The sequence below is a fragment of the Mixta intestinalis genome, from assembly GCF_009914055.1.
GTDB classification, from domain to species: Bacteria; Pseudomonadota; Gammaproteobacteria; order Enterobacterales; family Enterobacteriaceae; genus Mixta; species Mixta intestinalis.
The window spans coordinates 2582095-2638968 of sequence record NZ_CP028271.1 but is presented as its reverse complement, the minus strand read 5'-3'; the positions used below and the strand labels follow the sequence as shown (position 1 = coordinate 2638968).

General features: G+C 51.9%; 54 protein-coding genes, 1 other RNA gene and 4 pseudogenes (2 of these 59 cut by a window edge). 36 read left to right on the top strand and 23 right to left on the bottom strand.

Annotation, left to right across the window (positions count from 1 at the left end):
• Positions 1–1897, top strand: partial view of a glycoside hydrolase family 3 protein gene (locus C7M51_RS12170; protein ID WP_244323727.1) — the 3' portion only. The gene continues 77 nt to the left of window position 1, outside the view; the window shows 1897 of its 1974 coding nt (coding positions 78–1974); the start codon falls outside the window, past its left edge; the stop codon is at positions 1895–1897.
• A 118-nt stretch (positions 1898–2015) separates the two neighbouring features.
• On the opposite strand, the gene C7M51_RS12165 is transcribed toward C7M51_RS12170, so the two are convergent.
• The 7 genes from C7M51_RS12165 to araD are packed head-to-tail and all read right to left on the bottom strand — an operon-like array spanning position 2016 to position 8873.
• Positions 2016–2903, bottom strand: coding sequence for a sulfite exporter TauE/SafE family protein (locus tag C7M51_RS12165; protein WP_160622033.1), 888 nt, complete (start codon positions 2901–2903; stop codon positions 2016–2018).
• Between the two features lie 9 nt (positions 2904–2912).
• Positions 2913–3680: an SDR family NAD(P)-dependent oxidoreductase gene (locus tag C7M51_RS12160; protein WP_160622032.1), complete on the bottom strand. Its 768-nt coding sequence runs from the start codon at positions 3678–3680 to the stop codon at positions 2913–2915.
• A 23-nt stretch (positions 3681–3703) separates the two neighbouring features.
• On the bottom strand, positions 3704–4567 hold the full coding sequence (locus C7M51_RS12155) for an NAD(P)-dependent oxidoreductase (RefSeq protein ID WP_160622031.1): 864 nt from the start codon (positions 4565–4567) through the stop codon (positions 3704–3706).
• A complete protein-coding gene (locus tag C7M51_RS12150) occupies positions 4567–5442 on the bottom strand; it encodes an SMP-30/gluconolactonase/LRE family protein (protein WP_160622030.1) in 876 nt (291 codons plus the stop codon). The genes C7M51_RS12155 and C7M51_RS12150 overlap by 1 nt, the downstream gene beginning before the upstream one ends.
• On the bottom strand, positions 5435–6316 hold the full coding sequence (locus C7M51_RS12145; protein WP_160622029.1) for an aldose 1-epimerase: 882 nt from the start codon (positions 6314–6316) through the stop codon (positions 5435–5437). Before C7M51_RS12145 ends, C7M51_RS12150 begins: the two co-directional genes overlap by 8 nt.
• Before the next feature lies 1 nt (position 6317).
• The gene (locus C7M51_RS12140; RefSeq protein ID WP_160622028.1) at positions 6318–7109 is read right to left on the bottom strand and encodes an HpcH/HpaI aldolase family protein; all 792 of its coding nucleotides are present in this window, start codon (positions 7107–7109) and stop codon (positions 6318–6320) included.
• Between the two features lie 9 nt (positions 7110–7118).
• Entirely contained in the window at positions 7119–8873 is a 1755-nt protein-coding gene (gene araD / locus C7M51_RS12135; protein ID WP_160622027.1) for an L-arabinonate dehydratase, read from the bottom strand.
• Positions 8874–9091: 218 nt separating this feature from the next.
• Between araD and C7M51_RS12130 the strand changes: the two genes are divergently transcribed.
• Positions 9092–10858, top strand: a complete 1767-nt coding sequence (locus C7M51_RS12130; RefSeq protein ID WP_160622026.1) for a solute:sodium symporter family transporter — start codon at positions 9092–9094, stop codon at positions 10856–10858.
• Positions 10831–11859, top strand: coding sequence for a LacI family DNA-binding transcriptional regulator (locus C7M51_RS12125; RefSeq protein WP_160622025.1), 1029 nt, complete (start codon positions 10831–10833; stop codon positions 11857–11859). The genes C7M51_RS12130 and C7M51_RS12125 overlap by 28 nt, the downstream gene beginning before the upstream one ends.
• 114 nt (positions 11860–11973) lie before the next feature.
• On the opposite strand, the gene C7M51_RS12120 is transcribed toward C7M51_RS12125, so the two are convergent.
• Entirely contained in the window at positions 11974–12495 is a 522-nt protein-coding gene (locus C7M51_RS12120) for a hypothetical protein (RefSeq protein ID WP_160622024.1), read from the bottom strand.
• On the bottom strand, positions 12495–13148 hold the full coding sequence (locus C7M51_RS12115; protein WP_160622023.1) for a hypothetical protein: 654 nt from the start codon (positions 13146–13148) through the stop codon (positions 12495–12497). Before C7M51_RS12115 ends, C7M51_RS12120 begins: the two co-directional genes overlap by 1 nt.
• Before the next feature lie 312 nt (positions 13149–13460).
• Between C7M51_RS12115 and C7M51_RS12110 the strand changes: the two genes are divergently transcribed.
• On the top strand, positions 13461–13649 hold the full coding sequence (locus tag C7M51_RS12110; protein ID WP_160622022.1) for an MFS transporter: 189 nt from the start codon (positions 13461–13463) through the stop codon (positions 13647–13649).
• Positions 13650–14063: 414 nt separating this feature from the next.
• On the opposite strand, the gene C7M51_RS12105 is transcribed toward C7M51_RS12110, so the two are convergent.
• Together C7M51_RS12105 and C7M51_RS12100 are read right to left on the bottom strand one after the other, a co-directional pair.
• Positions 14064–15773, bottom strand: coding sequence for an amidase (locus C7M51_RS12105; RefSeq protein ID WP_160622021.1), 1710 nt, complete (start codon positions 15771–15773; stop codon positions 14064–14066).
• A 138-nt stretch (positions 15774–15911) separates the two neighbouring features.
• The gene (locus C7M51_RS12100; RefSeq protein ID WP_160622020.1) at positions 15912–17312 is read right to left on the bottom strand and encodes an APC family permease; all 1401 of its coding nucleotides are present in this window, start codon (positions 17310–17312) and stop codon (positions 15912–15914) included.
• Positions 17313–17545: 233 nt separating this feature from the next.
• On the opposite strand from C7M51_RS12100, the gene C7M51_RS12095 reads away from it, so the two are divergent.
• The 11 genes and pseudogenes from C7M51_RS12095 to C7M51_RS12055 all read left to right on the top strand — a co-directional run bounded on the left by C7M51_RS12095 (position 17546) and on the right by C7M51_RS12055 (position 29504).
• Positions 17546–19006 (top strand): sigma-54 interaction domain-containing protein, encoded by a 1461-nt coding sequence (locus tag C7M51_RS12095; protein ID WP_160622019.1) that lies wholly within the window; start codon positions 17546–17548, stop codon positions 19004–19006.
• Between the two features lie 858 nt (positions 19007–19864).
• The gene (locus C7M51_RS12090) at positions 19865–22225 is read left to right on the top strand and encodes a type I restriction-modification system subunit M (RefSeq protein WP_160622018.1); all 2361 of its coding nucleotides are present in this window, start codon (positions 19865–19867) and stop codon (positions 22223–22225) included.
• Positions 22225–23595, top strand: a complete 1371-nt coding sequence (locus C7M51_RS12085; protein ID WP_160622017.1) for a restriction endonuclease subunit S — start codon at positions 22225–22227, stop codon at positions 23593–23595. The genes C7M51_RS12090 and C7M51_RS12085 overlap by 1 nt, the downstream gene beginning before the upstream one ends.
• On the top strand, positions 23592–26840 hold the full coding sequence (locus C7M51_RS12080; protein WP_160622016.1) for a type I restriction endonuclease subunit R: 3249 nt from the start codon (positions 23592–23594) through the stop codon (positions 26838–26840). Before C7M51_RS12085 ends, C7M51_RS12080 begins: the two co-directional genes overlap by 4 nt.
• 114 nt (positions 26841–26954) lie before the next feature.
• A pseudogene (locus C7M51_RS12075) lies at positions 26955–27187 on the top strand (hypothetical protein); the annotation flags it as partial.
• 148 nt (positions 27188–27335) lie between these two features.
• Positions 27336–27464, top strand: a pseudogene (locus C7M51_RS22465) (DinI family protein); the annotation flags it as partial.
• 251 nt (positions 27465–27715) lie between these two features.
• On the top strand, positions 27716–27925 hold the full coding sequence (locus C7M51_RS12070; protein ID WP_160622015.1) for a hypothetical protein: 210 nt from the start codon (positions 27716–27718) through the stop codon (positions 27923–27925).
• A gap of 343 nt (positions 27926–28268) precedes the next feature.
• Positions 28269–28448, top strand: coding sequence for a hypothetical protein (locus tag C7M51_RS12065; RefSeq protein ID WP_160622014.1), 180 nt, complete (start codon positions 28269–28271; stop codon positions 28446–28448).
• Between the two features lie 23 nt (positions 28449–28471).
• Positions 28472–28618, top strand: a complete 147-nt coding sequence (locus tag C7M51_RS22260; protein ID WP_167522369.1) for a hypothetical protein — start codon at positions 28472–28474, stop codon at positions 28616–28618.
• A 131-nt stretch (positions 28619–28749) separates the two neighbouring features.
• The gene (locus C7M51_RS12060; RefSeq protein WP_160622013.1) at positions 28750–29208 is read left to right on the top strand and encodes an STM2901 family protein; all 459 of its coding nucleotides are present in this window, start codon (positions 28750–28752) and stop codon (positions 29206–29208) included.
• Positions 29202–29504, top strand: coding sequence for a DUF1493 family protein (locus C7M51_RS12055; protein ID WP_160622012.1), 303 nt, complete (start codon positions 29202–29204; stop codon positions 29502–29504). Before C7M51_RS12060 ends, C7M51_RS12055 begins: the two co-directional genes overlap by 7 nt.
• 19 nt (positions 29505–29523) lie before the next feature.
• Here C7M51_RS12055 and C7M51_RS12050 read toward each other — a convergent pair.
• Positions 29524–29736, bottom strand: a pseudogene (locus C7M51_RS12050) (phage portal protein); the annotation flags it as partial.
• Between the two features lie 466 nt (positions 29737–30202).
• Here C7M51_RS12050 and C7M51_RS22755 point away from each other — a divergent pair.
• Together C7M51_RS22755 and C7M51_RS12045 are read left to right on the top strand one after the other, a co-directional pair.
• A pseudogene (locus C7M51_RS22755) lies at positions 30203–30657 on the top strand (STM2901 family protein).
• Positions 30651–30974 (top strand): DUF1493 family protein, encoded by a 324-nt coding sequence (locus C7M51_RS12045; protein ID WP_160622011.1) that lies wholly within the window; start codon positions 30651–30653, stop codon positions 30972–30974. The pseudogene C7M51_RS22755 and the gene C7M51_RS12045 overlap by 7 nt, the downstream one beginning before the upstream one ends.
• A 175-nt stretch (positions 30975–31149) precedes the next feature.
• On the opposite strand, the gene ssrA is transcribed toward C7M51_RS12045, so the two are convergent.
• Positions 31150–31513: a transfer-messenger RNA gene (ssrA, locus tag C7M51_RS12040) on the bottom strand.
• A 44-nt stretch (positions 31514–31557) separates the two neighbouring features.
• Positions 31558–32040 (bottom strand): SsrA-binding protein SmpB, encoded by a 483-nt coding sequence (gene smpB / locus C7M51_RS12035; RefSeq protein WP_160622010.1) that lies wholly within the window; start codon positions 32038–32040, stop codon positions 31558–31560.
• A gap of 156 nt (positions 32041–32196) precedes the next feature.
• Between smpB and C7M51_RS12030 the strand changes: the two genes are divergently transcribed.
• Positions 32197–32631: a type II toxin-antitoxin system RatA family toxin gene (locus tag C7M51_RS12030; RefSeq protein ID WP_160622009.1), complete on the top strand. Its 435-nt coding sequence runs from the start codon at positions 32197–32199 to the stop codon at positions 32629–32631.
• Complete coding sequence (locus C7M51_RS12025; protein ID WP_141176078.1) at positions 32624–32911, top strand: RnfH family protein; 288 nt, start codon at positions 32624–32626, stop codon at positions 32909–32911. The genes C7M51_RS12030 and C7M51_RS12025 overlap by 8 nt, the downstream gene beginning before the upstream one ends.
• Before the next feature lie 35 nt (positions 32912–32946).
• Here C7M51_RS12025 and bamE read toward each other — a convergent pair whose 3' ends face one another.
• From bamE to nadK, 3 genes are all read right to left on the bottom strand, one after another.
• Positions 32947–33303, bottom strand: coding sequence for an outer membrane protein assembly factor BamE (bamE, locus tag C7M51_RS12020; RefSeq protein WP_160622008.1), 357 nt, complete (start codon positions 33301–33303; stop codon positions 32947–32949).
• A gap of 183 nt (positions 33304–33486) precedes the next feature.
• On the bottom strand, positions 33487–35148 hold the full coding sequence (gene recN, locus C7M51_RS12015) for a DNA repair protein RecN (protein ID WP_160622007.1): 1662 nt from the start codon (positions 35146–35148) through the stop codon (positions 33487–33489).
• Between the two features lie 87 nt (positions 35149–35235).
• On the bottom strand, positions 35236–36114 hold the full coding sequence (gene nadK, locus C7M51_RS12010; RefSeq protein ID WP_160622006.1) for an NAD(+) kinase: 879 nt from the start codon (positions 36112–36114) through the stop codon (positions 35236–35238).
• A 122-nt stretch (positions 36115–36236) separates the two neighbouring features.
• On the opposite strand from nadK, the gene grpE reads away from it, so the two are divergent.
• Entirely contained in the window at positions 36237–36830 is a 594-nt protein-coding gene (gene grpE / locus C7M51_RS12005) for a nucleotide exchange factor GrpE (RefSeq protein WP_160622005.1), read from the top strand.
• A 38-nt stretch (positions 36831–36868) separates the two neighbouring features.
• On the opposite strand, the gene ung is transcribed toward grpE, so the two are convergent.
• Entirely contained in the window at positions 36869–37546 is a 678-nt protein-coding gene (gene ung, locus C7M51_RS12000; RefSeq protein WP_160622004.1) for a uracil-DNA glycosylase, read from the bottom strand.
• A gap of 276 nt (positions 37547–37822) precedes the next feature.
• On the opposite strand from ung, the gene grcA reads away from it, so the two are divergent.
• Positions 37823–38206: an autonomous glycyl radical cofactor GrcA gene (gene grcA / locus C7M51_RS11995; RefSeq protein WP_160622003.1), complete on the top strand. Its 384-nt coding sequence runs from the start codon at positions 37823–37825 to the stop codon at positions 38204–38206.
• A 228-nt stretch (positions 38207–38434) separates the two neighbouring features.
• Here the strand turns inward: grcA and srmB are convergent, their stop codons facing one another.
• Positions 38435–39784 (bottom strand): ATP-dependent RNA helicase SrmB, encoded by a 1350-nt coding sequence (gene srmB, locus C7M51_RS11990; RefSeq protein ID WP_160622002.1) that lies wholly within the window; start codon positions 39782–39784, stop codon positions 38435–38437.
• 132 nt (positions 39785–39916) lie between these two features.
• Between srmB and trmN the strand changes: the two genes are divergently transcribed.
• Positions 39917–40654 (top strand): tRNA(1)(Val) (adenine(37)-N(6))-methyltransferase TrmN, encoded by a 738-nt coding sequence (gene trmN, locus C7M51_RS11985; protein WP_160622001.1) that lies wholly within the window; start codon positions 39917–39919, stop codon positions 40652–40654.
• Here trmN and nadB read toward each other — a convergent pair.
• The gene (gene nadB, locus C7M51_RS11980) at positions 40639–42258 is read right to left on the bottom strand and encodes an L-aspartate oxidase (protein ID WP_160622000.1); all 1620 of its coding nucleotides are present in this window, start codon (positions 42256–42258) and stop codon (positions 40639–40641) included. The genes trmN and nadB overlap by 16 nt on opposite strands.
• Positions 42259–42701: 443 nt before the next feature.
• On the opposite strand from nadB, the gene rpoE reads away from it, so the two are divergent.
• The 11 genes from rpoE to acpS all read left to right on the top strand — a co-directional run bounded on the left by rpoE (position 42702) and on the right by acpS (position 52027).
• A complete protein-coding gene (gene rpoE, locus C7M51_RS11975; RefSeq protein WP_160621999.1) occupies positions 42702–43277 on the top strand; it encodes an RNA polymerase sigma factor RpoE in 576 nt (191 codons plus the stop codon).
• A gap of 30 nt (positions 43278–43307) precedes the next feature.
• A complete protein-coding gene (rseA, locus tag C7M51_RS11970) occupies positions 43308–43958 on the top strand; it encodes an anti-sigma-E factor RseA (protein ID WP_160621998.1) in 651 nt (216 codons plus the stop codon).
• Positions 43958–44914 (top strand): sigma-E factor regulatory protein RseB, encoded by a 957-nt coding sequence (gene rseB, locus C7M51_RS11965; protein WP_160621997.1) that lies wholly within the window; start codon positions 43958–43960, stop codon positions 44912–44914. The genes rseA and rseB overlap by 1 nt, the downstream gene beginning before the upstream one ends.
• Positions 44911–45378 (top strand): SoxR-reducing system protein RseC, encoded by a 468-nt coding sequence (gene rseC, locus C7M51_RS11960; RefSeq protein ID WP_160621996.1) that lies wholly within the window; start codon positions 44911–44913, stop codon positions 45376–45378. The genes rseB and rseC overlap by 4 nt, the downstream gene beginning before the upstream one ends.
• 238 nt (positions 45379–45616) lie before the next feature.
• Complete coding sequence (gene lepA / locus C7M51_RS11955) at positions 45617–47416, top strand: translation elongation factor 4 (protein WP_160621995.1); 1800 nt, start codon at positions 45617–45619, stop codon at positions 47414–47416.
• A 10-nt stretch (positions 47417–47426) separates the two neighbouring features.
• On the top strand, positions 47427–48401 hold the full coding sequence (gene lepB / locus C7M51_RS11950; RefSeq protein ID WP_160621994.1) for a signal peptidase I: 975 nt from the start codon (positions 47427–47429) through the stop codon (positions 48399–48401).
• A gap of 131 nt (positions 48402–48532) precedes the next feature.
• The gene (gene rnc / locus C7M51_RS11945; protein WP_141176063.1) at positions 48533–49213 is read left to right on the top strand and encodes a ribonuclease III; all 681 of its coding nucleotides are present in this window, start codon (positions 48533–48535) and stop codon (positions 49211–49213) included.
• A complete protein-coding gene (gene era / locus C7M51_RS11940) occupies positions 49210–50115 on the top strand; it encodes a GTPase Era (protein WP_160621993.1) in 906 nt (301 codons plus the stop codon). The genes rnc and era overlap by 4 nt, the downstream gene beginning before the upstream one ends.
• Positions 50116–50122: 7 nt before the next feature.
• On the top strand, positions 50123–50860 hold the full coding sequence (recO, locus tag C7M51_RS11935; protein ID WP_160621992.1) for a DNA repair protein RecO: 738 nt from the start codon (positions 50123–50125) through the stop codon (positions 50858–50860).
• Positions 50861–50915: 55 nt separating this feature from the next.
• Positions 50916–51647: a pyridoxine 5'-phosphate synthase gene (gene pdxJ, locus C7M51_RS11930; RefSeq protein WP_160621991.1), complete on the top strand. Its 732-nt coding sequence runs from the start codon at positions 50916–50918 to the stop codon at positions 51645–51647.
• A complete protein-coding gene (acpS, locus tag C7M51_RS11925) occupies positions 51647–52027 on the top strand; it encodes a holo-ACP synthase (RefSeq protein WP_160621990.1) in 381 nt (126 codons plus the stop codon). The genes pdxJ and acpS overlap by 1 nt, the downstream gene beginning before the upstream one ends.
• Before the next feature lie 12 nt (positions 52028–52039).
• Here acpS and C7M51_RS11920 read toward each other — a convergent pair whose 3' ends face one another.
• Together C7M51_RS11920 and C7M51_RS11915 are read right to left on the bottom strand one after the other, a co-directional pair.
• Positions 52040–52297: a YfhL family 4Fe-4S dicluster ferredoxin gene (locus C7M51_RS11920; RefSeq protein WP_160621989.1), complete on the bottom strand. Its 258-nt coding sequence runs from the start codon at positions 52295–52297 to the stop codon at positions 52040–52042.
• 59 nt (positions 52298–52356) lie between these two features.
• Positions 52357–53196, bottom strand: a complete 840-nt coding sequence (locus C7M51_RS11915) for a MurR/RpiR family transcriptional regulator (RefSeq protein WP_141176057.1) — start codon at positions 53194–53196, stop codon at positions 52357–52359.
• Positions 53197–53436: 240 nt separating this feature from the next.
• Between C7M51_RS11915 and yfhb the strand changes: the two genes are divergently transcribed.
• A complete protein-coding gene (yfhb, locus tag C7M51_RS11910; protein WP_160621988.1) occupies positions 53437–54072 on the top strand; it encodes a phosphatidylglycerophosphatase C in 636 nt (211 codons plus the stop codon).
• Positions 54073–54141: 69 nt separating this feature from the next.
• Positions 54142–54645: a tRNA adenosine(34) deaminase TadA gene (tadA, locus tag C7M51_RS11905; RefSeq protein WP_425281011.1), complete on the top strand. Its 504-nt coding sequence runs from the start codon at positions 54142–54144 to the stop codon at positions 54643–54645.
• Positions 54646–54654: 9 nt separating this feature from the next.
• Here tadA and mltF read toward each other — a convergent pair whose 3' ends face one another.
• Complete coding sequence (gene mltF, locus C7M51_RS11900) at positions 54655–56112, bottom strand: membrane-bound lytic murein transglycosylase MltF (RefSeq protein ID WP_160621986.1); 1458 nt, start codon at positions 56110–56112, stop codon at positions 54655–54657.
• Between the two features lie 269 nt (positions 56113–56381).
• On the opposite strand from mltF, the gene purL reads away from it, so the two are divergent.
• Positions 56382–56874, top strand: partial view of a phosphoribosylformylglycinamidine synthase gene (purL, locus tag C7M51_RS11895; RefSeq protein ID WP_160621985.1) — the beginning only. The gene runs 3398 nt beyond the window's last position; only the first 493 of its 3891 coding nucleotides appear in the window; it begins with the start codon at positions 56382–56384; its stop codon lies beyond the right edge, outside the window.

Genomic DNA, 56874 nt, shown 5'->3' with positions numbered 1-56874 from the left:
GCAGAGCCTGATTCAGGTAGAGCTGGGGCATTATTCAAAGGCGCTGATTACCGACGCGGGCCTGAAATTTAAAGATTTGAACCGGGATGATGAGCTTAACCCTTACGAGGATTGGCGGCTTCCGGCTGAAACCAGGGCAGCCGATTTAATCAAGCGTATGACGCTAAAGGAAAAGGCGGGCGTCATGATGCACGGCAGCGTGCCGGAGATGGAGGATCCTTCTGGCGTCGCCAGCGCATATGATATGAAAGCCGTGCGCAAAATGGTGGTGGATGACAAGATCAACAGTATGGTCACCACCCTAAGCGGCGACGATCCGTCGATGCTGGCGGAGCAAAACAATATGATCCAGCAGATCGCTGAAGGTACGCGTCTGGGGATCCCGGTGACCATTAGTTCCGATCCACGTAATAACTGGCAGCCGCTGCCCAGAGCCAGCAACGCAACAGGAAAATTTTCCCGCTGGCCTGAGACGCTCGGCATCGGCGCGGTGGGCAGCGAAGTGCTGGCAAAAGAGTATGCCGATCGTATTCGGCGTGAGTACCGCGCTACCGGCATTACCCAGGCGCTTTCTCCGCAGGCTGATATCGTCAGCGAGCCGCGCTGGGCAAGAATCAGCGGCACCTTTGGCGAAAACCCGGAACTGGTGCGCAAGATGGTCAGAGGCTATATCGAAGGTATTCAGCACGGCGCTGACGGCCTGAATCACCGAAGCGTGGCGGCGGTGGTAAAACACTGGGTTGGCTACGGCGCGGCTGAACATGGCTGGGACGGGCACAACGCCTATGGCAAGAATATTATCCTCAGCGCAGAGAGCCTTAAAAGACATATCATGCCCTTTAAGGGCGCGTTTGAATCGCACGTTGCGGGGGTCATGCCAACCTATTCTGTTATGCGAGGCGTGGAGTGGGAGGGGAAAACGCCGGAGCCGGTCGGTGCCGGATTCAGCCATTTTCTCCTGACCGATCTGCTACGTAATGAATATCATTTTGATGGCGTGATCGTTAGCGACTGGCTGATTACTAACGACTGTGATGATAAATGCGTTAACGGCAGCGCACCGGGAGAGACGCCGGAAGAGGGCGGTATGCCGTGGGGCGTAGAGTCGCTGACAAAAGAGCAGCGTTTTGTTGCGGCGGTAAACGCCGGTATTGACCAGTTTGGTGGCGTTACCGATACCGCGATTCTGGTTGGCGCCGTCAAAAAAGGGTTGATTAGCGAAGAGAGAATTGATGCCTCGGTGAAACGCATCCTGCAACAGAAATTTGAACAGGGTCTGTTTGAACAACCCTATGTTGATGCTGCGCTTGCCGACAAGGTTGTTGGCAGCGCGGAAGCGCAAAAAGAGGCGGGCAGCGCCCAGTTCCGCTCGCTGGTGCTGTTGCAGAACAAAAATATTCTGCCGCTGAAAAAAGACATCAAGGTATGGCTTTACGGTATAGATAAGGCTGTCGCCACCGAAGCGGGCTTAACCGTAGTGAAAAATCCCGGATCGGCGGATGTGGCGCTGATGCGTCTCAGTGCGCCTTATGAACAGCCGCATCCGAACTATTTCTTCGGCAGCCGCTATCATGAGGGATCGCTGGCGTTTGCCAGTGATAATAAAGATCTTAAGGTACTGGAAGAGATCAGCATGGTGGTGCCGGTGGTGTTGTCGATTTATCTGGATCGTCCCGCGATTCTGGCTAACGTGCGCGATAAAACCAGCGCTATTATCGCTAACTTCGGCGTAAGCGATGAGGTGCTGATTTCCCGCCTGATATCCGATAGCGCTTATACGGCACGCCTGCCTTTTGCGCTGCCTTCAACAGCCGAATCGGTGCTGATACAGAAATCTGATGAGCCTGGCGATCTGAAACTGCCGCTTTTCCCGCTGGGATATGGCCTTGCGCGCTAGGCTACGGCTAACGATGCGGCATCGCTGACCTTTCTCGCTGTGGCCGTGCATGGCATTAAAAAAGCCGCCAAAGGAGGCGGCTTTCTCTTTTTCAGGTTTTCAGACGTGCCGTTCGCGCTTATGACTGCGCTTTTGCCGCTTCATCTGCGGCACGGATGGCCGCCACCTTCTTCCCGAATATCAGCTGTAATACCACCAGCAGCGCAAAGACCGGCAGCAGCGCGCTGAGAGCGGAAATGCCCATTGCGCCTTTGATCAGCATCGCGCCGGAGGCGATCAGCAGCAGGAAAACGATAATGCGGAACACTTTTACCGAAATCCGTTTATGCACGTACTGACCGACAATCGAACCCAGCACCATGGTCGGAATACAGAACAGCACCAGCTTAATGGTAGAAATGGTTAAGATCCCGCTGGTCGCCAGCCCGCCGATAATGGCGATATTATTGGCCGTAAAGAAGGCATTAAGCGTACCGCGAAACGCGGCGGGTGCCAGGTTACGCAGCATGCCGTACATCACTACCGGTGGCCCGTTGGTTGAGAACGCCGCGCCTAAGGCACCGGCGATGGTGCCCATCGGGGCCGCGATCCAGCGTTTGTCATACACCGGCAGGCGGGGAATAAACAGGCTGTAGAACGAGTAAATAATCAGAAACGCGCCCAGGCCTATTTTCATAATATGATCGGGCAAATAAGAGAGTGCATACAGCCCGACGGGAATACCGGCAAAAGAGAACAGAATTAATACCGCCGCAGATTTCCAGTCCGTTTCTTTGCGTGACAGCCAGGTGGCATAAACCGCGGTGGCGGTGCCGACCATGACCGACATCGGTGCCGCCATTTTGAGCGGCAACACCATGGTAATTAGCGGCATTGAGGTCAGGCCGCCGCCAAAACCGGCGCATATGCCAACAAAGGTATAAAGAAACATCACCGCAATCACGATAAGTACCGTGCTGGTATCCAGCACCGCCATATCAGGGGTAAAAAGCGTAAAGAAATCCATATCGATACCTTAGTTAAGCGATAAACCCGCATCCACGACAAAATCCTGTCCGGTGCAGCCGCACGATTCGCTGGAGCCAAGGAACAGTGCCAGACGCGCGCAGTGGGTACCGTCCAGCCGCACCTTCAGCGCCTGCAAATCGATAAACTGATTTACCGCCGCCGGATCGAGCTTCGCCCACATCGCTTCCTGTTTCGCCGTTTTAATCGCGCCCGGTACCAGGCTGTTTACGCGGATGCCGCGTGCGCCCAGCTCCTGCGCCAGGGTGCGGGTAAAACCATGAATTGCGGCTTTCGATAAGGAGTAGCAGACGCGTCCTGGGCGACCGCGCATCCAGTTAATCGAACCCATATTAATGATGCTGCCTTCGCCTTTTTTCGTCATGCCAGGTATGACCGCCTGAATAGCAAACAGCTGATGGCGCAGGTTCACGTTAATGCGGTTATTGAAATACTCTTCGGTGAGATCGTCGATCTTATGGTGATCGTCGCTGCCAGCGTTATTAATCAGAATATCCACATCGCCCAGCCGTGTGGAAATGTCGGCAAAGCAGGCTTTTAGCTGCGCAATATTGGTAACGTCGCAAAACAGGAACAGGCAGTTCAGCTCTTGCGCCAGCTTTTCGCCCGCCTCGCGATCGAAATCGAGAAACGCCACGCGTGCGCCCTGATTAACATAGGCGCGCACCAGTTCTTCGCCGATGCCGCTGGCACCGCCGGTGATGGCGACAATTTTATTTTTCAGTGAATGGTAAGTGACATTTTCGCTGTAGTTCATTTGTTTAATCCTTATGTCCAGAGTCAGGCGTTATCTTTCACAACTTTAAATGTGGCGCAGAAATCTTCACCGCCGAGGCCGGATTCCATACCTTTATCGTAAACGCCCTTGATGACTTCAACGCCCGGAAGCTGTAACCCGGACGTTTCCAGCATCGATTTCATGATGTTTACGTCTTTCGCCATGTTTTGCAGCGAGAAGGCGGTGCGGTAATCTTCGGCGATCAGGCTGTTAATTTTGCTGTCGAGGTAGAAGTTGGCCGCGCCGCCGTAGGAGATCGCCTGATGGAACGCCGCTTTCGGGATCTGGTAATGCTCCGCTGCGGTCAGCATTTCATTGACGCTGTTCTGGATACCGGCTACCTGTACGTTGTGCAGCATTTTCATCACCAGGCCGCGCCCGTTCTGGCCCATATGAATCTGGTTACAGCCCATCATCGCCAGCACCGGCTTCACTTTTTCCCATGCCGCTTTATCGCCGCCGATATAGATACCCAGTTCGCCTTTAATCGCCGCCTGTACCGATTTCACTACCGGAGCATCAAGCATAACGGCACCTTTTTGCGCCACCTCAGCGGCCAGCGCCTCGGAAACGGCGGGTTCGATGGTCGACATATCGATGGTGATCTGTCCCTGATGCAGATACGGCAACATCTGACGATAGATCGCCTGAACGTGTTCAGATCGCGGCACCATACTGATAATTACGTCGGCTTTTTGCGCAATTTCCTCAACGGAGTTGGCTGCCTGCGCGCCCGCGGCGGTTAATGTTGCAATGGCGGCGGGGTTCACGTCATACACCAGCACCGAGCCGTCAAATTTAGCCACGATGTTTTTTGACATCGCTTCGCCCATTAAGCCAAGTCCAATAAAGCCGATGGTTTTCATTATGCGTGTTCCTTAAATTTGGGTTTGTGCATGCCGGCAACGGCAACATTCAGGGTAAAAATGGCACCGGAGAGCGGGTAAGCCGCGCACTCTTCAGCCGTCATGTTTTCTCTGGTGGTGGTGATAAACAGCGTCTTCATTTCCGGCCCGCCAAAGCAGACCATCGTGGGGCAGCGTACCGGCAGAGTATGCTCTTCCAGAACCTCGCCCTGTGGCGAAAAGCGGGCGATGCGCCAGCCGTCAAACAGTGCGCTCCAGTAGCAGCCTTCGCTGTCCATCGCCGCGCCGTCGGGCCTGCCGTTGCCGCGTGGGAAGGTTTTCCACACCTGGCGTACGCCTGGGTTGCCTTCATCATCAAGCGGCGTGCGGTAAATGACATGGTTCGGCGTGTCGCTGGTGTACATCCAGCGGCGGTCGGGCGAAAAGGCGAGGCCGTTGGCACCGAGAATGTCGCACTGCATGACGCCCGTACGGAGGCTGGCATCAACACGGCACAGCAGCGCGCCGTTATAGTCGCGTGGCCCCCAGTAGGTGCCTGCCCAGAAGCGCCCCCAGGGATCGACGCCGCCATCGTTGAAGCGCGCCAGCGCCGGATTATTAGGGTTATCGCAAATTTTTTGCTGAAGCTGACCTGCCTCGCCGGTAAGCCAGATGCCGCTGCGAAGCGCGACGATCAGGCCGCCTTTTTCGCGTAGTGCGAAACAGCCTGGCTCTTCCGGGAAGGTTATTACCCGATGTTCGCCGCCCGGCAGATGCAGAGCGTGAATCTCACGCTCCAGGATATCTGCCCACCAGAGCGTTTGGGTGTCGCTGTCCCAGCTGGGGCATTCCGGCAGATGGCCGACATAATCGAAAAGCTGTTCAGGTTTATTCATCGCTTATCATCCGCAGTTCCATCCAGTGAGAAAACGTCTCTCCGGGATGAACGGTGGTCATCGCCTGTTCGCCGTCGTCGGCAGGAAACAGATTGATGGCGTTATTGACGTGGGTGACCGGTTCGATAGCTACCACGTTGCGCTCGCGCGGCGGAATAAACAGCACCGCGTTGCTGGCAGCGGAGCGCATCTCCACGCGGATCCGGCGCTGCGGCCATCTGACTTCTGCGGGGGGCCGCCAGCCGGTAAAGCAGTTATCCACCGAGCCGAATACCGGCGATCGAAAATGCGTGTAGAGCCATTTTTCCGGCACCGCGACCGCTTCACAGGGCAGGCTGTTTTCGTCGTTAAGCCAGACGCCTGCGGCGGCAAAACGGATTTCGCTCTGTGCGGCGTCGGCAAAGAAGGGATGAAACCCCAGGCCTACCGGTACGTTCTCCTGCGCGCTGTTGCAGTAGCTCAGCTCGATGCGCAGCCGATCGCTGCTCAGGCGAAAAACCTGTTGCGCACGCCAGGGCCAGGGCCAGCTTTCGCTGGCCGGGCTGTCGAGCTGCAATACCACTTCATCATCGGCAGCATGTGCCACCTGCCAGGCGCTTTGCCAGCCGCTGCCGTGCAGGGCGTGCGGATGATCGCCAAAGTTGCGTTTTACCGCGTGGCTGGCACCATTAAAGGTAAAGTGTCCGTTGGCGATGCGGTTTGACCAGGGGATCAGCGGATAGCTGCCGCACAGATTGGCACGCTGTTCGCCTGCGGGATCGAAGGGCCGTAAGATGTCATGCCCGCGCCAGCGCAGCCAGGCCAGCGCGCCGCCTAACGCGGGCGCGACGGCCATGCTGGCATCGCCCTGGGTACATTCGAGCAGGCGCGTCATCTTAGTAGACCTCGCCGCCGCGAATTTTCAGATCTTCACCGCGAATGGCCGCCAGCTGCTCCTTCGCACGCGCCAGCATAAAGCTCATATCAGAGGCCAGCGCGACGAAGGTAAAGCCCATCTGCTGGTACTTATTGACCAGTTCCGGGTTGCCGCCCACGATACCGCAGGGGAAGCCGAGGCGCTGACAGGCTTCCAGGCCGCGTTTGATCATCGCCTGTACCTCAGGGTGTGACGGATTACCCGGATGGCCCATGGCGGAGGAGAGATCGCCGGGGCCAATAAAGAAACCGGTAATGCCGTCAACCGCAGCGATATCATCAATGCTGGCGATCGCTTCCGGCGTTTCCAGCTGTAAAATCAGGCAAAGTTCGTCGCGTGACTCCTGTACGAACTGTGGGTTGCCGCCCCAGCCGGAAGCGCGATGCATCGCCGCAAAGCCGCGCTTGCCGTAAGGCGGATAGTAGGCGGATTCCACCGCTTTACGCGCCTCTTCAACCGTATTAATAAAGGGGATCATCAGCGACAGCGCGCCGCCGTCGAGCGCGCGCTTAATCAGCACCGTTTCGTTGCCCGCCAGCCGGTACAGCGGGGTGGTATTGTTGTTGACGCTGCGCACGGCGCGATCGATGCGGATGGCATCCAGCGTATCCACCGCAACGTGTTCCTGATCCAGTACCAGGAAATCAAAGCCAACGGTCGCCATCGCTTCGGCCACGGTATCGCTGCCGGTCATCATCCAGGTTCCCAGCAGACGCTGGCCGGAGAGGATGCTTTTTTTGAAATTGTTCATACTTTTTCCTTAAAAAATGGGAGGTTCCGGAACGTCGCTGCCGCTCTGGAGGAAATCGAAATCGCAGCCCTGATCGGCCTGAGTGACGTGCTGCTGATAAAGGGCAGACCAGGAGCGGGAGAAGGTTTGGTGCGTCGGTTTTAGCGCGGCGCGGCGTCGGGCCAGTTCGGCTTCGTCAACCAGCATGTTGAGCGTACCGGCGGCGATATCCAGCTCGATCCGATCGCCGGTTTGCACCAGCGCCAGCGGCCCGCCAACCGCCGCTTCCGGCGCGACGTGCAGAATGCAGGTGCCGTAGTGGGTGCCGGACATGCGCGCATCGGAAATACGCACCATATCGGTGACGCCCTGTTGCAGCAGTTTTTTCGGGATCGGCAGGTTACCCCATTCCGGCATCCCCGGGCCGCCGACCGGACCGGCGTTACGCAGGATGATGACGCTATCTTTGGTCACATCGAGCGCCGGATCGTCAATGCAGTCAGAAAGCTGCTGGTGGCTGTCGAAAACCAGCGCCGGGCCAACGTGATGGCGTAGCTGCGGGCTGGCAGCAGAAGATTTCATTACCGCACCGTTAGGGCAGAGGTTGCCGCGCAGTACCGTCAACGCGCAGCCCTGAGTCAGCGGGATGACCGGATTATCAAGATCGCGAATGGTATCGTCATCGTAGCAGTGAGCGTTTTCGATCCAGGCGCTGACCGAAGTATTGGTGACGCCTTTTGCGTCCAGGTGCAGGAACTGGCTGATTTTTTTCAGCTGCGCCATCAGGCCACCGGCGAAAAAGAAATCGTCCATTAACCCTTTACCGGACGGGAACAGGTTCGCCAGCACCGGAATACGGCGCGCCAGCGCTTCCATATCGTCGAGGTTCAACGCAATCGAGGCGCGGTTTGCCATGGCGATCAGGTGGATCGCGGCGTTGGTGGAACCGCCAAGCGCCATGTAGGCGGCGATGCCGTTAAGGAAGTTCTGTTTGGTCAGCCAGCGCGAAGGCTTATGGTCATACCACACCATATCAACGATTGTCTGGCCGCACTGCGCCGCCATTTGTGGATGACGGCAGTCGGCCGCCGGGATCGAACTGGCACCGGGCAGGGTAAAGCCCATCGCATCGGCGATCGAGGTCATGGTGGATGCGGTGCCCATGGTGTTGCAGGTGCCGATCGAGCGGGTCATCGCGCCTTCCAGTTCGATCCAGTCATGCTGAGTGATCGCACCGAGGCGGAGCTGATCCCAGAATTTTTTGGTGTGGGTGCCTGCGCCGGTCACCTGGCCGTGCCATTTGCCGGTGGTCATTGGACCCGCCGGGCAGAAGATGACCGGGATATCCATCGAAAGCGCGCCCATCAGCAGCGCGGGCGTCGATTTATCGCAGCCGCCTAACAGCACGACGCCGTCGATCGGATGCTGGCGCAGAAGTTCCTCGGTTTCCATCGCCAGAAAGTTGCGATATAGCATGGTGGTGGGTTTCACCATCACTTCGCCCATCGACAGGGCCGGTAACTCGACCGGAAAACCGCCCGCTGCCCAGACGCCGCGTTTCACCGCCTCTGCACGTTCACGCAGATGCGAATGGCAGGCGCTCATATCGCTCCATGTGTTGATGATGATGCCGATAACCGGCTTGCCTAAAAACTCTTCCCGTGCGAAGCCCATCTGTTGGGTGCGCTGCCGATGCGCAAAGGCTCTGATAGTCTTGGGGGCATACCACCGTTGGCTACGAAGTTCGGAGATCTCCCTGCGCGTTAAACCGTCTTTGTTAAACATAAAGCCACTACCCTGGTGTTTGAATTTCCCGTTACACTAATATCGTAGCGCTACGATTTGCAAGATGGGATCTGCAAATTATGTGATCCATGATCGCTTTTCCCTTTCCGCCGCATGGTTTTTATTCGCCCGCTTCAAAATTTTGCATAAAGTGCTTTAAAGCCCGTTTTATCCTGTGTGATAGTAGCCTGATACCATAAGTATGAGGGTTGACAGCCATGGAGATGTTTTTCTCTGGTGTAACGTTTTTTTTCTTTCTCGTAATCGTAGCGCTATATTCTTATCGTAAAACAAAAGGCATATCAGAATCAGGCGTGGAGGGATTTTTTCTCGCCGGACGAGGATTAAGCGGTTATTTCATTGCGGGATCGCTGTTGCTTTCCAATCTGTCGGCAGAGCAGCTGGTGGGGCTTAACGGCAACGCCTATCGCTTCGACATCAGTGGTATGGCCTGGGAAAGTACCGCTGCCATCGCCACGATTGTAATGGCGCTTTTCTTCCTGCCGCGCTTTCTACGCCGTGGCTTAACCACCATGCCGCAGTTTCTGGAAGAGCGTTTCGATAACAATACCCGCCGTATGGTCAGCATTATGCTATTGGTGGGTTATGCGCTGATGGCGAATCCGTGCAGCCTCTATCTGGGGGCGATTACCATGAACGAGATGTTTAATTTCCAGCAGCTGCTGAACCTGTCGGACTGGAGCGCCATTGCGATCCTGGCGCTGGCGATGGGAGCGATTGGCGGCCTGTATGCCACGCTTGGTGGACTAAAAGCGGTAGCTATTTCTGACACGATCAGCGGGCTGATCCTGCTGGTGGCGGCGCTTCTGGTGCCGGTGCTGGGGCTGTTTGCGCTGGGTGACGGCTCTTTCAGCGCCGGAGCTAAAATTTTGCTGAGCCATCCCCGGCAGCTAAACGCGATTGGCTCTTCCAGTTCGGCGGTGCCGTTCAGCACCATCTTTACCGGGATGCTGTGTGCCAACATGTTTTACTGGTGTACCAATCAAATGATCATTCAGCGCACTCTGGGAGCGCAATCGCTGGCAGAGAGCCAGAAAGGGGTTTTACTGGCGGGTTCGATCAAACTGCTGGTGCCGCTGGCAATGGTGTTACCCGGCCTTATTGCCCTGAATATGTTTGGCCCGGTATTTAGCAATGCGGATTATGCCTATCCGACGCTGGTTAAGGCCGTACTGCCCTGGTGGCTGATCGGCATGTTTGCGGCAGCTATTTTTGGCACGGTGATCAGCCACTTTAATTCCGTGGTTAATTCCAGCGCCACGCTGTTTGTTATCGATCTGTTTGGTCCAATGACCGGCTGTCGTGATGAGAAAAAACTGGTACGTATGGGCAAAATAGCGTCGGTTGTTGTTTCACTGATTTCCATCATGATTGCGCCGATGCTGCTGCATACGCCGAACGGTATTTTCGATCTGATGCGTCGTTTTACCGGTTTTTATAATATTCCGATTATTACTATCGTGCTGGTAGGATTCCTGACGCGCCATGTTCCGGCACTGGCGGCAAAATGCGTGCTGGTGTTTCATATTGTGGTTTATGGCATGTATATGTTTACCGACATCGACAAACTTATTCCTCTCCATTACATCCACGTCATGGGCATTTTGTTTATCGTTGAAGTGACGCTGATGTTGATTATTGGTAAGGTGAAACCTGCGGCCTGGCGCGCGTCAGCACATGCGCCAGCCAGTATTCCGATGGAAAAATGGCGCTTTGCCGTGCCTGCCAGTGTTATTATGGTGGCGGTTTTAATCAGCGTTTACATCACGTTATCTCCCTTTGGCCTGGCATCTGAGACAGGTATATCTGACCATTATGGCTATCTTTTGGCGCTGGTATGGGGAAGTGCAGTATTGCTGATTATGGGATTAGCTCGACGCCACATTTTTCGCTCCGGGCGAGAGATGATGGCGCTGAACGAGAGTGCGGGAGCAAAATGCGTCAACGATCACGCCAAATCATAAAGCTTGATGATGTGGCTCTTCAGGCCGGAGTCTCGCCTTCAACCGTTTCGCTGTATATTCGCCAGCCAGAGCGCGTTTCAGCCAAAACAGGGAAGAAAATTCAGACGGCCATAGATAATCTGGGTTACGTGCATAATAAAATTGCCAGCCAGTTTACCGGAGGGCGCAGCAGTAATATGGCGGTAGTATTACCTTCGCTGGCCAACGTCATTTTCAGCTATGTTATTCAGCGTATTGAATCGACCGTGAGCGCGCAGGGGTTTCAGTTATCTATTGCCTCTCACGATCACTGTCTGAATAAAGAAGAGGAACAGATTCGCGCTATTTTACAGTGGACGCCAGCGGTGATTGCTATCGCCGGTGCGGATCATAAAACCTCAACCTTAAAGATGCTGCAAAACAGCGGCGTGCCGGTAGTGCAGATGTGGCAGGTTGACGGTAGCGCGATTACCGCGCAGGTCGGTAATAATCATGAACAGATCGGCTACAGTGCCGCACAATATTTACTGGAGACTGGCTGCGAACAGCTGGCCTATTTCACCACGCGTTTTAATGATGATATTCGCGCACGTACGCGCTACACGGGCTTTTGTCGTGCGCTGGAAGAGCGGGGGAAAAAGCCGCTGCTGGTAGATATTCCGCGCAGCGATAATATCTGGCAGGCCAGCCGCGAAACCCTGATGAAAACGCTGGTAAAGGAAAAAGGCCTCGACGGTATTTTCTGTACCAGTGATTCCATCGCCACCGCACTGTTAATGGAGGCGCAGTCGCGCGGTATTAAAGTCCCGGATCAGCTGAGTATTTTAGGCTTCGGTGATTTTCCATCAAGCGCATGGCTGTCGCCGGTTTCTCTCTCCAGCGTCAGCCTTAACGCCGATATGATTGCGGTAAAAACCGCTGAGATGATGCTGGCGATGAGCCAGGATAAAGAGTATCGCGGCGAGGTGGTGAACGTCGGCTTTGAGATTATACCGCGCGGCAGTACGCGTTTACCCTTCTGAAAAAGCGGCCTGTAAAGGCCGTTTTTGTTGATTCAGCCCGAGCCCTGAACAATCAGTCGGCTATTCTGGTTAACTCCAGCAGGCACACCGCATTAATATCCATCATGATTTCAGTTACCCACTCCTGATTAATTCGTTCATCATGGACGCTAAGCGTCGGTTCTGAGCGCTGGCTAATATAGTGCATGGTTTCTTCATCCCGATCGTAGCGGGTGGGATGTAAACCATATTGATGATAGAGCGCGCCATTTTTCTGATCGAAAAGCCATTTTTTATACGCCAGGTACCGGGAGCGCTAAGTGCCAACCGTATATGAAAGCATTTACTGTAATCATTGAGTAGATTCTGTTGTACCGATAACTGTGGATTAATGGTGACGGTATTAAGTAACAGCAGTTGATGAACATTGCCGCTGCGGGTTGCTATCCAGTCAGGGCCGAAATCACAGACCCGTTTTTTTAACCGCTCTTTCAGTGCCAGAATATGAAAAATAGGGCGCTTAGTCGTGGCGCTGAAGAATAAGGAAAGGCTGTTATTCTCGATAAGATTGTTGGCGCAGACTTCATTTTGCTGCTCTGAATTAAGCCACAGCCCCATCATCGTGACTTCCTCCGGTAAAGAGAGCAGCATATCCATCAATAATGCGCCACGGAAAAAAGGCCATTGATGGTTAGCGTATTCCCCGTTAGCGTTCCCCAGGATTGTAAATAGAGCTGGCAGCGTAGCTGGTGTTTTTTTAACAGAGTGATAATTCGATTCATCTGCTGATAAATGATTTTATGATTATCCTGTGGCCTGTATTCCGGGATATCAATTCGGGCGCTCCGATCGTTGGGGATAAGCGAAAAGGCAATAAAATCGGTTTGTTTTAGCAGCTCGACGGAGGGAAGACCGGGTTCATCTTTACTCTGCGGTAAGGCCAAACCTACGCTGCTGCCGGGAAGCATACGACAAATAGCTGTTAGCCACGTTATGGCGGACTCATTCAGTTTCCCCTTTTCTTTGGTTGCCATCTCCAGAATAAATGACCATTTTTGTACATACTCTTGCCCCAGCAGCAAAATGTGATGATGAATAAACTGCTCCAGACGCTCCAGTTTTTCGCTGGCGGGCGACAGGCGGATCACTACGCTGACGCCAATATGCTTGAGAAAATTGCAGGCCATATCAAGATTGCTCCACGGTGACCATGTGGGATTCGGCTCACCGGTATAAATACTGTGTAGGGCGAAAATATCCTCCAGCGAATCGGCTATCTCTACCTGAAATTCGTTAAGTAAAGTTCTCAAAGACGTCAGCTGTTGCTGAACATGTTGCTTAAGCAGCTCATTAAAACTGCCTACGGCAATAACGTAGCGACGGGCCTTAATGCGATCGGTTTCACTACTAAAGTCTGGCGTAATACATGCTGTTTTAACCGGTAAATGGCGATGTATGGCAGGTTGCCTGTCAGGTATAGCGCGTGAAAGGCAGGAAAACAGCATAACGGAACTGACATTGCGGGTTTGAGCCGGTGTTTCTGGACGTGCATCCACGATTTGACCTATCTGGCGCGAGGTAAACGCGATTTCTTTTACCGCATGCTCAAAACGGACCGTAGTGTGGGTATCTATGCTACGCCTTCTACCTATACCGCCGTTGCTTCTGCGCCACAGGAAAAAGCTGCCGTGGCGGCAGGCATTTATAAGCTGGCCAGCTCGCTCGGCGGAGCAATGGGCGTGGCGCTGTCGCTTGCGGTTTACTCTGCTTTTGATGATGTGCATCAGGCGGGTGCGGCAGGATTTGGTTAAATGTCGGCTTTGGGGTAATTGCCCTTATCTCAATTCTGTTCATTATTCCCCGGAACGTAGCGCAAAAGGCTGAGTAATGCCCGCATGAAATGCTAAGGGGATGCGATTCATCCCCCTTTTTTAGTGGGGTAAGTTTGCTTTGGTGACCGTATTTGAGAACAATATCTGCGGTTATTTGTTATTTGTATTAACCCAAAGCGGTGTCAATGAAATTAATATTATGGTGTTTTGGTATAACGTCGTGGCTGCTAATAAACCGCTTTGCGATGCTGCAACGCGCATAAAAAAATCCGGCAACCGAGAGAGGTTTCCGGATTTTTATCCCATTGCTGAATCAGACAACTCATCCTTAATGGCTTGACTTCATCTGATTAACAGCTGGCATTACTTACACATTTATCAATGTGTTGCTGGCTATTGATTAGCGAGCGGTGGAGTAAGAGGGGGGATCATGCGTTTGCTACCGGTTGATTCGAAGGCTGCACCAAAACGCAACAGGTTATTGTCGTCATAAGCCCTACCGGCAAAAGTCAGGCCTACTGGCATACCAATATCGGCCATTATACCCATCGGTACGGTAACGGTTGGGACACCTAAATGGCGAATGGCAAGATTACCGTTAGCAACCCAAACCCCATTGCTCCAGGCGATATCGGCCGATGCCGGGTTGACATCAGCATCTGCCGGGCCAACATCAGCGACGGTTGGGAATAGCACGGCGTCGAGTTTCAGGTTGTCCATCCAGTCTTCCAGATCCAGTTTGCGGGTCTTCTCCAGGCCACGCAGGCCGTCCGGCACGCTATCGATCTGGTTGTACGATTTGAGGCCTCGTTTGGCCATATTAACGTATTCTTCCATGCCTGCCGCAAGATCGCCTTCGCGGTTCGGCAGGGTGCCCAGGTCGTGCGGGAAGATCTGTGGCCCATTGGCATCAGCCAGTTTATTTAGTTTGGGATCGCCATTTGCGCGTAAGAATTCATCGAAAGCCCAGCCGGATAATTCCCAGAGCTCATCATTGAGAAATTCAGGTGAAACAATTCCACGATTGAATACGGTCGGCGCACCGGGACGGTCACCTTCACAGTTTGAGACCAGCGGGAAGTCTACTTCTACTACTTCCGCTCCCGCAGCTTCCAGAGTTTTTCGTGCATCTTCCCAAAGGTCTATTACCGATGCGCGAGTGTTGATACGTTGACCAGTTGGGCCTCCGATACCAGGATGTTCACTGGTGCCAGCCAGTTCGTCTTTGTTGATGAACATACGCGGGACACCGAAGCGTTTGCCTTTCAGGGCGTCGGCTTTGACGGCAAGATCCAGGTAAGATGCCGGGCGTACTTCCGAAGCTTTAGGGATTTTTATCCAGGGCTGTAAACGCCACAGATCACCACGGGTAATCGGATCGTCTGCAACCACGACATCAAGAATCTCAAGCAAGTCGGCCATGGTTCGGGCGTATGGTACTACCACGTCCATTGTCGGTGTCAGGGGCCAGTTACCGCGCACAGAAATCACGCCGCGTGACGGCGTGTAGGCGCACAGACCGTTGTTTGACGCTGGACCGCGTCCGCTGGACCATGTTTCTTCCGCCAGACCGAAAGCGGAAAAGCTTGCAGCGGTACCCGTGCCAGCACCATTCGAAGAGCCGGAGGCGAATGGTGCGGTAAGGTAGCGGGCATTATATGGGCTTTCTGCACGTCCATAATGTCCTCGCTGCATACCGCCATTAGCCATCGGTGGCATGTTAGTTTTACCCAGGCAGATAGCGCCAGCGTTGCGCAGACGTTCGACGGCAAACGCATCGTATTGGGCGATTAAATCTTTGAACGCAGGGCTACCAGAAGCGGCGGTGAGCCCCTTGACCAAATAACTATCCTTGGCGGTATAGGGAATGCCATCCAGCGGGCTCAGCACCTCACCGCGGGCACGACGCGCATCGGAAGCTTCGGCCTCCTTGATTGCATCCGGGTTACGTACCACTACCGCATTCAACTTTGTTTCTGTCTCTGGGCCATTATAGGCATCGATGCGTGCAAAATAGGCTTTAACCAGTTCGACAGCTGTAGTACGACCAGACTCGAGCGCATTGCGCAATTCGGCAATAGAAACCTCAGTTACTTCGATCATGCTGCCATCTCCTGCATAAAAATAAACGTTTGACAGATATTGCTGTTCTGGGACGATATATCACAATTCTTATAGTGTCTTTTCATAAGCACGACTCCTTGGTCGAATATATTATTTATATTTTTATCGTGTATTACATTAATTTTTTACGGAATGCGTTAGCCCTGCATGTGTTTTTTCGGCACGACGGATAATAATATCACCCACTACCAAAACAATGATTACGCCTGTTAAAATTGGACCGCTATGGCTCCATTGAATAATGCCCTTCGGTAAGTCAGGGAAAATGAATAACATAGCGCACATAAAAATAAATAACATACAGAGCAGTGAGCAACTTATAGCAACCGGCATTCCGCCTGGTACTCTGAATGGTCTGCGAGTTGTTTTATCGGAAATACGTAACTTAATAAATGAAGCGAAAAACAGAAGATAACTAATAATGATACAGGCGCTGGAGAAAGAGAATACAGACCAGAACATATTAGCGTTATCACCCTGAGCAAACCATGCATAAACCAGAGTAATGATGGTAGATACAATGCCGAGAATGCGGTTAGCCCAGTACGGTGTATTATTTTTAGGATGCCAGCGACCAATGAAAGCAGGTAGCTCTCCCTCCCTGGCGGCTTCCGCAGCAGCACGGCTGGGAGCCATCGCCCAGGTAACCTGATTACCAATAATCGAAAGCATGAAAAAGACGCACACCAGGATAATTAATGGGCTACCTTCCCCAAGCAGTGGGCCAAGCGCATCGACAATACCGGAAACCAGATTCAGGTTTTCCAGTGGGATAGCCATCAAAATCCCCATAGATCCAAACACATAAAGGAAGGCAATGGCCAGTGAAGCAAGAAGGATGGCTCTGGGCATATCTCGTACTGGATTGCGTAACTCTTTCCCCATGCAGGCAACCAGTTCCAGTCCGACAAGGTTATAAACAATTACCGCCAGGAATCCGATGCCTGAGGAAGCGGAAGGAAGCATCGTGTGTAGGGAAAATTCGTTAGCCGGACCATGCATAAACATATGATAGAACCCAGCAACGCCGAGGATCATAATTACCGTAATTTTAAAAATGGCGCCGGATACTGTTAGCCAGATACCGACACTGGTTTTAAAATTAATAAAGGCAATGGTCAGCCAACTCATAACCAGAACAATTACCACTTGCCACATCAGAGATAGTTCCGGCATAAAAACGCGAGCAAACATACCGGCAAAAAGAATATAGCCAGCAGGCATCCAAAGTCCACCAGCCAGCCAGTATAAATAAACCGCTCTGGTAGACATACGCGCGCCAAAGGCCCTGCGTATCCAGTCATATATCCCACCCTCAGCAGGATAGGTTGTGCCAAGTTCTGAAGTAATGAGGGAATAAGGGACAATAAAAAATATTAATGTTACTCCCCACCAGAACAGGCCACTGGGGCCTATTGAAGCCGAAGCAGTAAGCGTTTCGAGGACAATCACGGCACACATGCAAAATAGTGCTATTTGTGATATCCCCATCTTTCCTTTACAGTTATTTGATTCCATAAGAAAGTCCTGTAATAGTTGGTGGTTTATGATTCTTTCCGGTATGCCTTTAATAAATTCTTGTTTATTTCTTTAAATCACGGAGCTTATATAGCAATGCCTGTGCCATAAAATTTTATTACCTAACTTATTGAATTATATAGAGGCGAGAGATCAGGTTAATGACTAATATTCAGCAGTGTGCTTAAATTTAAGCACTTTGCTTAATGTTAATCGATTTGCAGGAAACGAAAATGAACAGTGATATTGATCCCGAACTGCATACCGCAATTAAAGTATTTGGTCATTTTTTCGATGTGCTTGGGCAACCTTTTTCGATACTGAATGCCGCAGGAAAGCATGTTTATTACAATCAGGAAAATGCGGACCTGGATGAGTGTCAGCGTAAGGACATATTGGGCAAGCATATGCTGACCGCCTTCCCGTCTATTGACGCGGATGATAATGAAATGCTTAAAGCTTTGCAGTATGAAGAGGAATCAATCAATCATCAAAAAAGTTATTTTACACCTAGTGGTAAATTGATTGATTATCAACATACTACGGTTCCTTTATTTAATTCTGCGGGCACGGTTATTGGCGTGATCGAGTCGGGACAAGATCTTTCGCGTTTTCGTAAATTGCAACGTCATTTAACAGTATTGAATGAAAAACTGTTCTGTAATGAGAAAGGTGAGCAACCTGAGATTGTTCATAATTCAGACTCAATGCGGCATGTGCTCGATCGTGCATCCCGGCTGGCGGTAAGTAATGTTCCGGTTATGATCATTGGTGAAACCGGGACCGGGAAAGAACTGCTGGCCAGTTTTGTGCACAGGCACAGCCCACGTCGTAATAAGCCTTTTATCGCGCTTAACTGTGGAGCTTTGCCGGTAACGTTAATTGAAAGTACTTTGTTTGGCACCGTAAAAGGGGGGTTCACTGGTGCAGAAAATACCAGAGGCTACCTGGAGCTTGCCAATGGTGGAACATTGTTTCTGGATGAATTAAATGCAATGCCCATTGATATACAGGGAAAAATACTTCGTTTTCTCCAGGAAAAAACTTTCTGGAAAGTAGGGGGGAGTAAAGAACTAAAATCAGATATTCGTATCATTGCAGCTATGAATGAATCACCTTACGAAATGATCAGACAGAAACGATTACGTGACGATCTTTTTTACAGGCTGGAAATCGGTATGGTGGTTATTCCTCCTCTTCGGGAAAGAAAAGATGAAATAATTCCGCTAGCCCGCCATTTTATGATGAAACATCAGGCAAGCAGCAACATGCAGGTATATCCATTCCCTGCGTCGGTTGAAAAACAGCTTCTTGAATACAGCTGGCCTGGTAATGTAAGGATGCTGGAAAACGTTATTGTTCGTAGTCTGATACTTCAAAAACAACCGGGGCCGCTTAATGAGCTTATTTTTAATAGTGAAGCTGAAGTAAGTACCGGATTTTCTACAGATTCGCATACGGAGATACCCATTCAGCATAAAAGTTGCGGTGAAAGCGCGATTGCTCAAAGCGCAACGCTAAATGATAAGCTTGAAGCCTATGAATATCAGCTTTTAATCGAAGCGTTGAAAGATGCCCATGGATGCGTAGCTAAGGCAGCAAGAATATTGAGAATTTCCAGAGGGGCTTTACAATACAAAGTAAAGAAACATAATATTATGTTTAGTCTGGAAGAAAAAAAGAATGATAATTAATGAAAAGCTTTGGTACAACCAAAATGCATTAAATATGCGTTGCCTGGACCTAATCTGGTCAATAAAAATTTATGAGGGATAACAGGATAACGTATCTGGAAACGCTGGATGTTGTGTTATCGCTGGTGTAACAAATGACCAGTCAGATCCACAGCATACAGGCGTGCCGTAAAACGCCAGCGCTAACGGCACGACAGGTGCAGTGCTGCTGGGTTACAGGCGAAATATAAGCCTGTTATTGGATAGTCAGATCGCGTTATCAGGAACGGCCCGCATTAGGCGGGCTTTTTTATGTCTGTCAGGCGCGATGAGTGGTGCTGGCCTGTTGCCCGTTGATTAATACATCGCGATGTTAGTAATGTCTTCATCGCTGGATTACCAGACTCCAGCTGAATTTGCAGCAGGATGGCGAAATGGAAAATATGAAGAAAAACAAAACGACATTACTAACTGACTATTGTGTTTAATACTGGGGGCAGGTCATGAGCTCCTCAGGGAACATGATCAGTAGGTTGAAAGATCTCTAAAAGTGAATGGTTCTTTTGCAGGGGTACTTACATAGCCATCGTAACCCGCAGAATGGACAAAGCACGTCTGGCCGCATTTGATGTGTTACCCGAGTATCGGAGCCAGGGACTGGCAAAACAGATGCTTACTCCTCTGTTGAATCGCCACAGATAATGTAAACACTTCTGAGCCATTGATAATATTGCATTGGCCTCCTGAGCCTGAGCATTTCTTTGTCCCATATCGGTTGCGATAGACCCTGTAGCAGATATTAGTTTGCGCATTGCATGCCAGAACTGAATTTTTGCCCGAGCATTTTGCTCCAGGGCTGCTATTTCTTCCGAGGGCTTCATGACTAACACTAACTTTTCTCAAACGGCTGCGTTTATCTGGTCGGTGGCCGATCTGCTGCGCGGTGATTTTAAACAGTCTCAGTACGGGCGCGTGATCCTGCCCTTTACGCTGCTGCGTCGTCTTGAGTGTGTGTTGGCGGAGACCAAAGACGCGGTGGTGGCGAAATATGATGAATTAAAAACCAGTCCACTGCCGGAAGATGCTAAAGAGAAGTTCCTGCTGCGCGCCAGCGGGCTTTCCTTCTTCAACACCTCGAAGATGGATCTGGGCAAGATGGGTCAGAACGACATCAAAGCCAACCTGGAAAGCTACGTACAGGCGTTTTCACCGGAGGCGCGTGAAATCTTTGAGCACTTCAAATTCAGTGAGTTTGTCGGCCAGCTGGAAGATGCCAACCTGCTGTTTAAAGTGGTGACGAAATTTGCTACCACTGACCTGAGCCCGAAAGCGATTTCCAACTATGAAATGGGCTTGGTGTTTGAAGAACTTATCCGTCGTTTCGCGGAAAGTTCTAATGAAACCGCTGGTGAGCACTTTACCCCACGCGATATCGTGCGTCTGACCACCTCGCTGGTGTTTATGGAAGATGATGAAGCCCTGACGCAGGACGGTATCATACGTACCATTTATGACCCAACGGCCGGGACCGGCGGCTTTCTCTCTTCGGGCATGGAGTATGTGCACGAGCTGAACCCAAAAGCAGTAATGCGCGCCTTTGGTCAGGAGCTGAACCCGGAATCCTACGCTATCTGTAAAGCCGATATGCTGATCAAAGGCCAGGACGTCAGCCGTATTAAGCTGGGTAACACCCTCTCTAACGATCAGCTGCCGCAGGACCAGTTCGACTACATGCTCTCTAACCCGCCGTTTGGCGTGGACTGGAAGAAGATTGAGAGCGAAATTAACGACGAACATACGCAGAAAGGCTTTAACGGTCGCTTTGGCCCAGGCCTGCCGCGTGTTTCCGACGGTTCTCTGCTGTTCCTGCTGCACCTGATCAGCAAAATGCGCGACAACCACAATATGGATGGTACCCTGAGCAACGGCGGGCGTATCGGGATTATCCTTAACGGATCGCCACTGTTTACCGGTGGTGCGGGCAGCGGCGAAAGCGAAATCCGTCGCTACGTTCTGGAAGCCGATTTGCTGGAAGGCATCGTCGCGCTGCCAACGGACATGTTCTATAACACCGGCATTGCCACCTACGTCTGGATCCTCTCCAACAAGAAAGCGCCTGAGCGTAAAGGCAAAGTACAGCTGATTGATGGCACCAACCTGTGCGGTAAAATGCGTAAATCGCTGGGTTCCAAGCGTAACCTGATGGGCGAAGACGATATCAGGCTGATCACCCAGACCTTCGGTGATTTTAAGATGGTGGATGCCACGACCCTGGAAAAACTGGGTCTGGAAAAAGCCGCTGAGCAAAAGTCTAACCGTGGCCGTCAGCCATCCACCGCCAAAACCGAAGCGCCGAAAACCTTCGCCAGCAAAATCTTTAACAGCACCGACTTTGGCTATCGCCGCCTGACCATTGAACGCCCGCTGCGTTTATCCGCACAGGTGACCGATGAGGCGATTACAACTTTGCGCTTTGCGCCGAAGCCGTTTAATGCGCCGATGGAACGCCTGTATAAAGAGTTCGCATCCCAATGGCAGGAGGATACCTATGGTGATTTCTCTGAACTGGAAGCAGAAGCGCGCGCCATCATTAAAGCTGAATTTGCCGAGCTGAAAGAGAAACAGATTAAAGACCTGCTAGACAGCAAACTGTGGCTGGCACAGCGCGAGTTAATGACTAAAGCGCAGCAGATTCAGGAAGCCTTAGGTGAACAGGCTGGTGGGAAAACGCGGGTGAGCAATGACTTCAACCAGTTCCAGCTGACCCTGAAAGATACCACCAAAACTGCTGGCGTGAGGCTGGATGCGAAAGAGAACAAGCAGTTTATCGACGCTATCACCACGAAAAACCCGGATGCCGAGCCGGTGGTTAAGAAGGTGCTGAAAGAAGCCGCTCAGCCGCTGTACGGTGCGTTTGAGTACAAGGGTAAAGTGGTTGAGTTCGAACAGGACGGCGAGCTGCGCGATAACGAAAACGTGCCGCTGAACCCGGCGGTATCTACCAGCGATCTGATTGAAAACTATTTCGAGTCTGAAGTGCTGCCGCACGTGAATGACGCGTGGATCAACGCCGATAAGCGCGATGCAAAAGATAACGAGGTGGGGATTGTCGGTTACGAGATTCCATTTAACCGCCATTTCTACGTCTATCAGCCACCGCGCCCGCTCAAAGAGATTGATGCCGATCTGGATGCGGTCAGCGCCGAGATTATGAAGCTGCTGCAGGAGGTACATTCCTGATGGCTAAGTATAAGGCGTATCCAGAGTATAAGGATTCTGGGGTTGAGTGGCTGGGAAAAATTCCTGGTCACTGGAAAACTATATCTATATCAAGATTGTTCTCCCGGACTAAGCGATCCGGATATACAGAGAAGGAATTACTTTCTGTTTATCGAGACTATGGTGTCATACCCAAATCTAGCAGGGGTGATAACAATAATAAGCCTTCAGAAGATTTATCACCTTATCAATTGGTTCAACCAAATGATTTGGTCATGAATAAAATGAAGGCTTGGCAGGGATCAATCGCAATTTCAGAGTATGAAGGAATAGTTAGCCCTGCGTACTTTGTTTACCGACCCAATAAAATTCTTTTTGAGTTGGCGCATCCAAAGTATGTACATTATCTGCTCCGTAACCCCATCTATGTCACCCAATATTTGAGTCGTTCCAAAGGCATTCGAGTCAATCAATGGGATTTAGATCCTGATGAGTTTAGAAGTATTGAACTTCTGCTTCCAGACAAGATTGAGCAGGAAAAAATATACAGTTTCCTCGATCACGAAACCGCAAAAATCGATAACCTGATCGAGAAACAGCAGCAACTGATTGAACTGCTGAAAGAAAAGCGCCAGGCAGTGATTAGCCATGCCGTCACCAAAGGGCTAAACCCTGACGTGCCGATGAAAGATTCTGGTGTTGAATGGTTGGGGGAGGTACCGGAGCATTGGATTGTACGTAGATTAAAACATACGGCAAGCCTGCAGTCAGGAATACCTAAAGGGAAAGATCTGACAGGAAAAAGTAGTATCTCCGTACCTATGCTTCGTGTTGCTAACGTCCAAGATGGTTATCTTGATCTTGAGGATGTACATGCCATAGATATTGAACCAAGCCAACTTGAACGATATTTACTTCGCAATGGTGACGTATTGATGAATGAGGGTGGGGATAATGACCAGCTGGGCCGTGGTGCGGTCTGGTCGGCACCACTTGATAATTGCATTCATCAAAATCATGTTTTTGCCATTCGCCCCCAAAGTATCGAATCAGATTGGCTAGATATGCTTACAAGAGCAGCTTATGCAAAATTTCATTTCTATCGAGTAGCGAAGCAAAGTACAAACCTTGCATCTATTTCATCAACGAACATCAAAGAAACTCCATTGCTTATCCCTCCAGTTGAGGAAAGGGTGGAAATTCTGGAATTTATAAAGCTACAACTCGAAAAATTAAAAAAAACTGAAGAACTGAGTTCTAATCAAGTTGCCTTACTCCAGGAACGACGCACCGCCCTCATCTCTGCCGCCGTCACCGGGAAAATCGACGTCCGCGATTGGGATGCCCCGGATACGCAGGACATTGAGGAGCCACAGGAGGTCGCCGCATGAGCATGGACAGCACTAAGGAGTTGATTTTCCAGGATGAGATAATCACTCAGATGGAGGAAAAAGGCTGGATTCGCGGCAAAATTCACGGCTACGATCGCGAACGCGCGCTGTATTCCCAGGATGCGCTGACCTTTGTGCAAACCACGCAGCCACAGGAGTGGGAGAAGTTTGCCAAAATTTACCCTGGCGATACCGAGCGTCATTTCCTCGATGCGCTGGTGGCTCAGCTAAAAAAAGCGGATATCAACGCCACTGATATGCTTTCGCGCACCTACGGTACGCTCGGCGTGCTGCGTCACGGCATCAAAAGCCATAACGCGCGTTTTTCGCTGTGCCAGTTTAAGCCGGAACATAACCTCAATCCGGAAACCCTGACGCGCTACAAACAGAATATCTGCCGCCTCGTGCCGGAGCTGGTTTACAGCCCGCACGCGTCGAACGCCGCGTTTGAAGAAACGGGCGTTAAGGCAAAGAAATGGCGTATCGACCTGGTGCTGTTCGTTAACGGCCTGCCGATAGCGACGCTGGAACTGAAGTCTGAATTTAAGCAGACCGTGCAAAACGCCATTACGCAATATAAGAAAACGCGTTTGCCAAAGGACCCAGGCACCAATAAACCTGAACCGCTGCTGACCTTCAAACGCGGCGCGCTGGTGCACTTTGCCGTCAGCCAGTATGAAGTATTTATGGCGACCAGACTCGATGGCGATAAAACCTTCTTCCTGCCGTTTAACAAAGGCACCCATGACGGCGGTGCGGGGAACGACATCCCGGAAGATGCCAACGACTACGCCACCAGCTACCTGTGGAAGGAGGTGCTGCTGCCGGACAATCTGCTGAAAATTCTCGCCAGTTTTATGCACCTGCAAATCGTAGAAAAAGAGAACGCTATTGGCCTGAAATACAAAAGCGAGAGTCTGATTTTCCCGCGCTATCACCAGTGGGATATAGTGAACAAACTGATCGCTGCCGCCACGGTGGAGGGCACCGGCAACAAATACCTGATTCAGCACAGTGCCGGGTCGGGCAAATCGAACTCTATCGCCTGGACCGCCCACCAGCTTTCCCGCCTGTACGATAAAAATGGCGAGAAGCAGTTCCACTCGGTGATTGTGGTGACGGACCGCACCGTGCTCGACGATCAGCTGCAGGACACCATCTATCAGTTTGAGCATCAGGATGGCGTGGTTGGACGTATCAATAACAAAGAAGGCGACGGTTCTAAATCGGAAAAGCTGGCCAGCGCGCTGGAAAACTCACAGCCGATTATCATCGTCACCATTCAGACCTTCCCGTTTGTCCTGAAGGCGATTGAAAACAGCGTCAGCCTCAAGCAGCGCAAATACGCGGTGATTGCCGACGAAGCACACTCTTCGCAGAGCGGCTCTACCGCGCGGCAGCTGAAAGAAGTGCTGATGACCGAAGAAACGAATGACAATGTGGAAATGTCTTCAGAAGATATTCTGGATGCCACCGTCGCCGCACGTAAAGGCAGCAACAACCTCAACTATTACGCCTTCACCGCTACGCCGAAAGCCAAAACGCTGGAGCTGTTTGGCCGTCGTCCTAATCCGCAGGAACCGGCGTCTAAAACGAACAAACCGGAAGCGTTTCACGTTTACTCCATGCGTCAGGCTATCGAAGAAGGTTTTATTCTTGATGTGCTGAAGAACTACACCAATTACAAGGTGGCGTATAAGCTGCTGCAAAAGCTGGACGATCCTGACCGGGAAGTGGACAGCAAAAAAGCTAAAATCAAACTGAACCAGTGGGTCTCGCTGCACGACCATAACGTGTCGCAGAAAGTGAAGGTGATTGTTGAGCACTTCCGTAAGCATGTTATGCACCTGCTTGGTGGACAAGCCAAAGCGATGGTGGTAACCAGCTCGCGTAAGGCGGCGGTGCGTTACAAGTTGGCGTTCGATAAATACATCGTCGAGCAAAAGTACGACAAAATCAGTGCGATAGTGGCATTCTCCGGGGAAGTGGAATTCGATGAAGATGATCATAATAGCTTTGCGCTGCTCAATCAGAAGTTCACTGAGATCAATATGAACCCCGGACTGAAAGGCCGGGATATGCGTAAAGCGTTTGATACTGATGATTACCAGGTGATGCTGGTGGCTAACAAATTCCAGACCGGTTTTGACCAGCCCAAGCTGTGCGCCATGTATGTGGATAAAAAGCTGGGGGGCGTGGAGTGCGTACAGACGCTGTCGCGCCTGAACCGTACCTATCCTGGGAAGGCGCAATCCGGCACATTTGTGCTCGATTTCTACAACGAGCCCGACGAGATTTTAGGTGCTTTCCAGCCGTACTACCAGACAGCAGAGCTGACGGATGTCAGCGATCCGCAACTTGTCTTTGAGCTATATGAAAAGCTGCGAACCAGCGGTATTTTCCTGTGGAACGAAGTGGAGCAGTTCTGCGAGGTGTTCTTCAGCAAAAACAAATCCAATGCCGCCATTAGCAATATCTGCAAACCTGCGGTGGAGCGCTGGAAACATCGCTATATCTCGGCGATTGATGCGTATGTGCTGGCCAAAGAGATGTTTGAGCGTACCAGGAAGACTGGCGATGTTGTACTGATCACCAATGCGGAAAACACCTTCAAGGACTGCGAAAAAGAAAAAAGTAAGCTGGATATCTTCAAGAAAGATCTCGGCAGCTTTGTTCGCTTTTACGAGTTTATGTCACAAATCGTCGATTACGATGACAAAAACCTGGAAAAGCTGAGCCTGTTTGCTCGTCACCTGCGTCCGTTGCTGCATGAGCAACGTATCGAAGAAGATGAAATTGATTTAAGTAACGTCGAGATGAGCCATTACCGCCTGTCGAAGCTCCATGAACAGCATCTGAAGCTACAAGAAGATGCTGAAGACTACAAAATCAAACCGGGTAATGATGTCGGTACGGCAAAGCCGAAGGACAAGAAAGAGGAGTTTCTGTCAAATATCCTGGCTCGCCTTAACGAGCTGTTCGTCACCGATAATCTGACCGATAAAGACATGATCAATTATGCTTTCGCGGTGCGCGACAAGCTGTCAGAAAACCAGGCGGTGATGACCCAGATCGCGAACAATACGCGCGAACAGGCGATGCTGGGCGATTTTCCGAAAGCTATTGATGATGCCGTAATGGACAGTAACGACGCCCAGCAGGAGATGATGGTGCAGTACCTCTCTAATCCTGAACTGGCGAAAGGCTTTGCTCGGGTAGTGTTTGATATGTTGAAAGGGGCTTAACGCTTTTTCATCAAGGAGTGGAGTAGGAAATGCTGAATTCTCTGAAGATATATGTATTGGTCTTAGCTTCAAGCGAACTACGAAGTTGTTCTTGCTGATGTTTCTGTGGATCGGACTCGTGGCAATAACTGTCCCCCTGTTGAAAACCTGAACAAATCAGGGGGGATTTACCCGCTATTAAAACCATGGATGAGAAGGAGCTGCAGGAATATCTCCACACCATGGGCCAGAAGGAACGGCGGGAGCTGACAGCCAGGTTAAGGCTGGTAAAACCGAAGCGGAAAACAGCATACAAACAGAATATTTCGGATCAGCAGCGTCTGCAGTTTGATAAACTATTAGCTGCTAATGTTGGCGAATGTAGCGACGATAAGAAATGCCTGCGATTCAGTGGTTTTCTGAGTTGCTCAATGATGTAACGTTAAAAATTCTTGATCGTGAATACAGCTGAATAATATGCCCTGCTAATTAGTTTAAAAGGAATAAGGGGGTGGTATGCGTGTTGAAATAATAATTGATAAAGAACAAAAAATTAACCAGACAATATTGGTTGCGTTTGAAAAAGAGCTGTGCAGAAATTTATGCCAAGATTTTCCTGAAACAGCAATTCGCATGCGTCATGGGTAGAATTAGTCATTAACTTGATGTCATTAATTTAATTGACTCATCTGTAATTTATTGTTTTCTTGAGTTCTGGATATTTGCTATTTAGAGTACAATATAATGTTAATACAATTCATGGATGAGCGAAGACGTGCCAGATGCACATCTGGCAGAAGTATTAAGCCGCGCCTATGTTGCTGTAAGGAACAATACTAAAGATGTTTGGAAAGATCTTTATTTAGGGGGGGGGAATTACATGGTATAGCTCATGTTTGTTTGACGACTATCAAGGAATATGCCATCAGTTACGTCGTCAGGATTATAATGAGTTGCAATCAATTTTGCATGGCTATCAGCGAAGTGATGTTTGCGCTCTGATATTCACATTGTTTATTGAATATTTATTACTGCCGTTATCTGAAGCCGATGTTCGCGCTGTGATGCAAAAAATAAAAAATGATTTGCATGTTGACCTGATGTAACGTGCTGTATTAATCGCGTCAGGCAGCGTAGCTAAAAAAACGGTAGCGTATAGTATTGCATCTGCAGTTATAACAAGGCGTCCGGGGATTAATATATATAAGACGGTATCCAGGCGCGCAATTTTATTAACAGTAGTTGAGCATTACGGAATCCTTCAGGATCGCACAAAGTGTGCCAGGAAATTATGGCGAACAGATTATGTGCTCCATGATATTTTGGCGTTCAATCGGGTAGAAACGTTCTGGTTTTATGTTGAGCCGGTACTGGGAAAATATTTGACAGCACCACACAAAACAGAACAGGATGTTTATAAAATAATTAGCGAGCTGTTGAATTATTAAAATGAAAATAAAAGACCAGCTGATTTTTGACTTAAAAATTTATCTCGCTACCGGTGTTAGCCTGGCGCTGATTGTTCTCTTGTCATACGGCGCGTACCTCATACTGCCGGGTTTCTGGCCGATTCTGGCTGTGATTATTGCTGTTGGCGTTACGCTCATTGCCGGGCGACTGGTGAAGTAAGCGTAAGTGCATGGCTATGGCGCATGAAATTGCATGATCGTTTGAGGATCGTTTTTGCTGAGGCCCGCCAGAACTGGTGGGCTTTTGCTTATGTCATGCAGGTGTATGAAAACCGCTACATAAAGCGGGCAGGGGCGGCGGGATACGAGCGCACGCAACGGGGGAAATGATAAAAATCCGGCGCAATATCCGGCACGCTGGCAGCTTCAAAGCTGGATGTGGTTGAAGCTCTATCAGGGGTGGCAATCGTTCGGTCATATGTGTATAAGATTTTAACAGCATATAGCGAAAGGTGAAGGTAATGGATACTACTGAACAGCTTAATGGAACGTATTTCTACGGTGGGCTGACAAATCTTAGTGCCGGGGAGTTATTCTTCTGGATTATGATTGACGTAACGGCTGAACATTTCACTGGGGCGAAGGATGTTCTGGCAGCAGCAGCAATTTATAGCGGTCAGAATAACATCGCCGTCCGGGGTAAATTAGGAAATGCTACGCCCGGTACAAGTTATGCTTCACAATATTCAAGAAAGTTATTAAGAGATATACGGCTTCCTTTCCGTCTGCCTACCTGGATTCAGAATCCTGCCAATCCTTTTGACGTCAAACGGATTATGACATCAAAAATTTCCACATTTGTTGGGCGTACTATTCCCGTTGTGGGCTGGGTAATACTGGCAGGTGATGTTACCCAAATCGGTTATCAAGCTATGGTACGCTATAATCGGATTGCCAATAAGGAAGACAAGATATGGTAAAGTTGGATATTGAGCAGGCGGTTTATGCGCTTCTGTCTGAATACAATGGAAGAAGCCTTCTTACCCTTCGGCGCTACCCACTTAGACACGATACTGACTTGAATAAGGATTTTCGTATGGATCCACTTGATGCATATGACTTACTTGAAAAGTATTCTGAAAGGTTTGGTATTGATCCTGAGGAAATAAACTTTCAGCAATATTTTCCCGATGATTTTAGCAAAAAACATGATCCGCTTACCGTCCAGTTACTGATCGATTCTGCTGAGGCTGGGCACTGGCTGGGAAATAAATAAAGCGCCCGTGGGCGCTTTTTCACTCTGCTCCGGTGTCTGCTGGTTCGAGGCTATATGGGGCGAACCATATCATTCTTCGCCCAGCCAGTCGTTAAGCTCCAGCAGTCATTTCTGCAACGGCATCAGCTCGTTGCGGACAAAGACGGCAGCTGGTCTTTTCCACATCGCCAAAGCCGCCGGTATTGTTGGGAATAGTGCCCATCATCTGCGGCGGCACGCGGTGCGCTGCCATTTTCGGAGCGTCGCGTCAGAATCACGCCAGTGAGGCGACAGCACCACGAAACCACGAGGGAAGTGACGAAAACGGCACTACACCGCACCCGCCTGTAGTTTTCTGGTCAAAAAAATATTTCAGTTTTCTTTTTTTACAAAACGCCCGCTAGCCCGCGTTGACGCTGGGCTTCTGTAGGAAAACCGCAACTGAAACGGTTGAAAAGAATTACAGTTTTTTTCAGTAACAGGTTCGTATTTAAAATAACATTAAAATATAAATTTTTGATTTTTAAGTTGTTATTTTGAATTGCGTGGATCGTTTCGGGCTGGTGCCTCGTGTAGAAAAATTTAGAAAACCAGCTACAGCAGGGACTTAGATGAGGCTCGATAGTGAAATCTATAGCAATGTTCCCGCAGGTAAATGGCTTATGTAAACAACCATAAACATGATAAGAAATCCAGGATATGATTGGAGAATGAATAACATGGATACAGTAGAAACTCTCAACGGTGGATATTTTTACAAAGGCTTTTTGAACTAAGGAAGTATGAATTACTTTTTTGGGGCATGATTGTTGAAATTGAGAAACAATTCGGGGTTCAGGATATAGTTTGAGCTGCTTTTGTCTTGTTAGGACATAGCAGCATTGAAATTCCTGGCAAGATGTCTACCGTTACTCCTGGTGTGTCACCGGCAACAGTTTTACTAAGAAAACATCTAAATTATAAATTTCAATGCAGAGTATTACCTACTCTTACTAATAAATCGCTCTCGTTAAGAGGAATAAAGATTTTTTGGGTAAATAATTTAGGGGCATTTGTCGGACGTTCTGTACCTGTTTTGGGATGGGCAATACTGGCTACAGATGTGTCTATGATAAGCTATAACACCATGTGCCACTTCAATAAGATAGTTCGTAAAGAGGATCGGATATGGTAAACACATTATCAAATAAAGATATCGTGGACGTTCTCCTTAATGAGCTGCCATTAGTCACTAATATTACTTTTCGCAAAATAGAAGTTAATTTACTTGAGCCGCTTCAAGACACTTATGAGGCTGATGATATTAAGCAGATGGCGGAAGTTGTTTTCGGGAAGTATGGAACTGATGATAGTAATTTTAATCTTCACCGTTATTTTCCCTGGGAAACAAAAGGTTTTTTTTCACGAAAAGCACCTGTACAGGATAAAAAAGCACTAACAATAAGCATGTTTGTAGAGTCAGTTAAGGCTGGAAAATGGTTGTATGACTGATGTTCATTTATGCGTGCAAGCTATCATGCACCGCAGCTGCTGACCGTAACGATACTAATCGCCATTGCTGAGTGAACCATTGGACTGGCTAAGCAGCATCTAAGGCCCAGTGGACGCGATGTGGACAATGGCAAACAAAAAGGGGCTACGTTTTCACGTAACCCCTTGTTTTATTTGGTGGAGCTGGCGGGAGTTGAACCCGCGTCCGAAATTCCTACATCCTCGGTACTACATGCTTAGTCCAGTCTTTACATTCGCCGGTCAGCTGCGGACGGACACGCCACTAACAGACTAGCCTGATTAAATTTAACGCTTCAACCCCAGGCAGGGCATCCACGCGATCTCTTTTGGGTTTGACCTCTCTTGATCCCCGTCCTAAGAGCGGAGGCTAGGGAGAGAGGGCTCTAAGCAGGTTATTAAGCTGCTAGGGCGTAGTTTTCGTCGTTTGCGACTATTTTTTTGCGGCTTTTTACGAGGCCAACCGCCCCTCGGCATGCACCTTGGGTTTCGCGAATCCCGTCGAATCCAGAATCAGCCCCAAGAATCAATAAGTATAGCAAAAATCAATTGATGAATCCAGCGCTTAGCGATGGGCGTTCTTCATAATACGTGCTTTATCCAGCTGCCATTCGCGGTTTTTCACATCTTCGCGTTTGTCATGTTGTTTCTTACCGCGTGCGACACCAATTTTAAGCTTGCACCAGGCGTTTTTCCAGTAGAGCGAGAGCGCAACTACCGTATAGCCTTCGCGGTTAACGCGACCATAAAGGCTATCCAGCTCGCGCTGGTTCAGCAACAGTTTACGGTTGCGTGTGGGATCGCACACCACATGGCTTGATGCGACCGCCAGCGGCTGAAAGGTTGAACCGAACAGATAAGCTTCGCCATCGCGCAGCAGAATATAACTGTCGCTAATGTTGGCCTTACCGGCACGGAGTGATTTAACTTCCCATCCCTGTAGCGCCAGCCCCGCTTCGAACTCTTCTTCAATGAAGTATTCGTGGCGGGCGCGTTTGTTAAGGGCAATAGTGGCAGAACCGGGTTTATGTGCTTTTTTCTTTGTCATAGTGCAACTTAGTTTACATCAGACCAGTGTTAATCGCATCCCCGACCCATCGCTGCCGGGAAAAAAGCTATTCTAGCACGCCTTGCGCCGTAGAGAATTTTTGTTTGACTGTTGAAAATGCTATTATTTGTACGTTTATGAATGACAGGAAACAATATGGCCCAGATTAGCCGTTCTGCACTTGTGCCCTACAGCGCGAAGCAGATGTACCAGTTAGTTAACGATGTCGATGCGTATCCGGAGTTCCTGCCGGGTTGTACGGGGAGCCGCGTGCTGTCCGCTTCTGGTCAGGAAATGACAGCATCGGTGGATGTTTCTAAAGCTGGTATCAGCAAAACATTCGTAACCCGTAATACGCTGACGGATAATCAGAGTATCCGCATGCAGCTGGTAGATGGACCGTTCCGTAAGCTAACTGGCGGATGGACGTTTACTTCACTGGGTGACGATGCCTGTAAGGTTGAGCTCAATCTGGAGTTTGAATTTACCAATATGTTGGTTGAGCTGGCCTTCGGACGTATATTCAAAGAACTGGCAAACAGTATGGTTCAGGCTTTTACGCATCGGGCGAAAGAGGTATATCGTGCCTGATATTACGGTTGAAGTGGTTTACGCGCTGCCTGAAAAGCAGTATCTGCGTCAGGTTAAACTGGCAGAGGGAAGCAGCGTGGAGCAGGCGATACGCGCATCGGGTTTACTGGAACTGCGTCACGATATCGATCTGACGCAAAATAAGATCGGTATCTATAGTCGTCCGGTAAAATTACAGGATGAGGTGAATGAAGGCGACCGCGTAGAAATCTACCGTCCGCTGATCGCCGATCCTAAAGAGCTGCGACGTCAGCGAGCGGAACGCTCGGCGAAAAAATAAAGGCGCATTAGCGCCTTTTTTACATCTACGGCAGCTTAACGATCGTTAAGGTTGGTGCCGCTCAGGTTCGGTTTATTATCAATGTTGGTCAGTACGTCGCTGCTGTCGAAAGTCAGCGTCAGCGTCTGTTGAGAAACTTTTTCATGGCCAGGCTGCTGGCGGAATACGTAATACCAGGTGCTACTGCCGAAAGGATCGCTCATCATCGGCGTACCCAGCGTATAAGCGACCTGCTGTTTAGTCATGCCAACGCGCAGCTTAGCGACATCGGTAGAGGTCAGGTAATTACCCTGATTGATATCAGGACGGTAAACCACGCGCTCCAGAGTGGAACAGCCAGCAGTCATCATGAGAAGTAACACTGCAGCAGCAGTCAGCGTTTTACAGCGCATCTATACATTCCTTTTTTGGGCTCAACGCCTTTCTCAGGCGAGTCGGGTGCCAGCACGGTCTGAACTCAGCCTGCGGTCATGGTATTCATTCAGGCGACAAGCTGTCGATAATAATAAACCTGACCGCAGTTGGAAACCTTTACAGAGCAAGCATATGACCGCAGGAATGTAAAAAAGTGCATATCAGGCGGCTAAAAGCTCTTTAGCATTCGCCAGCGTATTGCGCGTTACCTCGCTGCCGCCGAGCAGACGCGCCAGTTCCTGTAGGCGTGCACGCTTATCCAGCGGCTGCATATGCGTTTCGGTCATCGCGCCATCAGTCTCTTTGCTGACAAAGAAATGGTGGTGACCACAGCCTGCCACCTGTGGCAGGTGAGTGACGCACATCACCTGTGTTGATTCGCCCAGCTGACGCAGCAGCTTGCCGACTACCGCCGCCGTTGGGCCACTGATACCGACATCCACCTCATCGAAAATCAGCGCTGGCGTATCCATCTTACGGGCGGTAATTACCTGAATCGCTAATGCAATACGCGACAGCTCGCCGCCGGAAGCCACTTTTGCCAGCGGCTGTAACGGCTGACCGGGGTTAGTACTTACACGGAAATCGATACGATCGGCACCTTCGGCGGTCAACTGATCGGGATTGAACTGGACGTTAATCATAAACTGGCCGTGCGGCATTGAGAGCGCGTGCATGCTTTCAGTAATCAGCTGCGTAAGCTCTTGTGCAAAGTGTGCACGCTGTTCATGTAACTTCTGCGCGCTGGCCAGCGCAGCCTGATGATGCTGCGTAACCGCCATGCTCAGCGCTTCCTGATCGCTCTCCTGCTGCGAGAGCAGCTGCTCTTCTTCCAGCAGTTGCTGATAGAACGCGGGCAGCGCTTCCGGTGCGACATGGTGTTTACGCGCCAGGCTGATTTGACGCGACAGGCGCTGTTCCAGCTCATAAAGACGGTTTGGGTCGAGATCGAGACGGTCGCAATAATGACGCAGCTCGTCGCTTGCCTCACTGATTTGAATTGCCGCTTCTTCCAGCATATTCAGCACGCTGCCCAGTTTTTCATCCATACTCACCAGTTCGCCCATCATCTGACGTGCGGTATAGAGCAGACTTTGCAGGTTGCTGTCGTCGCCATCCGCCAGCAAATGCAGCGCCTGTTGGCTGGTTGATAATAGCTGACCGCTGTTAGCGAGACGTTTGTACTCCTCATCGATCTGCTCAAACTCGCCCGCCTGTGGAGCGAATTCGTTCAGCTCTTTCAGCTGATATTGCAGCAGCTCGCGGCGCGCTTCGCGCTCCTGCATCTGTTGTTGATGCTGCGCCAGCGCACGACAGCTTTGGTTCCACTGACGGTAGTTAGCCGCCATGCTTTGCATCAGCAGCGGAAGATCGGCATAGGCATCAAGCAGCGATTTTTGATGTTCTGGTTTCAGCAGTAGCTGATGAGCATGCTGGCCATGAATCTGAATCAACAGCTGGCCCAAATCGCGCAGTTGTGAAAGCGGCACCGCCGTACCGTTGATAAATCCGCGTGAGCGCCCGTCACTGCTGATTACCCGGCGCAATAGACACTCCTGACCGTCATCCAGCTGATTTTCTTCCAGCCAGCGCTGGGCAGAAGGGGTATCTTTAAGGTTAAAGCGAGCGCAAAGATCGGCACGAGTGGCACCCTGACGTACCATATCCGCTTCGGCACGCCCGCCCAGACAGAGGCCCAACGCATCAATAGCGATAGATTTACCGGCACCGGTTTCACCGGTAATCGCGGTCATGCCACGTTGAAAATCAATTTCCAGCTCGCGAACAATAGCAAAATTACTGATAGTGAGTTGGGCCAGCATATGCGCCTTCCTGTACATAAACACAGACATGGTTTTTCGTACAGTATAAACTGGTTTTTTATCCAGTAAAGTAGCGCGCCCCGCTTTTTAAAATAATTTTTTGGACCACCCTAATTTAGAGCTAAGCGTATTGAAGTAACTGTAATTCCTGGGATGAATCAGGCTCAGGTGGTAATCACTCCGTTTTACCAGCACGTCTTCGCCCTCCTGAATAGGCAGCGCGATCTGGCTATCACAGCTGATTTCGAGGTCATTACGCATATGGGAAAAACGCAGACGGATAGTGCTGCTGCTGTTTATCACCAGCGGGCGGGCGGAAAGCGTATGCGGGAACATCGGCACCAGCGCGATAGCATCAAGCGAAGGCGTTAAGATCGGGCCGCCCGCTGAAAGCGAATAAGCGGTAGAGCCGGTAGGTGTGGAGATGATCAGGCCGTCAGAACGCTGAGAGAAGGCAAAGCTCTCATCAATATATACCTCAAATTCGATCATGTGTGCCACTTTGCCTGGATGCAGCACCACCTCGTTAATTGCAGTGCCGATACGCGGCGCGCCGTCGCCACGGCAGACCCGCGCCTCCAGCAAAAAGCGTTTTTCGCAGATATAGTCACCACGCAGCACATCATCCAGCTGTTGCTGCGCGTTGTCCGGATCGAGATCGGTGAGAAAACCCAGATTGCCACGGTTAATACCGATAACTTTAATGTCGTAACGCGCCAGTACGCGTGCGGCACCCAGCATATTGCCATCGCCGCCAACGACAACGGCCAGATCGGCCCGCTGCCCTATATCCGCCAGCGATCCGGTTTGAACCTGTTCCAGTGACAGCTCGCGCGCGATTTGTTGCTCGACAATAACGTCATACCCTTTCTCACTGAGCCAGCGCCAGAGCATCTCATGGGTGGTCAAAGCAGTAGGATGACGTGGGTGGCCAACGATGCCGATGCACTGGAAAGGTTTGTTCATTATGCTGGATTCCTCTATTAGGCAAATCGCCCTGACATTGTGACCGGTTCCCTTGAAACCATAAATCTGATCCCCATAATAAGCGAACCAGCGAGATGAATGTGCAAAACGCGGAGAAATTCATGAGTAGTAAAGATCAGAACGCACCAAACGAGCAAGTCTCAGACGAGATTGAAATGGAACAGCAGCAAAACGATAGCGCAGAGACGCCAGAGGCTGAAGCAGAGGTGGTGGATCCGCGCGATGAACGCATCGCTCAGCTTGAAGAACAGCTGGCTGGCCTGCAAACCGGTGTACGCGACGCTCAGCTGCGTGCGCAGGCGGAAATTGAGAATATTCGCCGCCGTACCGAGCAGGATATCGAGAAAGCGCATAAGTTTGCTCTGGAAAAATTCGCTAATGAACTGCTGCCGGTGATCGATAGCCTGGAGCGCGCGCTGGAAGTGGCTGATAAAAGCAACCCTGAGCTGAGCGCGATGATTGAAGGTATCGAGCTGACGCTGAAATCGCTGCTGGCGGCGGTCCGTAAGTTCGGCGTGGAAGTTGTGGGTGAAATTAATGTACCGTTCAACCCGGATGTGCATCAGGCCATGTCAATGATGGAATCTGATGAGATAGCGCCGAACCACGTGATGATGGTGATGCAGCGCGGCTATACCCTTAACGGTCGCCTGTTGCGTCCGGCGATGGTTGCCGTGGCAAAAGCTAAAGGCTGATTTTATTAACGCCGTGGCATTGTCACGGCGTTATAGCGTCAGGGGAGACGTGGCGTCCAGTCGATCGGCGTCTCGCCCTGCTGCACCAAAATTTCGTTGGTGCGGGAAAAGTGACGGCAGCCGAAAAATCCCCGGTGCGCTGAAAGCGGGGAAGGGTGCGGTGCCTTCAGCACGTGATGGCGCTGCGTATCAATAATGCTGCCTTTTTTCTGGGCGTGCGAACCCCACAGCAAGAACACCACGTTATCGCGCTGCTCGTTTACCGCAGCAATGACCCGATCGGTGAACGTTTCCCACCCCAGGCGGGCATGAGAATGTGCTTTTCCTGCTTCTACGGTAAGCACCGTATTTAACAGCAATATTCCCTGTTTCGCCCAGCTTTCGAGATAACCGTGATTCGGACGTTGAAAGCCGGGAATATCGCTTTCCAGCTCTTTGTACATGTTCATTAATGAAGGCGGAACCGCCACGCCGGGCCTGACGCTAAACGCCAGTCCGTGCGCCTGATTTGGGCCGTGATAAGGATCCTGCCCCAACATCACCACCTTTACATCGCTCAGCTCGGTTAAACGGAAGGCGTTGAAAACATCTTCCTTCGGCGGATAGATCGTCACGCCAGCGGCACGCTCCTGCGCCACCGTCTTCAACGTTTCAATAAAATAAGGCTGTTCTTTTTCCGTCGCCAGTACGTCATGCCAGGTTATCGCTTTGCCCATGACACTCTCCCTTTCTTATAAATAAAACATCAGAGTAGCGACTCTACGCCAGCGAGCAAGCCTTTAAAAAAAATTGAAAATTTACAAAAATAATTAAAAGGTGAAATTTGATTTAAAACAAAAATTTAGCTTCAGCGCCAATTTGCGTTGGAGGATTTTATTGACCTGGGTCAAAGTTAGCGCGGGCGGGCGTTGGTATATAAAGAGCCGGATGTTTTTTAAACGCAAACCTGACGCCAACAACGGCGTTAGCATCAGTACGCCTGGGAGGCAACTATGATTACAGGTATTCAAATTACAAAAACCAATAACAATGCGCTGCTCAACTCATTCTGGTTACTCGATGATGAAAAAGCAGAAGCGCGCTGCGTTTGTGCAAAAGGTGACTACACCGAAGATCAGATCGTGCCAGTAAGCGATCTGGGACAGTTCGAGTATCGTGAAGTTCCGCTGGAAATGAAACCGCAGGTACGCGTAGAAGGTGGCCAGCACCTGAACGTTAACGTACTGCGTCGTGAAACGCTGGAAGATGCGGTTAAGCATCCGGAAAACTATCCGCAGCTGACTATCCGTGTATCAGGTTATGCCGTACGTTTTAACTCACTGACGCCGGAACAGCAGCGAGACGTGATTACCCGTACCTTTACTGAAAGCCTGTAAGGTAAAAAGTTATTTCCTGAACGAAGGCGAGTTGAAAAAACAACCGCCAACGTTATTACGGTAAACGTTTATAAAACAAATGGTTGTGCTTTTTACCGAGAGCGTAACGGGCAGGAAATAACGATTTTAGTCCGCTTAAGAGCCGGATAACTTTTCAATAGCCATTATTCAGCTTCTTATCTACGAAAAAACCGCCGATAAACGGCGGTTTTTTTATGGGCGGTGCATTTATTCAGCACTCTCTTTCTTGCTTTCATTACCGCCCTGGCCTGCTGCCGACGGTTTGCGTCGCTTACCGATATTTTTACGGTCGCGGTGGCGCACCTTAACGCGCGGTTTTTTCTCTTCTTCTTTTTTCTTCTCTTTCTCTTTACGCTTTGCCAGTACCTTTTTCGATGGCTTGCCTTTCAGCTTCTGGCTGGGCGCACGCGTAACCGGACGCAGTTCGTCAATGGTACGTGCTTTTAGCGGCTCGCTGATATAGCGGCTGATTTTTTCCAGCAGCAAATGGTCATGCGCCTCTACCAGTGACAGCGCGGTGCCTTTACGCCCGGCGCGCCCGGTACGCCCGATACGGTGCAGATAGACATCTGCGGTACGCGGTAAATCAAAGTTAAATACGTGACTGACATCATCAACATCAATGCCGCGGGCGGCAACGTCAGTTGCTACCAGCACATTAACGCGACCGTCCATCAGGCGCTTCAGCGCTTCGTTGCGCTTCGCCTGCACCATTTCGCCTTCCAGATAGCTTGCCTGGATACCCGCCTCACGCAGCCAGCCTACCAGCTCATGCACACGCTCACGTTTGCGCACGAATACGATTGAGCGGGTCGCTTCCGGCTGTTTCAGCAGATGCACCAGCAGTTTGGTTTTATGCGCGACGTCATCCGCACGATAGTACCACTGCTGGATCTTTTTACGTTCGCGGCGCGACGGATCGGAATCGATTTCAACCGGTTCGTTCAGCAGACGTTCAGCGAAGTCCTTAATGCCTTCGCCTTCCAGCGTGGCAGAAAAGAGCAACGTCTGTTTACGCCAGCGCGTCTCGGCGGCGATGGTTTCAATATCCTGGGCAAAGCCCATATCCAGCATGCGATCTGCTTCGTCGAGGATCAAAATTTCTACGGCCCGGCAGTCGAAGTTTTCTTCTTTGATGTACTGCAACAGGCGCCCCGTGGTGGCGACCACCACATCCTGGTTTTCGCTGAATACTTCGGCATGGTTCATATAGGCCACGCCGCCGGTGATCGTTGCGATATCCAGCTGAGTATGTTTTGCCAGCTCCTGCGCCTGATCGGCTACCTGCATTGCCAGCTCGCGCGTTGGCGTCAGAATCAGCACCCGTGGCGGGCCCGATTTTTTACGCGGAAAGTCCAGCAGATGCTGTAGCGCTGGTAGCAGGTAGGCAGCTGTTTTCCCGGTCCCGGTTGGTGCTGAACCCAGCACGTCGCGTCCATCCAGCGCGGCGGGAATCGCTTCGGCCTGAATAGCGGTGGGGCGGGAAAAGCCTTTATCCTGCAGAGCGTCCAGCAGGCTTTCATCAAGTTCGAGTTCGGAAAATGTGGTTGCGGTCATGGTCTACCTCAGTTTGGGGCGCTGATTATAGACAGATTGGCAGCGATCTTCATCTGTTTGTCGGCAGTTTATGGCTTTTAACCCATTCTTATTTCCCCTATGCTGGCATCGTTTTTGTTTCTGGTCCCGATTATGTCGCAATCAAAACCGCCATTACGTGGCAACGGCTTTACTTTTAAACGTTTTTTTATCGCTCACGATCGTTGCGCGATGAAAGTGGGTACGGACAGCATTTTACTGGGCGCGTGGGCACCGGTTGCGCAGGCGACGCGTATCCTTGATATCGGTACCGGTAGCGGCCTGCTGGCATTAATGCTGGCGCAGCGTACTGCCGAAACGGTGGAGATTGATGCTGTCGAATTGGATAGTGAGGCGGCGTTACAGGCGGCAGACAATGTGGCGCAGTCGCCCTGGGCGACGCGAATTCATATCCATCAGGCTGATATTCTCACCTGGGCGCAGCAGCAGGAGCGGTGCTACTCGCTGATCGTCAGCAATCCGCCTTATTACGCGCCCGGTCCGGCCTGCTCAAGCGCCGCACGCGATAAAGCCCGCGCTACCCACAGCCTGACTCACGACGACCTGCTGCGTAGCGCAGAGGCGTTGATTAGCGAGGAAGGTTTTTTCTGCGTGGTGCTGCCGGAAGAAGAGGGGAAGCGTTTTATCTCGCTGGCGCTGGCGCACGGCTGGCATCTGCGTTTCCGCAATGATGTGGCGGAAAACGAGTCGCGGCTGCCGCATCGTGTGCTGCTGGGATTCTCTCCCGCCTCAGGTGAGCTGTTACAGGAACGTATCGTGATTCGCGGGCCAGACCGCAGTTACTCGCCTGCCTTTTGCAGTCTGACCCAGGATTTTTATCTGTTCATGTAGCCCGGTGGCGTCAGGATCGTTGGGCCGGACTCCGGCAGTGCCGCAGGGTAGTCAAGAGTATAATGTAACCCGCGGCTCTCCTTGCGCTGCATGGCGCAGTGAACGATCAGCTCTGCTACCTGCGCCAGATTGCGCAGTTCCAGCAGATTGTTGGAAATGCGGAAGTGGCGGTAATACTCCTCAATCTCCTGCTGGAGCAGGGCGATACGGCGGTTGGCGCGCTCCAGACGTTTGCTGGTGCGTACAATGCCGACATAATCCCACATAAACAGCCGCAGCTCGTGCCAGTTATGCTGAATCACCACCTGCTCGTCGGAGTCATCCACCTGGCTCTCATCCCAGGCAGGTAACCGATCGACGCGCTCAATCTGTGACAGCGTAGCCAGCATATTTTCTGCTGCCGACCAGCCGTATACCAGGCATTCCAGCAGCGAGTTTGAGGCCATGCGGTTCGCCCCGTGCAGGCCGGTATAGCTGACTTCACCAATCGCGTACAGCCCGTTAACATCGGTGCGCCCGTGGCGATCGACCATAACGCCGCCGCAGGTATAGTGCGCCGCTGGTACGATGGGAATCGGTTCGCGTGTTAAATCGAAGCCCAGCGAACGCAGCTTTTCATCAATCATCGGAAAATGAGCGCGAATAAACGCGGCGGGCTGGTGGCTGATATCCAGATACATGCAGTCAGCCCCCAGCCGCTTCATCTCATGATCGATAGCTCTGGCAACGATATCACGCGGTGCCAGTTCGGCGCGTGAATCGAAGTCGGGCATAAAGCGACTGCCGTCCGGGCGACGTAGCAGGGCGCCTTCGCCGCGTAACGCTTCGGTCAGCAGGAAGTTACGCGCCTGCGGATGGTACAGGCAGGTAGGATGGAACTGGTTAAATTCCAGGTTCGCCACGCGGCAGCCTGCGCGCCATGCCATCGCGATACCATCACCGGAGGCGACGTCGGGGTTAGTCGTGTATTGATACACTTTTGCCGCACCGCCGGTAGCCAGCACCACGGCGCGGGCGCTACAGGTTTCCACCCGTTCCAGATTGCGATTCCATATCCATGCGCCCAGCACGCGACGGGGACCGGGCAGGCCAAGACGATCGGAAAGGATAAGATCGACTGCGTTGGTGCGTTCAAGGATACGAATGTTTGGATGACTTAACGCTTGCGATACCAGCGTGGTAACCACCTCACGCCCGGTAGCGTCGGCGCTGTGCAGAATACGTCGATGACTGTGACCGCCTTCGCGTGTCAGATGATAGCGCTGTTTACCGTCAGGTTGCGTCTCTTTATCGAACGCCACGCCATGTTCAATCAACCATTCCACACAGTGGCGGGCGTTACGGGCGATAAAATCAACCGCGTCGTGCTCGCACAGCCCTGCACCGGCGATCAGCGTATCTTCCACGTGCGCTTCAATGCTGTCCATCTCATCAAAAACGGCTGCAATACCGCCCTGTGCATAATAGCTGGAGCCTTCGCTGACCGGCCCTTTACTGAGCACGGTAACCTGCTGCGTTTCTGCCAGGCGTAGCGCCAGAGAAAGGCCCGCCGCGCCGCTGCCAATAATCAAAACGTCACACTGATAATCGGATTTTTCGCTCATAGTGTTTAATTTACTAAACAAAAGGTGTGCAGAGCATAAGTAAAAAATGCCGATTAAAAAAGCGCTAAAAGAAGATGAAGGTGCGATCCAGCGCAAGGCAAACGAGCTTTAAGGTATGACAGGCTAATGCCGGTGACCTGTTTGTTTACTATGATTAACAAAGAACAATAATTGCGCTTTAGTGATGAAAATATCATGCGCATCAGGTACTCTGCGGGCTTACGCCCGGTAACCGGTTTACTATGAACAAACACAGCAGCGGCGTACACTATTTCTGGCATGCTCAATAATCCTGACGTGTAAAACCCGGTGACGTAACAAAAAAGTGACGTAACTGAACTATTGTCTTATGACCGGCTCTAATGAGAGCTTGCTCATAAAGTTGAGTGATTGCTGGTGGTTCATTTACGCGTGGAGAATGATTTGGGGAGACATTACCTCGGATGAGCGAGCAATTAACGGATCAGATTCTCGTTGAGCGGGTACAGAAAGGAGATCAGAAGTCATTCAATTTACTGGTTGTTCGTTACCAGCATAAAGTGGCGAGCCTGGTTTCACGTTACGTTCCGTCAGGCGACGTACCGGATGTGGTACAGGAATCTTTTATCAAAGCCTATCGCGCACTGGATTCTTTTCGTGGCGATAGCGCGTTTTACACCTGGCTATACCGAATTGCCGTTAATACCGCGAAGAACTATCTGGTTGCTCAGGGGCGTCGTCCGCCGTCCAGTGATGTGGACGCGATTGAAGCGGAAAACTTTGAAAGTGCCGGCGCACTGAAAGAAATATCGAACCCAGAGAACTTAATGTTGTCTGATGAGTTGAAAAAGATAGTGTTCCGTACCATAGAGTCGCTTCCGGAGGATTTGCGTATGGCAATTACCCTGCGGGAGTTGGATGGTTTAAGCTATGAAGAGATAGCTGCCATTATGGATTGTCCGGTAGGCACCGTGCGCTCGCGCATTTTTCGCGCGCGAGAGGCCATCGATAACAAAGTTCAACCGCTTATCCAACGTTAGCGATAACGGATACAGGAAGGGTACTAAGGCATGCAGAAAGAAAAACTTTCCGCTTTAATGGATGGCGAAACTTTGGACAACGAAGTGATCTCCGCATTGTCTAAAGACGCTACACTGCAACAAAGCTGGGAAAGCTATCATCTCATCCGTGATACGCTGCGTGGCGACATTGGCGAAACCGTGCACATTGATATTGCTGCACGCGTAGCCGCCGCCATCGAACAGGAACCTGTGCACGGCATCGCTACGCTGATCCCGGAAGCGCAGCCGCAGCCCGAACGCTGGGAAAAAATGCCCTTCTGGAAGAAGATGCGTCCCTGGGCGGCGCAAATTACGCAGGTTGGCGTGGCCGCCTGTGTGTCACTGGCGGTGATTGTCGGCGTTCAGCACTACAATCAGCCGCAGGAAACGGGCGAATCGCCAGAGGCCCCGGTATTTAATACGCTGCCGATGATGGGCAAAGCCTCTCCGGTAAGCTTGGGCGTTCCCTCTGATAGCTTCGATACCAACAGCTCAAGCCGTCAGGTGCAGGAGCAGCGCCGTCGGGTAAATGCCATGTTGCAGGATTATGAGTTGCAGCGCCGTCTGCATACTGAACAGATGCAGTTCGATCCGCACGGTCCACAGCAGGCTCAGGTTCAGGTTCCAGGAAATCAGTCGTTAGGAATTCAGCAGCAGTAATGAAGCAGCTCTGGTGTGCCGTTAGCCTTTTGGCTGGCGGCCTGTTTTATTCATCTATCGCCCCGGCGCAGGAAACTGCATCCGGGGCGTTGTTGCAACAGATGGAACAGGCCAGCCAGTCCCTTAATTACGAACTCGCCTATATCAATGTCTCGCGGCTGGGTATTGAATCGCTGCGCTATCGCCATGCGGTGATTGATAAGAAAGTTTATGCTCAGCTATTGCAGATGGATGGGCCGCGCCGGGAAGTTATTCAACGCGGTAACGATGTCAGCTATTTTGAGCCGGGACTGGAGCCGTTTTCTTTACCCGGATCGCATATCGTTGATGCGTTGCCTTCGGTGGTTTACGCCGATTTCAAACGCCTGACTTCCAGCTATGATTTTGTGCCGGTAGGGCGTACCCGCATTGCCGATCAGCTGTGTGAAGTGGTGCGTATTGTTGCGCGTGATGGCACACGCTACAGCTATATTATCTGGCTCGACAGCGAAACCAAGCTGCCGCTGCGTATCGATCTGCTCGATCGCGATGGCGAAACGCTGGAGCAATACCGCGTGGTCAGTTTCGCGGTGGACGATGGCGTACGCAGCCTGATGCAGGGGCTGGAAAAGGCCAATCTGCCGCCTTCGCTGTCGGTGCCGGAAAACCAAAAAGTGCTCTTTAGCTGGCGTCCCACTTGGCTTCCTGCGGGCATGAAAGAGATTGCCCAAAGTCGCCGCGCGCTGCCAGCGATTAATAAGCCGGTAGAATCAAGGTTTTACTCGGACGGGCTGTTTAGCTTCTCCATTAACGTCAGTCCGGCGGACAAAAGCAGCGTCACGCAGCTGTTGCGTACCGGCCGTCGAACGGTGCAAACTGCGTCCCGCAATAACGCTGAAATTACTATTGTCGGCGAGCTACCGCCCGCGACAGCGAAGCGGATCGCTGACAGTATTCACTTAGGTACGCCACGATGATGAGAGAATGGGCCACGGTAGTTGCGTGGCAGGACGGCATCGCCACGCTGCATTCAGAAATCAAAACCAGCTGCAACGGCTGTTCGGCCCGTAAAGGGTGCGGCAGCGCCATGCTCAATAAGCTGGGGCCGAAAGATGCGCATGTGATGCAAATCGCCAGCGAAAAACCGCTGCAGCCAGGGCAACGCATAGAGCTGGGCATTCGCGAAAGCAGCCTGCTGAGTTCGGCGCTGCTGGTCTATATGACGCCGCTGGTAGGGCTGTTCCTTCTCTCCGGGCTGTTCCAGATGCTGTTTCACAGCGATTTAGCCGCGGCCTGCGGTGCGCTGCTGGGCGGTATGGGTGGTTTTATCGTCGCCAAAGGCATCTCCTCGCGTTTTGGCGATCGCGAAGCCTTCCAGCCGATTATTCTTAACGTTATGTTGCCTCCCGACGCGATCCGCGTTGAACAAGAGTCGCTGTGATTCCTTGCCGGGCGATTCAACCTCGCCTGGCATAGCGTTTGCTCTTTTTTTGCGCGTCTTCATGTCAAATACGCTATCATCCCGTTTTCCTTGCTTTATCTCCTGGCGCGATGATTCCACCACCCTGATATGTCGTGTACAATGCGCCATTCGGGCCGTCTCCGCCTGTGATATTACACGCTCTCCTGAGGTTGCATCGCGAGAGTTTCAGCATTTGTAAGGCAGAAAAACCTCCATAATGAAGCATATAAGAAACTTTTCGATCATCGCGCACATTGACCACGGTAAATCCACCTTATCCGATCGTCTTATCCAGATTTGCGGCGGTTTAACCGATCGCGAAATGGCGGCGCAGGTTCTGGACTCAATGGATCTGGAGCGCGAGCGCGGCATCACGATTAAAGCACAGAGCGTGACGCTCGATTACAAGGCGCAAAACGGCGAAACTTACCAGCTCAATTTTATCGATACTCCTGGCCACGTTGACTTCTCTTATGAAGTTTCACGTTCGCTGGCCGCCTGTGAAGGCGCGCTGCTGGTGGTGGATGCCGGGCAGGGCGTAGAAGCGCAAACGCTGGCTAACTGCTACACCGCCATGGAAATGGATCTGGAAGTGGTGCCGGTACTGAACAAAATCGATCTGCCTGCTGCCGATCCCGATCGCGTATCTCAGGAGATCGAAGATATTGTCGGCATTGACGCCACGGATGCGGTGCGCTGTTCGGCAAAAACTGGCGTCGGCGTGCCCGAGGTGCTGGAGCGTCTGGTGCGTGATATTCCGCCGCCGGAAGGCGATCCGGACGGGCCGTTGCAGGCGCTGATCATCGACTCATGGTTTGATAACTACCTGGGCGTGGTCTCACTGGTGCGCATTAAAAACGGTACGCTGCGCAAAGGCGAGAAAATCAAGGTAATGAGTACCGGACAGGTCTATAACGCCGATCGTCTTGGTATCTTTACGCCGAAGCAGGTTGACCGCGATACGCTGAACTGCGGCGAGGTGGGCTGGCTGGTATGCGCTATTAAAGATATCCTCGGCGCACCGGTGGGCGATACCCTGACCGGCGCTAAGCTTTCGGCGGATAAAGCGCTGCCGGGCTTTAAAAAAGTGAAGCCGCAGGTTTATGCAGGCCTGTTCCCTATCAGTTCCGATGATTATGAAGCTTTCCGCGATGCGCTGGGCAAACTGAGCCTGAACGATGCATCGCTGTTCTATGAGCCGGAAAGTTCGACGGCGCTCGGTTTTGGTTTCCGCTGTGGCTTCCTCGGCCTGCTGCATATGGAGATTATTCAGGAGCGTCTGGAGCGTGAATACGATCTCGATCTGATCACCACCGCGCCGACCGTAGTGTATGAAGTGGAAACGACCAGCGGCGAAGTGATCTATGTCGATAGCCCCTCCAAGCTGCCGCCGTTGAATAATATCAGCGAGCTGCGCGAGCCGATTGCCGAGTGTCATATGCTGCTGCCGCAGGAGTATCTGGGCAACGTCATCACGCTGTGCATTGAGAAGCGTGGCGTGCAGACCAATATGGTTTATCACGGCAATCAGGTAGCGCTGACTTACGAAATCCCGATGGCGGAAGTGGTGCTGGACTTCTTTGACCGGCTGAAATCGACGTCGCGCGGCTATGCGTCGCTGGATTATAATTTCAAACGCTTCCAGGCCTCCGACATGGTGCGCGTGGATGTGTTGATCAACACCGAGCGCGTTGATGCGCTGGCGCTGATCACCCATCGCGATAACTCGCAGTATCGCGGGCGCGAACTGGTAGAGAAGATGAAAGATCTGATCCCGCGCCAGCAGTTTGATATTGCTATTCAGGCGGCGATTGGCAACCACATTATTGCGCGCTCGACGGTCAAACAGCTGCGTAAAAACGTGCTGGCTAAATGTTACGGCGGTGACGTCAGCCGTAAGAAAAAGCTGCTGCAAAAGCAGAAAGAAGGTAAGAAAAGGATGAAACAGGTAGGTAACGTTGAGCTGCCGCAGGAGGCATTCCTCGCTATTCTGCATGTAGGCAAAGACAGCAAATAAGGGATATTTAATGGCTAATATGTTCGCCCTGATTCTGGCGATAGCAACGTTGATAACCGGAATCATCTGGTGTATCGACAAGGTTAAGTTTGCGCCCGCGCGTCGGGCGTTACGTGCGCAGATTGTGGCGCAGACCGAAGGTACGCCGGATGAAAAAGCACAGCTTAATATTTCGCCCCGTTCAGGGTGGATAGAGACGCTGGCGTCAATATTTCCGGTACTGGCGGTGGTTTTTATACTGCGTTCGTTCGTCTATGAGCCGTTTCAGATTCCGTCCGGTTCGATGATGCCTACGCTGCTGATCGGCGATTTTATTGTGGTAGAGAAATTTGCCTACGGCCTTAAAGATCCGATTACCCAGACCACGCTTATTCCTACTGGTCATCCGAAACGCGGCGATATCGTGGTATTTAAATATCCACGCGATACCACGCTTGACTATATCAAGCGCGTGATTGGCGAGCCGGGCGATCGTGTCACCTATGATGCGCTGAATAAAACCCTGACGGTGATACCGGCGTGTAAAGGCGAAGAGCCCTGCAATAAAGCGCTACCGATAACCTATTCTGACGTGGAGCCGAGTCCGTTTATTCAGACTTTCGGCGGCTATGGTGGCAGGATCACCAGCAGCGGCTTCTGGTCGGTGCCGCTGGACGAAAGTATGCCTGACGGTATTCGTCTGGATACCCGTAAAGAAACACTGGGTAACGTCACCCACAATATTTTGTTGCGGGAAGACGCGTCGAATGACAGCAGAAGCTATTATCAGCAGGTGGGCAGCCCGCCCTCCAGCTGGCTGGTACCGGAAGGGCACTATTTTATGATGGGCGACAACCGCGATAACAGCGCTGACAGCCGTTACTGGGGTTTCGTACCGGAAAAAAATATCGTTGGCAAAGCTACCGGTATCTGGATGAGTTTTGAGAAGCAGGAAGGGCAATGGCCTACGGGCGTTCGCCTGAGTCGTATTGGCGGCATCCATTAATCCGGGCCGTCTGTAAAACGGGTGGCTTCCTCTGTTCGGGAAGCCACTGCAAACGAAACTGTTTAGCGTTGATTACCGTCAGCCCTGTTTCGTATGCAGCATAATTGACGCATTATTGAAATTGGTATCGCATGAATCCCATCCTCACGAATAAGCTACAGCGAAAGCTGGGCTACACTTTTACTCATCAGGAACTATTGCAGCAGGCGTTAACCCACCGCAGCGCCAGCAGCAAACATAACGAGCGTCTTGAGTTCCTGGGCGACTCCATCCTGAGTTTCGTTATTGCCAACGCGCTTTACCACCGTTTTCCGCGGGTGGATGAGGGTGATATGAGCCGGATGCGCGCCACGCTGGTGCGCGGCAACACGCTGGCGGAAATGGCGCGCGAATTTGATTTAGGCGAATGTTTGCGCCTGGGGCCGGGCGAGTTGAAAAGCGGCGGTTTTCGTCGTGAATCGATCCTGGCCGATACCGTGGAAGCGCTGATCGGCGGCGTGTTTCTCGACAGCGACATTCAGACGGTAGAAAAGCTGATCCTTAGCTGGTATCAGAGTCGCCTCGATCAGATCAGCCCGGGCGATAAACAGAAAGATCCAAAAACGCGTCTGCAAGAGTATTTGCAGGGCCGCCATCTGCCGCTGCCTTCCTATCTGGTCGTGCAGGTGCGTGGCGAAGCGCATGACCAGGAATTTACCATTCACTGTCAGGTGAGCGGCATGGCGGAACCGGTGGTGGGCACCGGATCGAGCCGTCGCAAAGCTGAACAGGCAGCGGCTGAACAGGCGCTGATTAAGCTAGGACTCGAATGAGCGAACAAGAAATGCACTGCGGCTTTATTGCGATAGTTGGCCGCCCGAACGTGGGTAAATCGACGCTGCTGAACCAGCTACTGGGGCAGAAGGTTTCCATTACCTCACGTAAACCGCAAACCACGCGCCATCGCATTATGGGTATCCATACCGAAGGCGCGTATCAGGCGATTTACGTTGATACGCCCGGCCTGCATATCGAAGAGAAGCGCGCTATCAACCGTTTGATGAACCGTGCCGCCAGCAGTTCTATCGGTGACGTTGAGCTCATTATCTTTGTGGTGGAAGGCACGCGCTGGACCGCCGATGATGAGATGGTGCTCAATAAGCTGAAAGAGAACAAGGTGCCGGTGCTGTTGGCGATCAATAAGGTTGATAACATTACCGATAAATCGATCCTGCTGCCGCATATGCAGTTCCTTAGCCAGCAGATGGATTTTATGGATGTGGTGCCGATCTCCGCAGAAAGCGGGAAGAATGTTGATACGATAGCAGCGATCGTGCGTAAGCGTCTGCCGGTAGCGGATCATCACTTCCCTGAAGATTATATTACCGATCGTTCCCAGCGTTTTATGGCCTCGGAAATTATCCGTGAGAAGCTGATGCGCTTCCTCGGTGCCGAGCTGCCCTATTCGGTGACGGTGGAAATTGAACGCTTCGTCACGAACGAGCGCGGCGGCTACGATATTAATGGCCTGATTCTGGTTGAGCGTGAAGGCCAGAAAAAGATGGTGATTGGCAACAAAGGTGCCAAAATCAAAACCATCGGTATTGAAGCGCGTAAGGATATGGAAGAGCTGTTCGAGGTGAAAGTGCATCTTGAACTGTGGGTGAAAGTGAAGTCCGGCTGGGCAGATGATGAGCGTGCGCTGCGTAGTCTGGGCTACGTTGACGATCTCTGATTGCTGAATGGAAGGCTGGCAGCGCGCTTTTGTTCTGCACGGGCGTCCGTGGAGCGAAACCAGTTTGATGCTGGATCTCTTCACGGAGAGCCTTGGGCGGGTACGCGTTATCTCCAAAGGGGCGCGTTCCAAACGCTCCCATCTTAAGGGGGCGCTACAGCCTTTTACGCCGCTGCTGGTTCGCTGGGGCGGGCGCGGCGAGGTCAAGACGCTGCGTAATGTCGAAGCGGTGTCGCTGGCGTTGCCGCTGAACGGCACTGCTCTCTACTGCGGCCTCTATGTCAACGAGCTGCTGGCGCGTGTGTTACAGCACGAAACTCCTTTCCCTGAACTCTTCTTCGATTATCTTCACTGCATTCAGGCGCTGGCGCAGGCCAACGGCAGCCCGGAACCCGCGCTGCGTCGTTTCGAACTGGCGCTACTTGGACATATGGGTTATGGCGTTGATTTTCTTCACTGCGCGGGAACCGGCGAAGAGATCGAAGATGGTATGACCTATAGCTATCGTGAAGAAAAAGGCTTTATTGCCAGCCTGGTTGTTAACCAGCGCAGCTTTACCGGACGACAGCTGCGGGCGCTTTATGAGCGAGAGTTTCCCGACGGCGATACCTTACGTGCCGCGAAACGCTTTACCCGTATGGCGCTAAAACCCTGGCTGGGCGGTAAGCCGTTAAAAAGCCAGGAGCTCTTTCGTCAGTTCATCCCTAAAAAACGAACTGGCGCGGCGGAAGATAACCAGGCGTAAACCCAGCGCGCGCAGGCGCCGCTGCCTGAATTATTGCTACATTTGAGGTTTTGTCATGGCTGAACTGTTATTAGGCGTCAATATCGATCATATCGCCACGGTGCGTAACGCACGCGGCACCCATTACCCCGATCCGGTACAGGCTGCTTTCGTCGCTGAACAGGCGGGCGCGGACGGCATTACCGTGCATCTGCGAGAAGATCGCCGTCATATTACCGATCGTGACGTGCGTCTGCTGCGCCAGACCATTGAGACGCGCATGAATCTGGAGATGGCGGTGACCGACGAGATGGTCGATATCGCCTGCGAGCTGAAGCCGCATTTCTGCTGCCTGGTACCGGAAAAACGCCAGGAAGTCACCACCGAAGGTGGGCTGGACGTGGCGGGACAGCTGGAAAAAGTCAGCGCGGCGGTAAAACGCCTGAGCGCAGCGGGTATTCAGGTATCGCTGTTTATTGATGCCGATGAGCAACAGATTGATGCCGCCGTAGCTTCAGGCGCACCCTTTATTGAGATCCACACCGGTGCCTACGCCGATGCAGAAGAAGACAGCGTTCGCGAGGCCGAGCTGGCGCGCATCGCGCATGCGGCCCGCTATGCAGCGGCGAAAGGGTTAAAGGTCAATGCCGGACACGGTCTGACCTATCATAACGTACAACCAATCGCCGTGCTGCCGGAAATGCATGAGCTGAATATCGGTCACGCGATTATCGGACGTGCGCTGATGAGCGGGCTGGCTGAGGCGGTAAAAGAGATGAAGCTGCTGATGCGGGAAGCGCGTCGCTAATGGCCATTCTTGGGCTGGGCACCGATATCGTTGAGATCGAGCGCATCGAAGGGGTGATTTCCCGTTCGGGCGATCGGCTGGCGCGTCGCGTGCTCAGCGAAAATGAGTGGCAGCAGTACCAGGCGCATCAGCAGCCGGTGCGCTTTCTGGCAAAACGCTTCGCCGTTAAAGAAGCGGCGGCGAAAGCGTTCGGCACCGGCATTCGCGGCGGGCTGGCGTTCAATCAGTTTGAGGTCTACAACGATGCGCTCGGCAAGCCGGGGCTGCGTTTCTTTCAGCAGGCGGCGGAGCAGGCGGAAAAAATGGGGGTGCGCAGCGTACACGTTACGTTGGCGGATGAACGCCACTATGCCTGCGCAACGGTTATTATCGAGGGGTGAGGCGGCGACGCCTTACACTGCGTCGTGGTGGATCAGCACAAATTTTTCCCACAGGTGCTCGCGGGTTTCATCATGCGCCGGATCGGGCACAATCGTATTATCGATCGGGCAGACGCTGACGCAGGTCGGGGTATCATAATGGCCTACGCATTCAGTGCAAAGCCAGGGATCGATCATATAGATTTCATCGCCCATCGATATCGCCTGGTTCGGGCACTCCGGCTCGCACATATCGCAGTTAATACATTTTTTGGTAATCAATAACGCCATGATGTTTCCGGTCCCGCCTGAATAACGTAAAGCGCGGCCATTATACGCCCGACGACAGATCATACCAGTTTTTTTACCAGTGCCTCGCTGTGGCGAATATAGCTGGAGGCGCGCTCCGCGTCCTGCTGTACCAGCGCCATAAACAGCAAATCGGTCAGCGCCAGCTGAGCAGAGGTCGATGAGATTGCCGCGCTGCGGGTACTCTGTTCCTCCGCAACGGTATAAAGACAGTGGGTGGCGCACTGCTGGAGTGTATTCGGCGTAAATCCGGTGAAAGCCAGCACCCAGGCACCAACACGCGCTGCTTCCTGCGCGGCCAGATTGATCTCGCGCCGCTCGCCGCTGTAAGAGATCGCCAGCAGCAGATCGCCAGCGCGCAGCGCCTGTACGCTGGCTAACAGCGCATGCATATCCTGTTCAGCGACGGCGCTGATACCGATTTTCATCAGCTTCCAGGAGAAATCTTTCGCTACCAGCCCGGAGGCACCAATGCCCACCAGCACGATACGCCCGGCTCGCTTAATTAAGTCGAGCGTCTCCAGCAGCTTATCTTCGCTGTTAATATCCAGCGTGGCGCGAATTGCAGAAACCTTCTCGGTAAACAGCTTTTCCCCAACCACTTTAAGCGGGTCACCGCTGAGAATATGGTTGTGTACGGTAATAGCTTCTTTTGCCCGCAGCGATTCGCTTAGCGCCAGCTTTAACGCCGGGAAACCTTTATAGCCCAGCTTCTGGGCGAATTTCACCACGCTGGACTGGCTGACGCCAGCCTCCAGCGCCAGACGCGGTGAGCTAAGCTGGCAGGCATGAGCAGGCTGTGCCAGAAGATAATCGGCCAGCCGACGCTCATTCAGCGCCAGCCCAGGGTAGAGCTGACGGATGCGTAACAGGGCACTCATGGCTGACTCCTTGAAGTAGACTTACCAGAGAAAAGAAGCGGGACGCTAACGGGCCGGTAAATGCAGCAAACACGTTATCCACTAAAGAATAAGCATAAACCATTGATTATGTAATTTTATAACGCGGATCAAAGCGGATGCCAACTCACATTGTATTGGCGTTGCCGTTAGCCAGCCGCTGGTGTCACTGTCTACACTATCAATTGCTGAAGCGAAAGGTTACCGAAGGGGAGCGGTTTAATGGCGGATTCGCAACGACGAGTGGTGTTCTTCGATCTGGATGGCACCTTACATCAACAGGATATGTTCGGCACCTTTATGCGCTACCTGCTTTGGCGTCAGCCGCTGAATTTGCTGCTGGTGCTGCCGTTGCTGCCGGTGGTCGGTATCGGTCTGCTGGTGAAGGGCAGGGCGGCGCGCTGGCCGATGAGCCTGCTGCTCTGGTCAATCACTTTTGGGCATAGTGAAAACACATTAAAACGGCGCGAGGCCACTTTCGCCCACTGGTTTCGTCAGCGCGTGGTGGCGTTTCCGGTAGTGCAGCAGCGGCTGACCGACTATTTGAGCAGCATCGATGTCGATGTCTGGTTAATTACCGGCTCGCCGCAGCCGCTGGTGGAGCAGGTCTATTACGACTCGGCCTTTTTACCGCGGGTAAAATTAATCGCCAGCCAGATGGAGCGCGGCTGGGGCGGGCGTATTCTCAGCCTGCGCTGCCTCGGTCACGAAAAAGTGGTGCAGCTGGAAAAGAAAATCGGTACGCCGCTACAGCTTTACAGCGGCTACAGCGACAGCAAGCAGGATAACCCGCTGCTGTTTTTCTGCCAGCATCGCTGGCGCGTCACGCCGCAGGGCGAGCTACAGCAGCTGGAATAATTGGGCCAGCAGGCTGGTTTGGTTATAATGCCCGCCGCATTTTTCCCGCTGGAGAGTACCGTGAGCGAAATGAGTGATGAATACTGGATGCGCTATGCGCTACAGCTGGCGCATCGGGCGCGTGAGCAGGGCGAGGTTCCGGTAGGAGCGGTACTGGTGCAGGGCAGTAAGGTTATTGGCGAAGGCTGGAATCGCCCAATAGGGCAGCACGATCCTACCGCTCACGCGGAGATGATGGCGCTGCGTCAGGGCGGCAAAGTGCTGGAAAATTATCGCCTGCTCGATACCACGCTCTACGTTACGCTGGAACCGTGCATTATGTGTGCGGGGGCGATTGTCCACAGCCGTATCGGGCGGCTGGTATTTGGCGCACGCGATGAAAAGACTGGTGCAGCCGGATCGCTGCTGGATATTCTGGGGCACCCCGGCATGAATCATCAGGTCAAGGTAGAGCATGGCCTGCTGGCTGAAGAGTGTGCCGCCATGCTCAGCGATTTCTTCCGCATGCGGCGCGAGCAGAAAAAGGCGTTACGCCAGGCACAGCGGGAAGCGCAGCAAACGCCTTCGTCCTGAAGGCTCCGGTTAGTTCATGGCGATATCGGGGGCCACCGCCGGATAGCCTTCACCTAAGGTGGCTTCCAGCGCTTTGCGCTGGGCCAGCTTTCTTTCCTGCTCCTGCAGGTAGCCCACCAGACTTAGCTGATATTTACGGATATTTTCCACGTAGTTATAGGCTTCATGACCGCGCGCGTAACCGTAGGTGGTTTGGTTGTAGTAACGTCGCTGGCTCAGCATCGGCAGACGCAGCTTAACATCTGCCCAACTGTCCGGATTCCCGCCCTGTTTTTCCGTCAGCCTGCGCGCGTCCAACATATGGGCATAGCCCATATTGTAGGCTGCCAGGGCAAACCAGATGCGCTCATCTTCCGGCACCGAAGGCGGCACCTTTTCCATCATGCGCAGCAGATATTCGCTGCCACCGCGAATGCTCTGTTCAGGATCGAGGCGATCGGCCACCCGCAGACTATCGGCGGTGTTGCGCGTCAACATCATCAGGCCGCGCACCCCGGTAGGCGAGGTAGCCTGTGGGTTCCAGTGCGATTCCTGGTAAGAGATGGCCGCCAGCAGACGCCAGTCGATTTTTGTCGCGTAGCGTTCAAACAGCGGGCGAATATCGGGCAGCGTATCGTCGATAGCGCGCAGGAAAGTGCGCGTATCCACGTAGTCGAAAGCGCCAACGTGACCGAGGTATTTCTCCTCCAGCCGTGCCATCGCGCCTTCCTCTTCCATCTGGCTGAAAAAGTCGAGCATCGCCGCATTCAGGCTGTCGTCATCTTCCCGCTGCGTATACCAGGTCACCGGCTCTTCATCGGTAATGTCAAACGCTACCGCCAGCTGTGGATGGATGCGCTGCATCAGGCCGATAGTGACCGAATCGCCAACGGTATAATCGAGTTCGCCATCCGCCACCGCTTCCAGCAGCGCTTTTGGCCCCTGATCGGTGGAGATCGCCCAGTCCAGATCGGGATACTGATTCTCTTTAATATTACGCAACGTCGACATATAGGCGGAACCGGAGGCAACCGTCAGCCGCCCTTTCAGGTTGCCCAGATTGCGGGGGCGCGGTGTGCCGATGCGGTAAACCAGCTGCTGGGATACGGAGTAGTAGCTGGGGCCGGTGCGAAAACGCGTTAGCCGCTCGCTGTTATAAATCAGTCCGGCGGCGAGCAGGTCAGCCTTGCCATCGTCCAGATCGTCAAACAGATCGTTGAGGTTCTGGCGCACGTTGACCTGTAGCTCAACGCCCAAATAATCGGCGAAGCGCTTCGCCAGCTCATAATCCATTCCGGCCGGGGCATTGTTGGTGGTGTAGTAAGTCAGCGGAGAATTAATGGTACTAATTCTTAGTACCCCCCGCGATCTTATCTGCGCAATCTTATCCTGATCTCCACCGTGCCACGGAATCGTTGGCCAAAGCGCCACGGCCAGCAACACGGTAATCAGTCCGATTAACAGATAATTAATTTTTAGGCGTTTCAAATAGTTATCTCTCGGCGGCTCTCAGGCCTCTGTCTCTTCGGGCAGCGTTTGTTATCTTTTAAAATCCCAGAGCGTGGGGCATTTTGCGCAACAAAGCGGTACAGAGCAACTCTAATAGCAGAAATTGTGCACTTTTCAGGCTATTTCGCAGGATCGAAATTTCCACGCAAACGGTTTCGTTAGACGAGCCGTTTCTCTATAATACCGCCCGTTTTCCCTGTTGCGCCCAAAGAAGCGTCCTCCGACGCTTCGAAGACGAGAGACCTTAAATGATGGAAATCCTGCGTGGTTCGCCCGCTCTGTCGGCATTTCGTGTAAACAAACTGCTGGCCCGTTTTCAGGACGCTCACCTGCCGGTGAGTGATATTTACGCCGAGTACGTCCATTTTGCCGATGTCAGTACGCCGCTGAACGCGGAAGAAAAATCCCGTCTGCAACGTCTGCTGAAATACGGTCCTTCTCTCGCCGAACATGCACCGCAAGGGCGTTTGCTGCTGGTTACGCCTCGTCCGGGCACCATCTCTCCCTGGTCTTCCAAAGCGACCGATATCGCCCACAACTGCGATTTGGCGCAGGTTCGTCGCCTGGAGCGCGGGCTGGCGTTCTATATTCAGGCACCGCAGCTGAGCGAAGCACAGTGGTCACAGCTGGCTGCGTTATTACACGATCGCATGATGGAGACGGTCTTCAGCGATCTGGCCGAGGCGGAGATATTATTTGCCCAACAGCCGCCGCAGCCGCTGCAAAGCGTCGATATCCTGA

Excerpts from the sequence above, each read along its gene's own strand:
- recN (WP_160622007.1), bottom strand. The coding sequence starts at position 35,148 with ATGCTGGCCCAACTCACTATCAGTAATTTTGCTATTGTTCGCGAGCTG.
- C7M51_RS12090 (WP_160622018.1), top strand. The coding sequence starts at position 19,865 with ATGACTAACACTAACTTTTCTCAAACGGCTGCGTTTATCTGGTCGGTG.
- srmB (WP_160622002.1), bottom strand. The coding sequence starts at position 39,784 with ATGACCGCAACCACATTTTCCGAACTCGAACTTGATGAAAGCCTGCTG.
- era (WP_160621993.1), top strand. The coding sequence starts at position 49,210 with ATGAGCGAACAAGAAATGCACTGCGGCTTTATTGCGATAGTTGGCCGC.
- trmN (WP_160622001.1), top strand. The coding sequence starts at position 39,917 with ATGTCGCAATCAAAACCGCCATTACGTGGCAACGGCTTTACTTTTAAA.
- C7M51_RS12080 (WP_160622016.1), top strand. The coding sequence starts at position 23,592 with ATGAGCATGGACAGCACTAAGGAGTTGATTTTCCAGGATGAGATAATC.
- C7M51_RS12130 (WP_160622026.1), top strand. The coding sequence starts at position 9,092 with ATGGAGATGTTTTTCTCTGGTGTAACGTTTTTTTTCTTTCTCGTAATC.
- C7M51_RS12140 (WP_160622028.1), bottom strand. The coding sequence starts at position 7,109 with ATGAACAATTTCAAAAAAAGCATCCTCTCCGGCCAGCGTCTGCTGGGA.
- C7M51_RS12125 (WP_160622025.1), top strand. The coding sequence starts at position 10,831 with ATGCGTCAACGATCACGCCAAATCATAAAGCTTGATGATGTGGCTCTT.
- acpS (WP_160621990.1), top strand. The coding sequence starts at position 51,647 with ATGGCCATTCTTGGGCTGGGCACCGATATCGTTGAGATCGAGCGCATC.
- C7M51_RS12060 (WP_160622013.1), top strand. The coding sequence starts at position 28,750 with ATGGATACTACTGAACAGCTTAATGGAACGTATTTCTACGGTGGGCTG.
- C7M51_RS12100 (WP_160622020.1), bottom strand. The coding sequence starts at position 17,312 with ATGGAATCAAATAACTGTAAAGGAAAGATGGGGATATCACAAATAGCA.
- rnc (WP_141176063.1), top strand. The coding sequence starts at position 48,533 with ATGAATCCCATCCTCACGAATAAGCTACAGCGAAAGCTGGGCTACACT.
- C7M51_RS12085 (WP_160622017.1), top strand. The coding sequence starts at position 22,225 with ATGGCTAAGTATAAGGCGTATCCAGAGTATAAGGATTCTGGGGTTGAG.
- recO (WP_160621992.1), top strand. The coding sequence starts at position 50,123 with ATGGAAGGCTGGCAGCGCGCTTTTGTTCTGCACGGGCGTCCGTGGAGC.
- C7M51_RS12165 (WP_160622033.1), bottom strand. The coding sequence starts at position 2,903 with ATGGATTTCTTTACGCTTTTTACCCCTGATATGGCGGTGCTGGATACC.
- nadB (WP_160622000.1), bottom strand. The coding sequence starts at position 42,258 with ATGAGCGAAAAATCCGATTATCAGTGTGACGTTTTGATTATTGGCAGC.
- bamE (WP_160622008.1), bottom strand. The coding sequence starts at position 33,303 with ATGCGCTGTAAAACGCTGACTGCTGCTGCAGTGTTACTTCTCATGATG.
- C7M51_RS12055 (WP_160622012.1), top strand. The coding sequence starts at position 29,202 with ATGGTAAAGTTGGATATTGAGCAGGCGGTTTATGCGCTTCTGTCTGAA.
- rpoE (WP_160621999.1), top strand. The coding sequence starts at position 42,702 with ATGAGCGAGCAATTAACGGATCAGATTCTCGTTGAGCGGGTACAGAAA.
- araD (WP_160622027.1), bottom strand. The coding sequence starts at position 8,873 with ATGTTTAACAAAGACGGTTTAACGCGCAGGGAGATCTCCGAACTTCGT.
- ung (WP_160622004.1), bottom strand. The coding sequence starts at position 37,546 with ATGGGCAAAGCGATAACCTGGCATGACGTACTGGCGACGGAAAAAGAA.
- pdxJ (WP_160621991.1), top strand. The coding sequence starts at position 50,916 with ATGGCTGAACTGTTATTAGGCGTCAATATCGATCATATCGCCACGGTG.
- lepA (WP_160621995.1), top strand. The coding sequence starts at position 45,617 with ATGAAGCATATAAGAAACTTTTCGATCATCGCGCACATTGACCACGGT.
- rseC (WP_160621996.1), top strand. The coding sequence starts at position 44,911 with ATGATGAGAGAATGGGCCACGGTAGTTGCGTGGCAGGACGGCATCGCC.
- C7M51_RS12120 (WP_160622024.1), bottom strand. The coding sequence starts at position 12,495 with ATGGATATGCTGCTCTCTTTACCGGAGGAAGTCACGATGATGGGGCTG.
- grcA (WP_160622003.1), top strand. The coding sequence starts at position 37,823 with ATGATTACAGGTATTCAAATTACAAAAACCAATAACAATGCGCTGCTC.
- C7M51_RS12105 (WP_160622021.1), bottom strand. The coding sequence starts at position 15,773 with ATGATCGAAGTAACTGAGGTTTCTATTGCCGAATTGCGCAATGCGCTC.
- grpE (WP_160622005.1), top strand. The coding sequence starts at position 36,237 with ATGAGTAGTAAAGATCAGAACGCACCAAACGAGCAAGTCTCAGACGAG.
- smpB (WP_160622010.1), bottom strand. The coding sequence starts at position 32,040 with ATGACAAAGAAAAAAGCACATAAACCCGGTTCTGCCACTATTGCCCTT.
- yfhb (WP_160621988.1), top strand. The coding sequence starts at position 53,437 with ATGGCGGATTCGCAACGACGAGTGGTGTTCTTCGATCTGGATGGCACC.
- C7M51_RS12045 (WP_160622011.1), top strand. The coding sequence starts at position 30,651 with ATGGTAAACACATTATCAAATAAAGATATCGTGGACGTTCTCCTTAAT.
- lepB (WP_160621994.1), top strand. The coding sequence starts at position 47,427 with ATGGCTAATATGTTCGCCCTGATTCTGGCGATAGCAACGTTGATAACC.
- C7M51_RS12030 (WP_160622009.1), top strand. The coding sequence starts at position 32,197 with ATGGCCCAGATTAGCCGTTCTGCACTTGTGCCCTACAGCGCGAAGCAG.
- tadA (WP_425281011.1), top strand. The coding sequence starts at position 54,142 with ATGAGTGATGAATACTGGATGCGCTATGCGCTACAGCTGGCGCATCGG.
- C7M51_RS12065 (WP_160622014.1), top strand. The coding sequence starts at position 28,269 with ATGAAAATAAAAGACCAGCTGATTTTTGACTTAAAAATTTATCTCGCT.
- nadK (WP_160622006.1), bottom strand. The coding sequence starts at position 36,114 with ATGAACAAACCTTTCCAGTGCATCGGCATCGTTGGCCACCCACGTCAT.
- rseA (WP_160621998.1), top strand. The coding sequence starts at position 43,308 with ATGCAGAAAGAAAAACTTTCCGCTTTAATGGATGGCGAAACTTTGGAC.
- C7M51_RS12160 (WP_160622032.1), bottom strand. The coding sequence starts at position 3,680 with ATGAACTACAGCGAAAATGTCACTTACCATTCACTGAAAAATAAAATT.
- C7M51_RS12145 (WP_160622029.1), bottom strand. The coding sequence starts at position 6,316 with ATGACGCGCCTGCTCGAATGTACCCAGGGCGATGCCAGCATGGCCGTC.
- C7M51_RS11915 (WP_141176057.1), bottom strand. The coding sequence starts at position 53,196 with ATGAGTGCCCTGTTACGCATCCGTCAGCTCTACCCTGGGCTGGCGCTG.
- C7M51_RS22260 (WP_167522369.1), top strand. The coding sequence starts at position 28,472 with ATGAAATTGCATGATCGTTTGAGGATCGTTTTTGCTGAGGCCCGCCAG.
- C7M51_RS12155 (WP_160622031.1), bottom strand. The coding sequence starts at position 4,567 with ATGAAAACCATCGGCTTTATTGGACTTGGCTTAATGGGCGAAGCGATG.
- rseB (WP_160621997.1), top strand. The coding sequence starts at position 43,958 with ATGAAGCAGCTCTGGTGTGCCGTTAGCCTTTTGGCTGGCGGCCTGTTT.
- C7M51_RS12150 (WP_160622030.1), bottom strand. The coding sequence starts at position 5,442 with ATGAATAAACCTGAACAGCTTTTCGATTATGTCGGCCATCTGCCGGAA.
- C7M51_RS11920 (WP_160621989.1), bottom strand. The coding sequence starts at position 52,297 with ATGGCGTTATTGATTACCAAAAAATGTATTAACTGCGATATGTGCGAG.
- C7M51_RS12095 (WP_160622019.1), top strand. The coding sequence starts at position 17,546 with ATGAACAGTGATATTGATCCCGAACTGCATACCGCAATTAAAGTATTT.